Annotated in this window: 41 protein-coding genes (1 of these 41 cut by a window edge); 22 read left to right on the top strand and 19 right to left on the bottom strand. The window is 28.3% G+C overall.

Going from position 1 to position 41,535, the window contains the following annotated elements; translation table 11 throughout:
* The first annotated feature begins 87 nt into the window (after positions 1-87).
* Positions 88-969: a flagellin N-terminal helical domain-containing protein gene (locus ACH5BF_RS11585; RefSeq protein WP_423274396.1), complete on the top strand. Its 882-nt coding sequence runs from the start codon at positions 88-90 to the stop codon at positions 967-969.
* 21 nt (positions 970-990) lie between these two features.
* Here ACH5BF_RS11585 and ACH5BF_RS11580 read toward each other — a convergent pair whose 3' ends face one another.
* Positions 991-3,054 (bottom strand): motility associated factor glycosyltransferase family protein, encoded by a 2,064-nt coding sequence (locus ACH5BF_RS11580; RefSeq protein WP_423274395.1) that lies wholly within the window; start codon positions 3,052-3,054, stop codon positions 991-993.
* A gap of 68 nt (positions 3,055-3,122) precedes the next feature.
* On the opposite strand from ACH5BF_RS11580, the gene ACH5BF_RS11575 reads away from it, so the two are divergent.
* Complete coding sequence (locus ACH5BF_RS11575; RefSeq protein ID WP_423274394.1) at positions 3,123-4,940, top strand: motility associated factor glycosyltransferase family protein; 1,818 nt, start codon at positions 3,123-3,125, stop codon at positions 4,938-4,940.
* A gap of 2 nt (positions 4,941-4,942) precedes the next feature.
* On the opposite strand, the gene ACH5BF_RS11570 is transcribed toward ACH5BF_RS11575, so the two are convergent.
* From ACH5BF_RS11570 to pseB, 9 genes are read right to left on the bottom strand one after another with little or no spacing between them, the layout of a single operon-like run.
* Positions 4,943-6,004 carry a putative sugar O-methyltransferase gene (locus ACH5BF_RS11570; protein WP_423274393.1) on the bottom strand — a complete coding sequence of 354 codons (1,062 nt, stop codon included), beginning with the start codon at positions 6,002-6,004 and terminating at the stop codon, positions 4,943-4,945.
* Between the two features lie 15 nt (positions 6,005-6,019).
* Positions 6,020-7,054: a pseudaminic acid synthase gene (gene pseI, locus ACH5BF_RS11565; RefSeq protein ID WP_423274392.1), complete on the bottom strand. Its 1,035-nt coding sequence runs from the start codon at positions 7,052-7,054 to the stop codon at positions 6,020-6,022.
* The gene (locus ACH5BF_RS11560; protein WP_423274391.1) at positions 7,041-7,763 is read right to left on the bottom strand and encodes a WbqC family protein; all 723 of its coding nucleotides are present in this window, start codon (positions 7,761-7,763) and stop codon (positions 7,041-7,043) included. Before ACH5BF_RS11560 ends, pseI begins: the two co-directional genes overlap by 14 nt.
* Positions 7,756-8,421, bottom strand: a complete 666-nt coding sequence (locus tag ACH5BF_RS11555; RefSeq protein WP_423274390.1) for a methyltransferase domain-containing protein — start codon at positions 8,419-8,421, stop codon at positions 7,756-7,758. Before ACH5BF_RS11555 ends, ACH5BF_RS11560 begins: the two co-directional genes overlap by 8 nt.
* Positions 8,411-9,811 (bottom strand): NAD(P)-binding protein, encoded by a 1,401-nt coding sequence (locus ACH5BF_RS11550; RefSeq protein ID WP_423274389.1) that lies wholly within the window; start codon positions 9,809-9,811, stop codon positions 8,411-8,413. The genes ACH5BF_RS11555 and ACH5BF_RS11550 overlap by 11 nt, the downstream gene beginning before the upstream one ends.
* Before the next feature lie 11 nt (positions 9,812-9,822).
* Positions 9,823-10,767 carry a UDP-2,4-diacetamido-2,4,6-trideoxy-beta-L-altropyranose hydrolase gene (gene pseG / locus ACH5BF_RS11545; protein WP_423274388.1) on the bottom strand — a complete coding sequence of 315 codons (945 nt, stop codon included), beginning with the start codon at positions 10,765-10,767 and terminating at the stop codon, positions 9,823-9,825.
* Entirely contained in the window at positions 10,764-11,498 is a 735-nt protein-coding gene (locus tag ACH5BF_RS11540) for a cytidylyltransferase domain-containing protein (RefSeq protein WP_423274387.1), read from the bottom strand. Before ACH5BF_RS11540 ends, pseG begins: the two co-directional genes overlap by 4 nt.
* The gene (gene pseC / locus ACH5BF_RS11535) at positions 11,488-12,621 is read right to left on the bottom strand and encodes a UDP-4-amino-4,6-dideoxy-N-acetyl-beta-L-altrosamine transaminase (protein WP_423274386.1); all 1,134 of its coding nucleotides are present in this window, start codon (positions 12,619-12,621) and stop codon (positions 11,488-11,490) included. The genes ACH5BF_RS11540 and pseC overlap by 11 nt, the downstream gene beginning before the upstream one ends.
* 1 nt (position 12,622) lies before the next feature.
* Complete coding sequence (gene pseB, locus ACH5BF_RS11530; RefSeq protein WP_423274385.1) at positions 12,623-13,615, bottom strand: UDP-N-acetylglucosamine 4,6-dehydratase (inverting); 993 nt, start codon at positions 13,613-13,615, stop codon at positions 12,623-12,625.
* Between the two features lie 164 nt (positions 13,616-13,779).
* Here pseB and ACH5BF_RS11525 point away from each other — a divergent pair, with 164 nt between their 5' ends.
* The 20 genes from ACH5BF_RS11525 (at position 13,780) to ACH5BF_RS11430 (ending at position 31,518) form a co-directional block, all read left to right on the top strand.
* Positions 13,780-14,340, top strand: a complete 561-nt coding sequence (locus tag ACH5BF_RS11525) for an SIS domain-containing protein (protein WP_423274384.1) — start codon at positions 13,780-13,782, stop codon at positions 14,338-14,340.
* On the top strand, positions 14,340-15,788 hold the full coding sequence (locus tag ACH5BF_RS11520; RefSeq protein ID WP_423274383.1) for a glycosyltransferase family protein: 1,449 nt from the start codon (positions 14,340-14,342) through the stop codon (positions 15,786-15,788). The genes ACH5BF_RS11525 and ACH5BF_RS11520 overlap by 1 nt, the downstream gene beginning before the upstream one ends.
* 2 nt (positions 15,789-15,790) lie before the next feature.
* Positions 15,791-16,885, top strand: a complete 1,095-nt coding sequence (locus ACH5BF_RS11515; protein ID WP_423274382.1) for a radical SAM protein — start codon at positions 15,791-15,793, stop codon at positions 16,883-16,885.
* A gap of 7 nt (positions 16,886-16,892) precedes the next feature.
* The gene (locus ACH5BF_RS11510; RefSeq protein ID WP_423274381.1) at positions 16,893-17,690 is read left to right on the top strand and encodes a transketolase; all 798 of its coding nucleotides are present in this window, start codon (positions 16,893-16,895) and stop codon (positions 17,688-17,690) included.
* On the top strand, positions 17,683-18,171 hold the full coding sequence (locus tag ACH5BF_RS11505) for a transketolase family protein (RefSeq protein ID WP_423274380.1): 489 nt from the start codon (positions 17,683-17,685) through the stop codon (positions 18,169-18,171). Before ACH5BF_RS11510 ends, ACH5BF_RS11505 begins: the two co-directional genes overlap by 8 nt.
* On the top strand, positions 18,171-19,160 hold the full coding sequence (locus ACH5BF_RS11500) for a GDP-mannose 4,6-dehydratase (protein ID WP_423274379.1): 990 nt from the start codon (positions 18,171-18,173) through the stop codon (positions 19,158-19,160). The genes ACH5BF_RS11505 and ACH5BF_RS11500 overlap by 1 nt, the downstream gene beginning before the upstream one ends.
* Positions 19,161-19,167: 7 nt before the next feature.
* Positions 19,168-19,971 (top strand): phytanoyl-CoA dioxygenase family protein, encoded by an 804-nt coding sequence (locus tag ACH5BF_RS11495; protein WP_423274378.1) that lies wholly within the window; start codon positions 19,168-19,170, stop codon positions 19,969-19,971.
* The gene (locus tag ACH5BF_RS11490; protein ID WP_423274377.1) at positions 19,964-21,037 is read left to right on the top strand and encodes a class I SAM-dependent methyltransferase; all 1,074 of its coding nucleotides are present in this window, start codon (positions 19,964-19,966) and stop codon (positions 21,035-21,037) included. The genes ACH5BF_RS11495 and ACH5BF_RS11490 overlap by 8 nt, the downstream gene beginning before the upstream one ends.
* Before the next feature lie 12 nt (positions 21,038-21,049).
* A complete protein-coding gene (locus ACH5BF_RS11485) occupies positions 21,050-21,709 on the top strand; it encodes a class I SAM-dependent methyltransferase (RefSeq protein ID WP_423274376.1) in 660 nt (219 codons plus the stop codon).
* Positions 21,678-22,499 (top strand): SDR family oxidoreductase, encoded by an 822-nt coding sequence (locus ACH5BF_RS11480; protein ID WP_423274375.1) that lies wholly within the window; start codon positions 21,678-21,680, stop codon positions 22,497-22,499. The genes ACH5BF_RS11485 and ACH5BF_RS11480 overlap by 32 nt, the downstream gene beginning before the upstream one ends.
* A gap of 1 nt (position 22,500) precedes the next feature.
* The gene (locus ACH5BF_RS11475; protein WP_423274374.1) at positions 22,501-23,547 is read left to right on the top strand and encodes a zinc-binding dehydrogenase; all 1,047 of its coding nucleotides are present in this window, start codon (positions 22,501-22,503) and stop codon (positions 23,545-23,547) included.
* Complete coding sequence (locus ACH5BF_RS11470; RefSeq protein ID WP_423274373.1) at positions 23,547-24,977, top strand: PfkB family carbohydrate kinase; 1,431 nt, start codon at positions 23,547-23,549, stop codon at positions 24,975-24,977. Before ACH5BF_RS11475 ends, ACH5BF_RS11470 begins: the two co-directional genes overlap by 1 nt.
* Positions 24,970-26,481 (top strand): B12-binding domain-containing radical SAM protein, encoded by a 1,512-nt coding sequence (locus tag ACH5BF_RS11465; RefSeq protein WP_423274372.1) that lies wholly within the window; start codon positions 24,970-24,972, stop codon positions 26,479-26,481. The genes ACH5BF_RS11470 and ACH5BF_RS11465 overlap by 8 nt, the downstream gene beginning before the upstream one ends.
* Positions 26,481-27,197, top strand: coding sequence for a nucleotidyltransferase family protein (locus ACH5BF_RS11460; protein WP_423274371.1), 717 nt, complete (start codon positions 26,481-26,483; stop codon positions 27,195-27,197). Before ACH5BF_RS11465 ends, ACH5BF_RS11460 begins: the two co-directional genes overlap by 1 nt.
* Positions 27,194-27,718: a D-glycero-alpha-D-manno-heptose-1,7-bisphosphate 7-phosphatase gene (locus ACH5BF_RS11455; protein WP_423274370.1), complete on the top strand. Its 525-nt coding sequence runs from the start codon at positions 27,194-27,196 to the stop codon at positions 27,716-27,718. The genes ACH5BF_RS11460 and ACH5BF_RS11455 overlap by 4 nt, the downstream gene beginning before the upstream one ends.
* Before the next feature lie 27 nt (positions 27,719-27,745).
* Complete coding sequence (locus tag ACH5BF_RS11450) at positions 27,746-27,958, top strand: hypothetical protein (RefSeq protein WP_423274369.1); 213 nt, start codon at positions 27,746-27,748, stop codon at positions 27,956-27,958.
* 99 nt (positions 27,959-28,057) lie between these two features.
* Positions 28,058-29,092: a recombinase RecA gene (gene recA, locus ACH5BF_RS11445; RefSeq protein WP_423274368.1), complete on the top strand. Its 1,035-nt coding sequence runs from the start codon at positions 28,058-28,060 to the stop codon at positions 29,090-29,092.
* 138 nt (positions 29,093-29,230) lie between these two features.
* Positions 29,231-30,505, top strand: coding sequence for a phosphopyruvate hydratase (gene eno, locus ACH5BF_RS11440; RefSeq protein ID WP_423274367.1), 1,275 nt, complete (start codon positions 29,231-29,233; stop codon positions 30,503-30,505).
* Between the two features lie 18 nt (positions 30,506-30,523).
* Positions 30,524-30,766 (top strand): septum formation initiator, encoded by a 243-nt coding sequence (locus ACH5BF_RS11435; protein WP_423274366.1) that lies wholly within the window; start codon positions 30,524-30,526, stop codon positions 30,764-30,766.
* Positions 30,763-31,518 carry an AMIN domain-containing protein gene (locus ACH5BF_RS11430; RefSeq protein ID WP_423274365.1) on the top strand — a complete coding sequence of 252 codons (756 nt, stop codon included), beginning with the start codon at positions 30,763-30,765 and terminating at the stop codon, positions 31,516-31,518. Before ACH5BF_RS11435 ends, ACH5BF_RS11430 begins: the two co-directional genes overlap by 4 nt.
* Here ACH5BF_RS11430 and ACH5BF_RS11425 read toward each other — a convergent pair.
* From ACH5BF_RS11425 to ACH5BF_RS11385, 9 genes are all read right to left on the bottom strand, one after another.
* On the bottom strand, positions 31,486-32,646 hold the full coding sequence (locus ACH5BF_RS11425) for a cation:proton antiporter (protein WP_423274364.1): 1,161 nt from the start codon (positions 32,644-32,646) through the stop codon (positions 31,486-31,488). The two genes, ACH5BF_RS11430 and ACH5BF_RS11425, sit on opposite strands and share 33 nt — an antisense overlap.
* Before the next feature lie 32 nt (positions 32,647-32,678).
* Positions 32,679-33,560, bottom strand: a complete 882-nt coding sequence (locus tag ACH5BF_RS11420; protein WP_423274362.1) for a biotin synthase — start codon at positions 33,558-33,560, stop codon at positions 32,679-32,681.
* Positions 33,544-34,062 carry a YfcE family phosphodiesterase gene (locus ACH5BF_RS11415; RefSeq protein WP_423274361.1) on the bottom strand — a complete coding sequence of 173 codons (519 nt, stop codon included), beginning with the start codon at positions 34,060-34,062 and terminating at the stop codon, positions 33,544-33,546. The genes ACH5BF_RS11420 and ACH5BF_RS11415 overlap by 17 nt, the downstream gene beginning before the upstream one ends.
* Before the next feature lie 11 nt (positions 34,063-34,073).
* Entirely contained in the window at positions 34,074-36,434 is a 2,361-nt protein-coding gene (gene topA, locus ACH5BF_RS11410; RefSeq protein WP_423274360.1) for a type I DNA topoisomerase, read from the bottom strand.
* A 61-nt stretch (positions 36,435-36,495) separates the two neighbouring features.
* Positions 36,496-37,275: a UDP-N-acetylmuramate dehydrogenase gene (locus tag ACH5BF_RS11405; RefSeq protein ID WP_423274359.1), complete on the bottom strand. Its 780-nt coding sequence runs from the start codon at positions 37,273-37,275 to the stop codon at positions 36,496-36,498.
* A gap of 11 nt (positions 37,276-37,286) precedes the next feature.
* Complete coding sequence (locus tag ACH5BF_RS11400; protein ID WP_423274358.1) at positions 37,287-38,150, bottom strand: menaquinone biosynthesis family protein; 864 nt, start codon at positions 38,148-38,150, stop codon at positions 37,287-37,289.
* Between the two features lie 66 nt (positions 38,151-38,216).
* Positions 38,217-38,618, bottom strand: a complete 402-nt coding sequence (locus ACH5BF_RS11395; protein ID WP_423274357.1) for a transglycosylase SLT domain-containing protein — start codon at positions 38,616-38,618, stop codon at positions 38,217-38,219.
* Between the two features lie 137 nt (positions 38,619-38,755).
* Complete coding sequence (gene nuoN / locus ACH5BF_RS11390; protein ID WP_423274356.1) at positions 38,756-40,258, bottom strand: NADH-quinone oxidoreductase subunit NuoN; 1,503 nt, start codon at positions 40,256-40,258, stop codon at positions 38,756-38,758.
* Positions 40,259-41,535: the 3' portion of an NADH-quinone oxidoreductase subunit M gene (locus tag ACH5BF_RS11385; RefSeq protein ID WP_423274355.1), read on the bottom strand. Its footprint extends 250 nt past the window's final position; only the last 1,277 of its 1,527 coding nucleotides appear in the window; its start codon lies off the right edge, out of view; the stop codon is at positions 40,259-40,261.

Raw genomic sequence — 41,535 nt, 5'->3', positions numbered from 1 at the left:
GAGTTAAAACTCTATGCTCAGTAAAATGAGAAGGTTTTCAGGCTCCCGTATCAGGGTAAATCTTTTTAATCTCAAAAAGGATTTATTATGAGAATTAATACAAATGTAGCTGCTATGCAAGCTATGGAATCAAACTCAAATACTAACAAAGTACTTGGTACTTCTTTAGAAAAATTAAGTTCAGGTCTTAGAATTAATAAAGCTAGTGATGATGCTTCTGGTTTATCTATTGCTGATAAATTAAGAACTCAAGCAAGTGGTACTGGTCAAGCTATTTCAAATGGTAATTCTGCTATTGCTTTAACTCAAATTGCTGATAAAGCTATGGCTGAGCAATCTAATATTTTAGATATCGTTAAAACTAAATTAATTCAAGCTGCTACTGCTACTACTTCTACTGCTGGTAGACAAGCTATTGCAAAAGACTTATCTAAATTACTTGACCAATTAGATAATATTGCACAACAAACTAACTACAATGGTATTCAACTTTTACAAGGTGATACTACTTTTAGAACTGGGGCTACAGCTGCTTCTCACACTTTCCAAATGGGTGACAAAGCTGCTAATACTATTTCTACAGGTAATAGTGTTCAAGCGAATACTACAGGTCTTAGTTTAGGTGGATTAGTGGGTGTTGTTAGTGCTGGTGTAATTAGTATGGGTTCTACTAGTGTAATTGCACAAACTGGTGCTAGAAATGCTATGGCTCAAGTTGATAAAGCGTTAGATAGACTAAATGGATGGAGAGCTGACTTCGGTTCTACTCAAAACCAATTAGAGTCTGCGGTTAGAAACTTAAGTACACAACAAACAAACATTAAAAATGCAGAATCTGTTATTAGAGATGTTGATTATGCTCAAGAAAGTGCAAACTTCAACAAACAAAACATCATTGCGCAAGCAGGAACTTATGCATTAAGTCAAGCAAATGCAATGCAACAAAACGTAACTAGATTACTTCAATAAAACCATTAAATGATAAAAGGTTTAACTTATCCTTTTATCATTTTCAACAATAATATGTTCTAAATAGCCTTTATATTTATTTAATAACTCTGTTAAAATCTCAGCCCAAACTTTAATTACTTTTTTAATATTTACTTTGTCTTTTTTGTCTTTTATTAAAATACAATAAGATATATATGGATTGAAAGCTAAAGTATAAGTAACATAAATCTCTTTTAAATAGTTGATTTTATTTTCTGGACTCATTAAATATACAAATATCTCATTTGCAAAAATATTGAATTCATCATAAGTTTTTAAGTTACCAATTTCTTTAAGTTTTTCTAGAATTTCATCAACCATACCGATATGAATATTTAAACTTTTTAAATCTCTTTTTGATAAATTATGAGCAACTATAGATTCTAAATCTTCAGTTATTAATTCTTTTAAACTTTCTTTATCTAATTTTTCAAAATTATTTGTGTTTACATCTGCACTTCTTAAAGGTATTGTGTTTTCAATAAATGCTCCATGATTACTTAGGTTATATGTATCTACACTATTTAATTTTGTTTGACCAATATAGAATCTTAGTGAACCATAAAATTGTCTACTCGTTAAAACTTCTTTTTGAAAATTACCTCTAATTTTGATTACATCATCTTTAAAAGAGTAGTTTTCATTAACTTCTAGCTTATTAAGATCTTCAATGTCTAATTTTTTATTGTACTTATAATTAGAAGAGTGAGTTGAGCCTGTATCTTGATTTAATGCTAAGTCTAGCCCTAACAAGTAAATCTCTTTTACATTTATAAATCTAGAAATTATAGAGTAAGTTAATTCACCAACAGAGTTTCCTGTTAAAGCTTTATGTCCAAACTGAACTGAACCTAATACTTCATATACATACAATCTACTCATGTTAGAAAGTTTTTCTAATACATTTTTAGCTGTATTAATAGAAGCTAAAATAATAGTATCTTTTAGAAGAACTTCTAATTCTGGATTACTAAATAGTTGAATATCTACATAATGCTGAGGGTCTAGAGTAGTTATAATATCTGGTTTTACTTTATTTTCTAGCAAAATATTTAAAGTTGCTGCCATTGTTACAATGATAAATTTATCTTGATTTTCACAAACCCATTCTATATTATCATTAAGAGAAGGTCCCGCACCTAAATATAAAACTGGTTTATTCTCAAAAGCTTTTAGTTCAAGGTTCTCTCTTAATGATAAAGTTTTATATTTAAAGAAATTCTCTGATAAGTTATAAACAACATTATCTAAGTTCATATAGTAGTTAAAAGACATAGGACTTACTGATAATACCCTATCGATTATTCTATCAAAATAGTTTTGCACATCATGGTTAGTTGTATAAAATTTTAAAACAGAGTTATTATAAACATCCATATTATAAAAATCAAGTACTTTTCCTAATAATACATTATCATCATCCATAATAGAAAAAATCACATTTCTACCTTCTATAGCTAAAGCACTATAATCACATACAAATAAAGACAATCTAAAAATCTCCAAATTATTTTCACAAACGAAAAATGTCTTAGCATTGATTTTCTTCATAATCTTAGGAATATGTCTACCAAGCAATGTACCAATAAACATAAATTTATCAATTTTGTTTATTCTTCTATTTTCTCTATCAATTTTATAATCTAATTCTTCTTTTATTTTAAATAAGTCATTCATCAGTTTTTTACCAGCAACTGAATAAACTCCTTCATCCCCTTCTAGACTAAAATCACCATCATTATCATGATTATAAAACCCTTGATTTAAAGTATTAATACTATTCTTCAAATCAAAATTAGTTTGTACAACAGCTTTATTATTAAATTTCTTTGGTTTTCTATCGTATAAGTATTTGTCTTTTTCATTATCATAAATATCGAAGTCTCCAGACTCTTCAATAAACTCTAAAAAATATCTCTCTTTATAAGAACCCTCACCTATTAAATTACCAAGATGTGTAACTCTAATAAATAATTCATTATCAAACTCAGATAAAAATAATAAATTTAAATGATAGGTATCCATCATTGCTTTTTGTAGTTGTTCTTCTGCAGACAAACCCATATTTTAGTCCTTTTTTAAATATTAATTATTATACTAAGATTTTATTAAATAAGGGTATAATAATAACCATGCAAGAACTACAAGAAACAATAATTCAGATTTATCAAAAAAATATAATTTTTCTAAAAAAGAACTACTTTGAGATTTATAAAAAAATAGAAGATTTAGAAAAAAATCTTCTAGAAACTTATCATCTTGATTTTATTGATAACCACTTTGAGTTAGTTCATCAAGATAAAAAAATATATAATTGTGACCCTTTTTATGATGCCCAATACAGAGCTAAAAATATCTATAACAATGAAAATATAATTTCATTAATTGATCCAAATAAAACTCTTGTATCCTATGGGGATATAGATGAAGAAGTAGAAACATCTGAATTTATAAATGAGTATGTAGAGCAATTAAAAAATATTGAAATACCAAAAGAACAAAGTAATAAATTTATATTCTTAGGTACTTTGCTTGGTGTTCATTTAAATGATATCCATAGAGTTTTAAACTCAAAAGTTTATTTAATTATAGAGCCAAATATAGAGATTTTCAGACTATCTTTATTCCTTACTGATTATGAAGAAATTGCTCAAAACAGTCAAATATTTTTTAGTATTTCACAAAATGAAGAAGAACTTAAAAACTGCATTATTAACTTCCTAAAATATAAATCTATTTACAACAACTTTATTAGATTTGAGCTTGCAAGCCCTAATGAACTTGATTTAGTTTCAAAAGTAAGTGAGATATTAACTTTAGAAAATAAAATAAGATACCCTTTTGCAGAATATATCTATAGTTTAAAAAGAGGTTTTTATTACCTAAGAAACAACCAAAATGGTATTCTAAAAACTACAATAAAAAAAGATTTTTTACAAGAAAAACCTATCTTATTTTTAGCAGCAGGACCTTCTTTAGATAAAAATGTTGACTTTATAAAAGAGTGTAAAGATAGATTTATCATAGTTGCAGCTGCTGCTATTTTGAAATTTTTAGAAAGTCATCAAATACACCCCGATATTATAATCTCAATTGATGCAGGGGAAACAACAGTTAGAAACCAATTTGATGTAAACAAAGAGTTTTTTAAAGACTCTTTAATTATTAGTTCAATTAAAACTGACCCAAAAATATATGAAGAAATAAACAATAATAATGTATTTTTTATTCAGACATCTATTGAGTTTTTAATAAATACAGGGCTACTTCCTGGAGTTACAGTTGGAGATATTGGTTTAAAGATTTTACTTACTCTTGGGGCAAAAGAGATCTATTTATTAGGATTAGATGCAGCTATTGATGAAAAAACTGGAGAAACACACTTCTCTTCATACTATTACAATAAAGAGATTCAAAAAGAAGAAAAGAACAACTATAAAAATTATTTAGTAGATGTAAAAGGAAACTTCACAGAAAGTGTTAAAACTACTTTACTTTATAAAGATATGATTGAAAGTATAAATGAAATAAAAGAGAATTTAATCAAAAGCTCTTCTATATACAACCTATCTAAAGGGGCTTACTTTAATAATACAAAACCTTTAAAGCTTTTAGATATAAATATTAGTAATTTCAAAAAGTTTGATAAAGACTCTTATATTAAGTCTTTAATAAATCAATTAAAAACTATCACAAGAAAAGAACTTGAAAAAATTGATATAAATGAAATAAAAAAAGAGAATAAAGTAATCAAAAGACTAAAAACATCTAAAAATATAGAAAAAGATTTTGAGAAATTAAAAAGCAATTTCCCAACATCTTTTGTTATTCAAATATTAGATGAATTTTTTCTTCTTACAAATCCTTATAGTTTTTACCTTGAAAATGAAAGTATTCAACTTTCACAAATAAATAGAATTTTAAATACCTTCGAGGAGATTTATAACTAAGACTATTTTCTTACATATAGTCTTAGTTGAGAATGGAAATTATCTTCAGTTTTAAATCCAAAGATTTCACTATCACTTGCTTTTAATTCATATTCAGGTAAAAAAGTATCATAGTCATCACCTAAGATTGGTGTTTCTACACCATAAATTGTATCTTCATCTCTTTTTTTCTTACCCTCTTGAATATTTCTAAGTAATATAAATTGTGGAGCTAAGTCTCTAATATATTTACAATAGTTATTTACAACATCTGGCTCCATTTCTTGGAAGGAAATAAAGTTTACAAATAAATCAATTTTACCTTTTAGCTTCTCAATCTGCCAAGAACATAGATTTACAGCTTTATAACTCTGTTTTAGTTTATCAATCTCTAAAACCTCTTCTTTATATAAATCACCATAATCAGCAATATTTTCTTTACCAAATACTTCTTTTAAATAGTACGAAGAAACAAAAGAAACAGGAGGAATATCTGCATTTATATAAAAAATATCATTTCTTTCATCACCAAGTAAAATTTCGCCTAAAGTACCAAATCCACCACCTATTTCCATAACGTTTTTAATAGTTGATGAATCGACATGTTTCTTTAAGAAATTTAGTCCTAACAAATAGTTTAGAAATGACCGAGAGAAGTTTCTATTATCAAAGTTAAATTGCTCTAAAGGCTGTCCAACATTACTTTCTGATACTTTACTTGTATAAGGAGAAGATTCTATATTACTTGCTTTAAGAACTCTATAATCACTAAAAGCTTGAAGTTTGCCAGACAATAAAAAATCAAATCTTGTATTAGACTTTACATCACTCGTAGCTTTTTTTAACTCTTCTTTTGTTTTATTATATAAATTCTCATTTTCATAATATTCGGCATAAGAATAATTAGGAACAAAAAAACCTCTTGTAGTTTTTAAAGAACGAAAGTTTTCAACACCTTGCTCTTTAAGCTCCTTTACTATTACTTTTGACCCCTCTTCCCAAAATGTAGTTGGTTTATATACTTCTTTTTGTTTAGACATATCCTCAAACATTAAATCTAATAAATTCATATTATTCTTTTGCATTTTTTCTCCCGTTTACTATAAATCACTTAGTTTTAAAGCTTCACCAAATGAATAATCTTTTTTAGCTTTTTTACCTAAAATATCATTTAGGTATTTTGGATGCAACCCAAGTCCTGGTCTTACACTTCTAATATTCTCTTCAGTAAATATCTCATCTTTTTTTATATCTTTTGAAACATATAAACTTCTACTAAAAGTTCTACTTTTCTTTCTTTTCTCAGTCAAACTATAATCAACTTTACCTAATAGTTTTTCTGTATTTCTAATATCTTTAATCATCTGCTCAAATTCAGCTTTTTCCATAGAAAATTCTGAATCAGGACCACCAATAGATTTATCTAATATAAAATGCTTTTCAATTACTTTTGCACCAAGAGTAGTAGCAACAATCGGAGCTGTTGAACCTATTGTATGATCAGAAAACCCAGATATAACATCAAAAGTTTGAGCTAAGTTAGGAATTGTTAATAAATTGGCTTCTTCCAAAGGAGCAGGATATGCACTTGTACATTTAAGTAAAACAATATCATTATTCCCTACTCTTCTACAAATATCTACAGCATCTTGTACCTCATCAATTGTGGCAATCCCTGTTGATATAATAATTGGCTTCATTTTAGAGGCAACATATTCAATCAACTCATAATCTGTTATTTCAAAAGAGGCTATTTTATAAGCTGGAGCATCTAAACTCTCCAGTAAATCTACTGCACTTTTATCAAATGGTGAAGAAAAAATTATAATACCAAGTTCTTTTGCATAATCAAAAAGTTGTTTATGCCATTCCCAAGGAGTGTAAGCCTCTTGATATAAATCGTATAAATACTTTCCATCCCATAATGTATCTTGAGATATTTTGAAGTCATCTTTTTTACAGTTTAAAGTAATAGTATCTGCTGTATAGGTTTGCAGTTTTATAGCATTTGCACCTATTTCTTTTGCTGCTTTGATTGTATCAAGTGCATTTTGTAAACTACCATTATGATTTGCACTTAACTCAGCGATAATAAACACGCCATCTTTTTTTAAATCAAAATTAGCTATTTTCATAATTTGTTCCTTTCAAAATTATCTCTAGTGAATTTTTAAAACCATAATTCAAAAGCAAATCAAATATACCAATATAAGGAATAAAATCTTTTCCTAATTGTTTATATTCAGGGTGTAAATAGTGTTGATACATTACACTTATATTCTCTTCTTTAAATTTACTTTCTTCACTATTTAAATACTCTTTTGCTGCCAAAGGCGAATAGTAAACATCAGCTCTTACTTGTTTACATAGTCCTAAAACTAGCATAGCTTTTTTATCTTCAATAAACTCTAAAGAAGATGCTTTTATAAAAGGTGTATTAATTCCTATTTTTTTACAAATTTGTTTAATAATGTTTATATTAAAGTCACATAAACTTCTAGTCTCATTATTTAATAAATCTTCTAAAAAAGGATAAACTTCATCAAAATATTCAGCTTTTTTATACTCTTGAACTATTGTTTTTAAAAGTTTTTTTCTAAGTAGAGGAAAGTTTTTATTAATATTTACATCTTTAATTAGTAAATCAAATTTTGAACTTGATTTTTCTATTGGTATAGATACTAAATACTCTTTATTTCCAACTTTTAATTTATTTCTTGTTTGCCAACTTTGTTGATTTAATTGTACAGTATCTAAAAAAATAAATTTATCTACTTTATTAATTAAATCAAAATATCCCAACCAAGGATTAAAAGTTGGTTGCATAATTGCAATACTATTCAATGTCGCCCCATATAGCAATATCTGAGTTTAAAATAGTCTCACCATTTTGACAATTTTGATTGTCTAAATGATTAATTGAGAAATTTGAAAGATTTAAATATTTTCTTAAAATATCTATTAATTCATACTCTTGATAACAAGTACAAATTGCACCTTCTTCTCCTGTTATATTATTTTGCATTAAATAACTATCTTCAGCTACTTTCTTTCCTAATCCATATCTATAATCTTTTCTAGTTCTTGTTCTTAAAAAGAACTTTGCACCTTTTTTAAAGATATTATTTTCAACACTTATTTCAAGAAACTTTATAAAATCCTCTTTTGAAATATAAGAGATTACATTTGGTATCATAAAAACATCTACTTCCAAGTCTTTATTATTTTGTACAAAACTAATCATATCATCACTATAAAAAGTGAAACTTCCTTCTGATTCATAGATATTTTCAAAATTATATTTAGCATTTTTTATATTTATTTCATTTATATCAACACCATATGTATCATAATCATATTGGTAAAATAAAGAAAGATTATTTCCATTTGAACAACCAAACTCTAAAACTTTACCTTTAGATTCAAAAAGTCTCTCTTTAAAAAAATACTTAATCATATACTCGTCAGGATATTTTAATCCCTTAATATCTTTAATTGTCATTTAGAAATCCTTTCACTTTTAAATATAAATCTTTTTTAATATCACTCTCAAAAAATAAATCTTTTTTCGACAATATACCTAATAAAGTAAGATTTTCTAGATTCTTATCTAAAATACTATCTCTTACTTTATCCATTGTTTCAATATTATCTTTTGATAATAAAGGAAAACCATAATCAAGTATTTCAGTTTTTGCAAATTTAACTTTACAATCTTTTGCTAAAACTTTAAAAGTTGATAATTCTTTTATAGCTGTTTTTGTAATTTTTTCAACATCTTGTAACTCTTCTTGAGAAACTAACATTTCTATACTTACAGGATATAAACCATTTCTCTTTGCTCCACTACAATAGTTTATATAATTATCAACTCTAAATGTTTTGTATTTTTTATCATAGTTGTAAAAATAGCTTAAATCTCCTATCTTTAGCTTTTTTGATAATAGTAAATTAGTTATTACTGTTTTAGGAGGCTTCTGGAATTTTAAATTTTCTAATTTTATATTTAATAAACTTTTTAGAATCAAATGTCCTGCTGTCCAAAATAGATGCTCTACATTTTTAATAGAACTATTAGATAAAACTACTTCGCTGATTTTATTACCTTCAAGTTTTATATCCTTTACCTCATCTTCAAGATAAATATTTACACCTTTTTCTTCAAGCCGTTTTTTTAAGGCATCTATAACTCTATATATTCCATATTTTTTAGGATAATAAGCCTTCTTTTCACCTAAAATATCTGAACCTAGATTTTGTTGTACAGGATACGACAAAATTGAACTAAGCTGTTTTGTAGGTAATAAATCTTTCATTATCTTCTCATCAAATAGTCCTACTCTTACAAATGGTGTTAAAAACATAGCCATATAATCCATATCTTTTGGATGAACATTATATAAAGCTTTAAATGTAGGAACAATTGCCTCTTTTGTGATCTTTTTACCAAATAAAGATTTTGCATAAGCATAAGCTGTGCTCTTCTTTATTGTTTTTGTTTTTTCAAAGTTTTTAAGAAAATCAATTCTTAATTCATCAATATTTTTTCTATGTCTTAAATCTATAAAAGGTGAGTTCTTTTGTAATTTTCCATCAAAATATATTCCAGTCAATGCTCTTTTTTGACCATTTATTGCTGATGATACTTGCCATTCATCTTTAGGTAATAAAGCCCTTAAAATATTATCTAACTCTTCAATTCCCGTTTCTAAAATATTATGAGCTCCATAATCAAATTTTCCATTTTTCCCATAATCAAAACATTTTAATAATCCACCAAGTTTATCACTTCTTTCTACTAAATGTATATTAAAGTTCTCATTTTCAGATAATAAAGAAGCAGATAATAAACCTGCTATTCCTCCACCTACTATTACTATATCTTTTTTCATGGTATCACCTTTTATTTAAAGATTAAACTTCTTTTATAGATTTTTTTATAATTTTTAATAAGGAAATCTAAATTATTTTTAAACTCTCTTTTCTTAAACTTTTTTAGTACAAGTAATCTTTTTTCTCTCAAGAACTCATACATAAATTTCTGATTTTTCGCAGTTTTTACTGCAATAAATGGAAGCTTCATATACATTACTTCATTTAAAGTCACACTTGGGGTAATTATTGCAAAATCATTTTTACTCATAAGTTTTGCAACTTCCAAAGAGTTTACATGTAAAGTAATACTCTTTTTATTTTGTATATACTTCTCTAAATCTTTTAAATTTGCATTTGATGTTGTTGTAACAACATCTATTTTAAAATCACTCTTGGATTCTAACAATGCTTCTAATATTTTTATATTTATAAAAGAGTGATCTGTTCCACCAATCATTACTAAAACTCTATTTAACTTTTTAGTTTTTGAATACTTTACTTTCTTACTCTTTGTAAATTCATCTCTTAATAAAGTAAATTTACTTCCACATTTTAATTTACAAAACTTTGGAACCTTATTCTTATACTTACTTTTTTTTGCACTAATATTATGATTTAATAAAATGTCGCAATAGTGTTTCTCATAAGTATCATCAAAACATAATAGTTTAATATCCAGTTTCTGTTTTATACTTTTTTCATATTTATAGTCAAATTCATAACTATCAAGAACTATTAAATCAATATTATTTACTTTACAAGCATCTATTAATTCTTCAACATTCTGATTTTTTAATATTAATAATTCAAAACCCTTTTCAAGAATTAAATTATTTGCATTTCCTTTTAACTCTTCACAAGCAAATATTACTCGATTATTTTTCTTTTTATATTTGTTTGCAAGAACTAAACATCTGCTAAGATGTCCTAATCCTATAGAACTTGATGAGTTAACCCTTATTAGAATATTCATACTTTTTTCTGCTTTACTTTACTATTAATCTGCACTAGCTCATCATTTTTCTCTAATAAATCAATTAACTGTTCATATGAAAAATCTGTTTTATTATCAAACTTTTCATATATCTGTTTTATTAACTTATAATCATCTTCTTCATCTAAAGTTATTCTAAACCTTGAATCATCATTTCTATTTTTGTATTCTAAAATATTCAGTTTATCTTTGATTGTTGTATGCATATATACTGTTACATGCTCTTTTTGAGTATCTGTAGTTGCATTTTTATTGGCTTCATCAAGTAGTTTAAATCTAAATACTTCAACATCTATTCCCCTTGGGAAACCAGTTTCATCTCCACAAGTTAGATAATCAATAGATGAATTTTTAAAAGTATCTATACAAGATTTTAATATGTCTTTATCTAATAAAGGACAATCAGATGTTAATCTAACAACAATATCATTTTCTTTTGCTTTATATTTTAAAGCTGCTTCATAAAATCTGCTTAAAACATTATTTGTATCACCCTCGTAATATTTTAAATCTAATTTTGAACAAATATCAACTATTGGTTTTTGTGTTCCATCATTAGTAGTAGCAATGATTATATTATCTTTGAACTCTTTTATTCTATCTAGCATTACTTCTAATACTGTTTTATTACATAAAGGAAGCATTACCTTTTCAGGCAATCTTGTGCTTGTCATTCTAGCTTGAATAATTATAAATACTCTATCTTCCATTTAAAATCTCAATTATAGTTTTTAGAACATAATCTTGCTCTTCAAATTGAAGTTTAGGATAAATAGGTAAAGATACTGCCTTTTCATAATAATCATCCATTAAAGGAGTACTTTCATTGCCATATCCCAAATTTTTATAGTATGGCTGTTTATTAATAGGAATATAATGAAATTGTAAGAAAATAGATTTCTCTCTTAATTTTAAGAATAGCTCTTTTTTGGTAACTGCAAATTTTGAGAAATCAATTTTGACTACATATAAGTGATAAGATGATTCTTCTGTATAGCTATATAAAGGTTCAATATTTTCAGTATCTTTAAGTAGTTCATCATATCTTTTAGCTAAAACTCTTCTTTTTTCAATAAAGCTATCAACTTTTTTTATTTGAGATATTCCTAAAGCACAAGCTATATCAGTAAGCCTATAATTGAAACCTAACTCATTCATATCATAATGCCAAGGTGCAATATCACCTCTTGAATTCATTCCATGATTTCTTAATAATAATACTTTCTCATAAATCGCTTTATTATTTGTTAATACAGCCCCACCTTCACCTGAGGTAAACTGTTTTACAGGATGAAAAGAGAATATTGAAACATCAGAGTTAACACAAGACCCAGCTTTAATCCCTTGATTTACTGCACCTATTGAATGTGCGCAATCTTCAAGAATTTTAATATTATACTTTTTTCTTAAATAGTTTAATTTTTCTTGATTTACAGGGTTTCCAGAGAAGTGAACAACATAAATTGCTTTTATTAAAGAATCTTTTTTTAATTCTTCTTCACAAAGCTCTAAGTCAATATTTCCATCTTTTTGAATATCAACGAAAATAGGTTTAGCTTTAGCATAAAGAATAGAGTTTGAAGTTGCTAAAAAAGAGTTTGGGGTTGTTAATACTTTAGAGTTTTCTTCTAGTAAAACTAAAGAAGATAAATGTAAAGCAGCTGTTGCATTTGAAACAACTACACAGTACTTTGCACCAGTATAATTACATAAAGCATCTTCAAACTCTTTAACTTTTGGACCTGTTGTTAAAAAGTCACTTTTAAGTACTTCTACAACAGCACTTATATCATCTTCTTCTATAGTTTGTTTTCCATATGGAATAATATTCATTTTATATATCTTTTAAAAGCTCTAAAAACTCTTCTTTATTAAGCCATTTGTCATTGTTACCTGAGTTATACTCAAATCCTTGTTTTACATGAGTACCTTTTTCTCCAAGAAGATTTGTTTCATAGTTCTTATCACTAGTAAACTTTATTGTTGGAGTTATTACATAATGGTCTTCAAACTCATAAGTTAAGTGAGAATCATCAGCAGGACACATAATCTCATGAAGCTTCTCTCCTGGTCTTATACCTATAATTTTATGAGGTAAATTAGGAGCTATGAATTTTGCTAAATCTACTATTTTTAGTGATGGAATTTTTGGTACGAAAATCTCTCCACCTTGCATTCTTTCAAAGTTTTTAAGTACAAAATCTACTCCATCTTGAAGAGTAATCATAAATCTTGTCATTTTTTCATCAGTAATAGGTAACTCTTTTTCACCATTGTCTATAAGCTTTTGAAAGTATGGAATTACAGAGCCTCTACTACATAAAACATTTCCATATCTAACAACTGAGAATTTAATATCTTGTTCACCAACTAAATTATTTGCAGCAACAAAAAGTTTATCACTTGCAAGTTTAGTAGCTCCATATAAATTCACTGGGTTTGCAGCTTTATCTGTAGATAATGCTATTACTTTTTTAACCCCATTGTCTAAAGCAGCATCAATTACATTTTGAGCCCCATTTATATTAGTTTTAATACATTCCATTGGATTATATTCCGCAATTGGAACATGCTTAAGTGCTGCTGCGTGTATTACATAATCAACATCTTTAAACGCTTTTTTCAATCTATTTGCATCTCTTACATCGCCAATAAAATATCTCATACAAGGATCGTTAAACTCTTGTGCCATTTCATACTGTTTTAACTCGTCTCTTGAGTATATAATTATTTTCTTAGGCTTATACTTCTGTAATAAAGTTTTTGTATATTTTTTACCAAAACTTCCTGTACCACCTGTAATTAGTATATTTTTACCATCAAACATTCGAGTAATCCTTGTATTCCTACTATATTATTTAGCTTAATATTGTAGCACAATAAGTTTTATTTATACCTATAAATTAGATTAAAATATACCACTACTGTAATAAAATAAAAAGTTTAAGTTCCATTTGATTATAATAAATACTATTTAAAATAGGACATTTTATGGACTTTAAAAACTTTACAAAAAACTACATAAAAGAATTAAATAATCTTCTTTTGAATCTAGATTTAGATGAATTTGACAAATTTTATGAATTAATTAAGAATTGTAGAAACAAGATTTATATAATTGGTAATGGAGGTAGTGCTTCAACTGCTTCACATATGGCAAATGATTTGTCAATTGGCCTTAAAAGAAAAGATAAACTAACACTACATGCAATCTCTCTAGCTGATAATATCGCTATTAATAGTGCTATTTCAAACGATATAGGTTATGAAAATATTTTTTATATGCAACTAAAAGACATCTTGCAGCCAGAAGATATAGTAATTGCAATTTCATGTAGTGGTAATTCTCCTAACATTATCAAAGCTGTAGAGTATGCCAAAGAGATTAACTCAACAATTGTTGGATTATCTGGATTTGATGGAGGAAAACTTAAAGAGTTATCTACAATAAAACTTCATGTAGAATCAAATAAAGGTGATTATGGTTTAGTGGAAGATATTCACTTAATATTAAATCATATACTATTTTCATATTTACAAAAAGAGAACTAATGCCCGAAGAAGAAAAAAAGCCTTTAGATACATATTTTTTTAGTCCTAAAAAAGCTCTTGAAATTGCTTCAAAACAAAATAGAGTTGAAACATCAGTTAAAGTAATTGATGCTTTACAAGTTTGTTATTATGCTAGTGAAGAGGCTATTGAAAATGCACCTTTTAACTGTATTCATGTCCCTTTAGAAAGTGTATTTGACTACTTTTCTTCTACAACAAATAGATTCCCGCAAGCTATCTCCTTTGAAGATACAGACTTTTCTATGGTTGAACAAGCTGAATTAAATGCAGCTTTTGGAGAAATTCTAGGTGCTGCACAAGAAGAAAGAAGAAAATTATCTCAATTATATGTAAAAGAGATAAAAGAAAAGCAGCTTGATTTTAAAGATGAAAAATTAAGAGTTTTTATTCCTGCATGTAGAGAAACTACAGTAATGCAATATGTTGCAAAAAATATTGCTGAAGCATTTGAAGAACTAGGATATGAAGTTTATTATCATATTCAAAGTGAATTAGAAGATTGTAATATTTTATCTTTATTTCATAATATTTGGAAGTTTAATCCTCATATTGTTGTTAATATCAATCACTTAGACAATCAGCATTTAAATGAAAAAACCTTTAACTTCGCATGGTTTCAAGACCCTATGCCTCTTATGTATGATAAGAAAAAAGAGGTTAATATGAGACCTAGAGACTTTGTATATGTGCTATTTGAAGAGTACAAAGACTTATTAGTAAAAAAAGGTGTTGAAGAAAGTAGAATAAAACATCAACCTTTTGCAACAAACCCTAAAATATTTTTTAAAGACGAGTCAGTAAAAAAAGAGAATAAAATAGTATTTTTAGGTTCTGATTACAACTTTGAAGAAGGTTCTGATTTAGATGAAGAGTTTATTAATGATGTTTACTCTCATATTGAAAACAATACCCTTTCTGAAGAGCTTATAGCTAAATACTCTAAAGAGTATGGTATTTCACATTCTCATTTCAAAACTTTTTTAATACCTTCTTTTGTAAGAAGAAGAGTTATTCTTTGGCTTTGTTCTTTAAAAGATATTGATATTGAAGTTTATGGAACAGATAAATGGCTTAACACACCAGAAGTTGCACCATTTTATAAAGGCCTTCTTCCATATGGCCCACAAATGGCTAAAGTATACAATAGTGCGAAATATGCAATTGCTGCTCATCCTATGTATAGATACCAACAAAGAGTTATAGAAATGGCTGCATGTGATTGTATCCCTATTATTTATAACTGTCCACTTGTTTGTGATATTTTCTACCATGAAGATAATATTTTATCATTCTCAACATTTGAAGAATTAAAAGAGTGTGTAGGAAAAGTTCCTCCAAAAAACTGTACACAAATTGCAGAAGATATCTCTTATAAAAAAATGGCATTATCAATCATTGATACTGTTGAACAACAAATTAAAGGCTAAACATGTCAGATCAGTACAATATAGACAGTCACAAGATGATGTATCACCCAACAAGGGTTGCTAAATGGCTTGAAGCCAAAGATGATTGGAGTTTACAAAAATCTGTTTATCCTATTTATGTGGAGATTACACCTGTAGGTTCATGTAACCATAGATGTACTTTTTGTTCTGTAGATTATATTGGATATAAAAGTATAAAACAAGATGAAGATGTTTTAAAAGAACGAATCAAAGAGATGGGAGAACTCGGTGTCAAAAGTATCATGTTTGCAGGAGAAGGTGAACCAACTTTATATAAACCTCTTCCAGAGATTCTTGATACTTGTACACAAGCTGGTATTGATACTTCTCTTACTACAAATGCTGTACCTTTTAATGAAAAGAATACTGAAAGTTTTGTAAGAAATTGTTCTTGGATTAAAGTTAGTATTAATGCAGGAGATAGAGAAACTTACTCAAAAATTCATACAACAAAAGAATCTGATTTTGATAAAGTTGTTGAAAACTTAAGTCGAGCTGTTAAGATAAAAAAAGAGAAAAATTACTCTTGTACAATTGGTTCTCAGATGCTTCTTCTTCCTGAAAATAAACACACAGCAGTATCTTTAGCTAAAAAGATGAGAGAGATTGGAGTTGATTATCTAGTAATTAAGCCTTATACTCAAAGTTTATATGGAAAATCTAGAATCTATGAGGGTTTAACATATGAAAATATGATGGATTTAGAAAAAGAACTAGATGCACTTGAAACGAGTGATTTTAAAGTAGTGTTTAGAGCAAATACTATGAAAAAACTTGAAGAAGAGAGACAACCTTATTCTAAATGTTATTCAACACCATATTTCTGGTCATATATCATGGCTGATGGTTCTGTATATGGTTGTAGTGCTTATTTACAAAATGAAAAGTTTAATTATGGAAATATAAATACTCAAACATTCAAAGAGATTTGGGAAGGTCAGAAAAGAAAAGAAGGTGTATCTTTTATCAAAGATGAATTAGATATAACTATGTGTAGAAGAAACTGTAGAATGGATGAAGTTAATAGATATTTATGGAATCTAAAACATCCAAATCCACATGTAAACTTTATTTAGGATACCTATGCTAAATTCACAAGATATTAGACAAAAAACTATTGAACTTTCATGTAAAACAGGTGCTGGTCACCTTGCACCTTCTTTATCAACAGTTGAAATACTTACTGTTTTATTTGAAAAGTATTTAAATTTCAACAAAAATGATGCAAAAGATGAATCTAGGGATAGATTTGTTTTAAGTAAGGGTCATGGGGCTTATGCTTATTACATTATTCTAAATGAATTAGGTTTCCTACCAAACTGGGAACTTGAAAAGTTTAATACTAATGAAGCGACTATCATGGGCTGTCTTACGGAAAACCCTGATTATATGATTGAAGCTTCTACTGGTTCATTAGGTCATGGTTTACCACTTGCAATAGGAATGGCACAATCTTTTAAAATCCAAAATAAACCAAATAAAGTTATTTGTATGATTGGTGATGGAGAGATGCAAGAAGGAAGTAATTTTGAGGCTTTAATGCTTGCATATAGATTTAAACTTGATAATCTTCTAGTAATAATAGATGCAAATGACTTACAAGCAATGGGAAGAGTTGAAGATGTAGCACTTCCAAATAATAGATTATCAAAAGTTTTAAGCTCTTTTATAGATGAAAACTATTTTGATATAAATGGACATAATGAAGAAGAGATTTCAAAATGTTTTGATAGTTTTTACAATAAACAAAATGAAAATTTTTCAATAATGTTTGCAAGAACTATAAAAGGTAAAGGTATTGACTTTATAGAACATTCAGAAAAACATCATTATAGATGTCCTACATTAGATGGTTATGTGTTAAAGGCAGAAGATGAGTAATTTAGTTTCAAAACAAGATGTAATGAAAGAAGTATACAACTACTTTGAAAGTGATGAAAAAATGGTTTTACTTGCAGGAGACATGGGTTTTGCAGTACTTGATTCATACTTTAATAATCATAAAAACAGAGCTTTTAATACAGGTATTAACGAACAAGCAACAGTAGGAATGGCTTCAGGTATGGCTATGACTGGACTTAAACCAATTATTTATTCACAAGTTCCTTTTATTACAATGAGAGCTTTTGAACAACTAAGATATGATGTAAATGAACATAATTTAAATATCAAAGTTGTAGGAGTTGGAGCAAATAACTATTTTGCTCCACTTGGAAGAAGCCACTGTATGGATGAAGATGATATAAAATTAATTTCTATTTTAAAAAATATTCTTATTATCTCTCCAACAAAAGAGAGTTTACAAGAAGATGTAAAAAAGATGTTTGAATATAATGGTCCTGTGTACATGAGGTCTTTATAATGAAATACCTCGTTTTAGGAAGCAACTCTTTTTCTGCTGGAAGTTTTATAAACTATATTTTAAATGAAGAAAAAGACTCAAAAGTTTTTGCTATAAGCAGGTCAGAAGAGTATCATAAAACACAACTAGCATATAAAAACAATGAGAGCTATTCAAATGTAAATTTTTATCAATATGATTTAAATGAAAATATAGATGATATTGTAAAATTAATTCAAGAAGAAAATATAGAATATATATTTAACTTTGCAGCACAAGGAATGGTAGCTCAAAGTTGGGAAAACCCTGAACAATGGTTTAATACAAATACACTTAGCCTAGTAAAACTTCTTGACAAAATATATAAGTTTAAATTTATCAAAAAATTTGTTCAAGTATCAACACCTGAAGTTTATGGTCCTTGTAATAATATAAAAGAGTCTATGAATTTTCATCCCTCATCACCATATGCAGCTTCAAAAGCAAGTGCAGATTTGATTTTATATAGTTATTTTGTAACTCATGGTTTTCCTATTAACTATACAAGAGCTTCAAATGTTTATGGTGCATACCAACAACTATATAGAATTATTCCTAAAACAATTTTGATGATAAAAAAAGGTGAAAAGCTACAGCTTCATGGTGGAGGAAAAGCTATAAGAAGTTTTATTCACATAGATGATGTAAGTACAGCTACACTTAAAATTGCAAAAGAAGCAAAAGCTGGTGAAATTTATCACCTAAGCGATGATAAAACTATTAGTATCTATGATTTAGTTGAACTTATTTGTAATCAAATGAATGTAGATATAAATAATCACATTGAAATAGTAGAAGATAGAGTTGGACAAGATAGTTTATACCTAATGAATAATGAAAAGTTAAAAAATGATTTAGATTTAACAATTCAAAAAAGTCTAAAAGATGGAATAAGTGAAGTTATTTCATGGATAGAATCAAACTATAACACTCTAAAAGATTTTCCAGATTACTATATACATAAAAAGTGAGAAATTCATGCAAATAAATACTGAGTTAAATGAATTTATAAACGAAGGCTATGTTGTTCAAAATTTAGAAAATACTAATTTTTTAAATAACTTTAAAGAAATCATCCTAGAAACACTGAAAGGTATTACAAACAACAAAGATATAACTCTTGAAACTTTTCACAAGTTTGTAAAAGATGATAAAGAAAAACTAGAAATCCAGTACTTAATTAGTAAAAAAATTTGGGATGAAAAACTTCATTTTAATCTTATAAAAGAGAATATTGATTTGTACTATAATATTTTTGGAAAAGATTTAGATATTCAAGCAAAACCTCATCTAAGAATTGCAAGACCTAATTGCCCTCAAGATAATATAGGTTTTCACAGAGATAGTCAATATGGAAATAAAGCTTTTGAACTATCTAACTTTTTTACATTTGTAGATCTTGATGAAAACTCTGCATTACAAGTTGAAGCAAAATCACACAAAAGAGGCACTTTACCCTATACTAAAATTGAAAGTGCTTCTGTAAAAAAAGGAAGTATGGAGAATCAATTAGGTTATTTATACGCACCAAAACTAATTGATGAGACTTTTAAGATAAATGCAAATCCCATACCCCTAAACTTTGGACAAGTTTTGATTTTAGGACTAGGTACTATTCATGGTCAAGAAACAAATAGCTCCAATACAACTAGATGGAGTATTGATATTCGAGTAAAAAATAGTTTTTCAACAAGCAATGTAAAAGAAGGCTATTATACAAACTTAACTTCAAGTATTGTAAGTAAATATGCACAAGAATACTATAAGGCTTGCAATGACTAAATGCAATATATGCCAAGGAGAATTAAATCAAATAATCTCTTCACAAAATAGTGTTTCGGTTAGTTCTGATAATAAAATCATCAAAGCTGCTTTATTTATATATGAATGTAAAGAGTGCTCGCATATTCAAAAGATTAAAGACAATCAAATTCAAAAAGTATATGAAGAGTATAAAAAAGATGACTTAGTAGAAGGACAAGACCAAACAAAGTTTATTGATGGGAAGCCATTTTTTAGAACAGATATTTTAGTATCGACTATCATCTCTTCAATGAAAGATAAAAAATCATTACTTGATATAGGTACAGGAACTGGAGTTTTTTTACTATCTTGTAATAAATATCTAAATTTAGATTTATATGCTTTTGATTTAAATACTAGGTACAAATCAAAGATAGAGGCTATAGAAAATGTAAAAAAATTTTATACAGATGACCTTAAAAAAATAGATAAAAGCTTTGATATAATAAGTTTGATTCATGTTTTTGAACATATTGAAAAACCATTAGAAGCATTAAAAGTTTTAAAAAGTAAATTAAATAAAGATGGAATAATTATCATTCAAGTTCCCTCAATAACTGAGAATCCAAATGATATACTTATTTATGACCATTATTCTCACTTTTCTAAAAAGTCTTTATTTAATCTTTTAAAAAAAGTTTTTACAAATATAGAGTTTATTAAAACTAATATAAAAAATGAAATTACTGTAATTATAAAAAATGATGATAAAAAAAGCAGTTTTACACAACAAGAAGAACAAGTAGATTTCTCTTTTTTAAATAAAGCTATAACATATTTAAATAATATAGAAAAAGAGATTTATGTTTTTGGAACAGCTCCAACAAGTACATATTATGCTTCAATTCTAAATGAACACAACAAGCTCAAAGGCTTTTTAGATGAAGACCCTCTAAAACAGAACAAAACGCATTTAGATAAAGAGATATTTCATCCAAAAGATTTAAAAGAGATTGTATGCTTCTTCCCTTTAAGTCAAAACATTTATAATGATATTAAAAAGAAGTATCCAAATATTACTTTTATCTCAATACAAGACATATAAAAAGGATTTAAAATGGGAAAAGAAATTGATTTAATGGAAAACTACCCTAAATCAAAAAGGGATTTAACAAAAAGATTAGAAGAGAAAACACCTCAAGATAGACAGCTAGCTAGAAAATTTGGTAAAGAGTTCTTTGATGGTGATAGAAGCCATGGATATGGTGGTTTTTCATACAATTCAAGATTTTGGGAACCAGTAGTTCCAACTTTTAAAGAGTATTACAACCTAGATGAAAATAGTAAGATTTTGGATATTGGTTGTGCGAAAGGTTTTATGCTTTACGACTTGAAAAGATTAATTCCAGGAATAGAAGTTCAAGGTATTGATATATCTTCTTATGCTATTGAAAACGCTAAAGAAGAAGTAAAAGAGTTTTTACAAGTAGGAGATGCAAGAAAACTACCTTTTCCTGATAATCACTTTGATTTAGTAATTTCAATTACTACTTTACATAATCTAACAAAAGAAGATATGAAAATCGCTTTAAAAGAGATTATGAGAGTTACAAAAAAAGATGCTTTTATTACTCTTGATGCATATAGAGATGATGAAGAGAAGAAAAGAATGGAAGCATGGAATTTAACAGCACTTACAATGATGCACACAAAAGAATGGGAAGAGTTCTTTAAAGAGTGTGGATATGAAGGTGACTACTACTGGTTTATTCCATAAAATGATAGATAAAAACTCTAAAATTGTTATTTCAGGGGTAAATGGCTCTGTTGGTAAACTTCTTTTTAATAAACTAGAAAAAGAAGATTTTTTAGTAGAGAAATTGGATTTAAATGACTTAAATAATAAAGATATTTTTATTCACCTAGCAGCAAAAACATCAAATACACAAGAGATATTAGACTCTAATATCTCTTATTTAAAAGAGTGTATAGAGTATTGTAAAAAGACTAATATCAAAAACTTTATTTTCTTCTCGACAATGTCAGTTTATGGAAATATAAATCAAGAAGATGTAAATGAACAAACTAGCTTTTCTAATACACCAAATATTTATGGACTTTCAAAACTACTTGGAGAAGAATTATTAAAAGAGTCAGGTTTAAATGTTTTAATTCTAAGACTTCCAGCGATACTTACAAAAAATACAACTAATACCTTTATTTATAAGTTATACGAAAAACTATCAAACAATGAAGATATAACAATTACTAACTACAATAAAACTTTTACTAACATAATAGATATAAACTCTATCTATGATTTTATTTTTACTTATGATTTTAAAAGTAAAAATGAAACTTTTGTTTTAGGAATAAAAAAAGAAAAAACTTTAAAAGAAGTAGTAGAGTTTTTAAAAAAAGAGTTAAACTCAAAATCCAATATTGTATTAAATGATAATATTTCAAACTTTTACAATATTGATAACTCAAAAGCTATAAAATATGGTTTTAAACAAAGAGATATAAAAGAAGTTTTAAAAGAATGGATAAATTTATTAAGGGCATAAAATGAAAGCAGCAGTTTTAAATAATACAAATCAACCTTTAGCTATTGAAAATATTACATTTAATGAATTACAAGAAGGTCAAGTTCTTGTAGAAATCGCATATAGTGGTGTTTGTCATTCTCAGCTTATGGAAGTTAGAGGTAAAAGAGGTGAGGACAAATGGTTACCTCATTTATTAGGTCATGAAGCAACTGGATTTGTTCGAAAAGTTGGAAATGGCGTAACTAAAGTGAAAGAAGGTGACAAGGTTGTATTAGGCTGGATAAAAGGTGAAGGATTAAATGCTCCTTGTGCTTCATATGATAATAATGGTAAAACAATCAACTCTGGACAAGTAACCACTTTTAATGAATTTTCCATTGTATCTGAAAATAGAGTAACAAAACTAGAAGAAGGAATACCTTTAGATGTAGCTGTTTTATTTGGTTGTGCAATTCCAACAGGAAGTGGAATAGTAATAAATGAAATTCAACCAAAAGAGAACACTACAATTGCAATTTTTGGACTAGGGGGAATAGGATTAAGTGCTTTAATGGCAACAAAACTTTATAACTTTGATAAAGTTATTGCTATTGATATTGAAGAGAATAAACTTCAATTAGCAAAAGAGTTTGGAGCAACACATACTGTTAATTCTTCAAAAGAAGATGTAAGTGAAAAGCTAAAAGAACTAACTTCAAATGAAGGTGTTGACTATAGTGTTGAAGCTACAGGTTTAGCAAAAATAATTGAAATTGCTTTTAAAAATGTAAAAAACAATGGAGGCTTATGTGTTTTTGCATCTCACCCTCAAAATGGAGACCTAATAAAAATAGATCCTTTTGACTTAATTTGTGGAAAACAAATAAAAGGAAGTTGGGGAGGAGCTTGTATCCCTGATAGAGACTTACCAAAATTTTATAAGCTGTATAAAGAAGGTACTCTTCCACTAGAAAAGTTACTTGAAAAAAGATATACTTTAGATGAAATTAATGAAGCTCTTGATGATTTAGAGAATCGAAAAGTTACGAGACCATTAATTCAAATAAATCCCTCTTTGGAAAAATAATGAAAAAAACCGCTTTAGTTTATGGTAATTTTAATATCCTACACCCAGGACATTTAAGACTATTAAAATTTGCAAAAGAGAGTTCAGATTATTTAATTGTAGCTGTAAACTCTGATAATCTAACAAAAGATTTAGAGCTATTAGATGAAAAAACAAGACTAGATTCAATAAAAGCTACAAGTTATGTGGATGAAGCTTTTATTCTAGATGAAGATATTATAAATTATATAAAAAGAGTAAAACCCTCTATTATTGTAAAGGGTAAAGAGCATGAACAAAAGAAAAACAAAGAAGAAGATATCCTAAAAGAGTATGGAGGGAAACTTCTATTTACATCTGGAGAAATTGGTTTTTCTTCTTTAGATTTATTAAATAAAGATTTTCAAGTTAATAACTCGTTTATTCAACACTCATCAAGCTATTTATCAAGACACAAAATAAATAAAGCAAAATTAGAAGATTTTATTGAGAATTTTTCAAAACTAAATGTATTAGTTATTGGTGATACAATTATTGATGAATATATAACATGTAATCCAGTGGGAATGAGCCAAGAAGACCCAACTATAGTTGTTACTCCACTATCTAATAATAAATTTATAGGTGGAGCAGCAATTGTAGCTTCCCATGCAAAAACTCTTGGAGCAAATGTTTCATATATTTCAGTTGTAGGGGATGATTTAAACTATACTTATACAAAAGAGTATTTACAAAATCTAAATATCAGCACAAAACTATATAAAGACTCTACAAGACCTACTACATTAAAACAAAGATTTAGAGCACACAATAAAACTCTACTAAGAGTAAATCATCTAAAACAACACTATATAAATAAAGATTTTGAAAAATCTATCCTAAAAAAAATAAAGAAAATAAAAGATTTAGACCTTATAATTTTTTCTGACTTTTCATATGGTGTATTAACTAAAAAACTTATTGAAAAAATCTCAGATTTTGCACTAAAAAATAATATCTCTATGGCAGCAGATTCTCAAAGTTCCTCACAAGTTGGAGATATATCAAAATTTAAAAATATGGATATAGTAACACCAACGGAGAGAGAAATTAGGCTATCTATAAATGATTTTGAATCAGGACTTGTTGTCTTATCAAAAAAACTATTTAAAAAATCAAAACCTAAATATATTTTCACAACACTTGGAAGTGAAGGAGTTATGATATATAACTCAAAACAAGATGCTCTTTTAACAGATAATATTCCTGCTTTAAACAATAATGCAAAAGATGTAAGTGGCGCAGGAGACTCTTTACTTACATGTTCATCAATGGCTAAAGCAATAGGAGCAAATATTTGGCAAGCTGCTTACTTAGGCTCACTTGCAGCAGCGATTCAAGTAAGTAGAGTTGGGAATATACCTATTAAAAAAGATGAATTATTAAATGAACTAAGGAAAATAAATGACTAAAATTAACTTTGATAAAAAAGAAGTATATTTAAAAGAGAAGAAAAAAATAAATAACATTAAAAAAGTTGTACTAGTTTATCCTAATCAAAGATGGTTCAAAGAAGATATGCATACAACGTGGAACCTAAATCCTTCTACTTTATGTATTCTTGCAAGTATGATAAAAAATCATGTTGAAGAAATAAAAATCATTGATGCTCAATTTGATAATTTAACACAAGAAGAGTTTAAAAAACAAATAGAAAAAGAGAAACCTGATTTAGTAGGAATCTCTATTTTAACTACCGAATACAGCATTATTGCTGATATAACACTTGATATTGTAAAAGGTTTTGATTCCTCTATTATTACTGTTTTAGGTGGTGTTCACTGTACTTTACATTTTGATGATGTTATGAAAAATGAAAAAGTTGACTTTTGTATTAGAGGAGAGGGAGAGTATGTATTCCAAAGCTTAGTAAAATACTTAAACTCTCAAGGAGAACTTCCAGAGGAAGGATTAGTATATAGAAATAAATTAAATGAAGTTGTAGCCCAAGAAGCAACACTTGTAAAAGATGTTAATAAAATTGCTATTCCTGATTATTCATTTATTGATTTTGAAAAATATACTATGAAATCTCCAAGGGAAGGAATAGAAGCTCCACCTGCCCTACCTTATGCAAGAATACAGACATCAAGAGGTTGTCCTATTGGTTGTACTTTTTGTTTAGTTGAATCAATCTCAGGTAAAAAACTTAGAAAAAGGTCAGCAGAAAGTATTATAGAAGAATTAGAGTATTTAGTAAAAAACTATAAAATCAAATCTGTTGTTTTTGAAGATGATAATCCATTTGGAGATAAGGTTAGAACAAAAAGAATTTTAAAAGCAATGATTGATAAAAAGCTTAATCTTAAATGGAAAGCAACAGCAGTATTTTTACCAGCTATTGATGAAGAAATACTTGATTTAATGGCTCAATCTGGTTGTATTATGTTAAATATAGCTATTGAATCAGGGAATCAAAGAGTATTAAATGAAGTTATTCACAAACCATTAAAATTAACAAGTGTTGCACCTAAAATCGAACTTGCTCATAAGTATGGCCTTTTTGTTGTAGCTAATTTTATCGTAGGACTTCCAAGTGAAACATGGGAAGAGATGAGAGAAACTTTCAGATTTGCAGAAGAAACAAAAATAGATTATGTAAAGTTTTTTATTGCCAATGTTTTTAGTGGTACAAAACTATATGACTACGCTATGCAACACAATGCAATTGATAAAGAAACATATAGTGAATTAAATATTAACTGGAGATTTTCAAGAATAAAAAGTGATGAATGGGAACCTGAAGAAGTATCCATTTTAAGAGCTTACGAATGGGATAGAATCAACTTCTCAGACCCAAAGAAAAGAGAAAGAACAGCAAAAATGATGGGAATAAGTCAAGAAGAGTTAAATAAAATTAGAAGAGAAACAAGAAAAGCTCTACACAAAGATTTATATCCTGTGATGAATTCATAATGAAAGCTCTACTTTTAGCAGCAGGTTTAGGTACAAGACTTAGACCTATTACAAATACTATTCCAAAATGCCTTGTAGAAATAAATAAAAAACCTCTATTAGAGTATTGGCTTGAGAATTTATCAAAAATTGGGGTTAATGAATTTTTAATAAACACTCATTATTTTAGTGATAAAGTTCAAGAGTTTGTAGAAAATAGTAATTTTAAAAACAACATAACTCTTGTACATGAAAAAGAGCTTTTAAATACAGGGGGCACACTTCTTGCAAATAAGGATTTTTTTATCAAAGAAGAAGAGTTTTTCTTGATACATGCTGATAATCTTTGTTTTTGTAATTTCGAAGATTTTGTAAGAACACATAAAAAAACCCAAGATATTTGTGATATTACTATGATGTTATTTGAAACACCAACTCCAAAATCCTGTGGAATAGTTGAACTTGATTCAAAAAATATTGTTCAAAAATTTCATGAAAAAGTTGAAAATCCTCCATCAAATTTGGCAAATGGTGCTGTTTATATCTGTAATAACACAATATTTGATTATCTAGAAAGCCTAAATAAAAAAGATATTGATTTTTCATTAGATGTTATTCCTAATTTTTTAGGGAGAATAAATACTTTTTTAAATAGTGTTTATCATAGAGATATAGGAACAGTTGAAAGCTATAATCAAGCAATTAAAGACATGCAAAATGGTGTAATTAAACAATGAGTAAAAAAGCAGTTTTTCTTGATAGGGACGGAATAATAAATTATGATAAACACTATGTTTATAAAATCTCAGATTTTGAATTTAACAAAGATATTTTTGAATTATTGAATTACCTTCAAGAAAAAGATTTTGAACTATTTATTGTAACTAATCAATCAGGAATAAATAGAGGTTACTATACTTTAGAAGATTTTTACAAACTAACAACTTATATGCTTAATAAATTTAAAGAAAAAAACATAAAAATTAAAGATGTTGCATATTGCCCACATCAACCAAGTGATGAGTGTGAGTGCAGAAAACCAAAAAATAAGATGGTAATAGACTTAAAAAACAAACATGACATTGACTTAAGTAATTCATGGTTTATTGGAGATAAAGACTCAGATATACAATGTGCAATAAATTCTGGTGTTGCAAACATGATAAAAGTTGAGAAATCTATAATAAATCCAGCTAAAATTAAAAATAACTACTTTGAATGTAAAGAAATAAATCAAATTTTTAGTATAATAAAATAAATTTAAGATAATTACATAGGTGAAGATATGGCTGAAAACTCTATTCCAGATAATATTATTAAAATTCAGAAAAAACTTGCTACTTTTGAGAGAGGTTCTAGAAATTATAAAAAATACACTAAGATTCTTGCAAAACATATTAAAAAACACTCTATGAGAAAAAGAGTAACTTCACATATTAAAACAATTGAAACTGTTGAAAAATTCTCTGAAAAAAATAAAAAAGAAACAGAAGAATAAAAAATATTACAATTTGCAATAAAAATATATACTTTATATTTTTTCTGCTAAAATTCCAACATAAATTAAATAAATGAAATCTATACAGGATAAAAAACAATGGATGAAAATCAAAAAAAATCTTTAGACTTAGCAATTAAACAAATCGATAAAGCATTTGGTAAAGGTACTTTAATTAGACTTGGGGATAAAGAGGTTATTCCAACTGAATCTATTTCAACAGGATCTTTAGGACTTGACTTAGCACTTGGAGTTGGTGGTATTCCAAAAGGTAGAGTTGTTGAAATCTATGGACCTGAATCATCTGGTAAAACTACTCTTACACTTCATGCGATTGCAGAGTGTCAAAAAGCAGGTGGAGTTTGTGCTTTTATTGATGCAGAGCATGCTTTAGATACTAAATACGCTAAAGATATTGGTGTTGATATTGATAACTTACTTGTATCTCAACCTGACTTTGGTGAGCAAGCTTTAGAGATTTTAGAAACAGTTATTAGATCAGGAGCTGTTGATTTAGTAGTAGTTGACTCAGTTGCTGCACTTACTCCAAAAGTTGAGATTGATGGAGATATGGATGACCAACAAGTTGGTGTTCAAGCGAGACTTATGTCAAAAGCATTAAGAAAAGTTACTGGTTTATTAAATAAGATGAACTGTACAGTAATCTTTATTAACCAAATTAGAATGAAAATTGGTATGACTGGTTATGGAAGTCCTGAAACAACAACTGGTGGAAATGCACTTAAATTCTATTCTTCAGTAAGATTAGATATTAGAAGAATTGCTACACTTAAACAAGCTGAAAACTCAATTGGTAATAGAGTTAAAGTAAAAGTTGTTAAAAATAAAGTAGCAGCTCCATTTAAACAAGCAGAGTTTGATATTATGTTTGGAGAAGGTATCTCTAAAACTGGTGAACTTGTTGATTATGGTGTAAAACTTGACATTGTAGATAAAGCAGGAGCATGGTTCTCTTATGGTGATTCTAAAATCGGTCAAGGAAAAGAGAATGCAAAAGTATTCTTAAAAGATAATCCAGAAATCGCAAATGAAATTGAAAAGAAAATTTTAGATGCAATGGGTGTAAATGATGAAATCATCCAAGGTGAAGTAGAAGAAGATACAGAAGAGTAATTTTTAAAATATCTTATGTATTAAAAGGGGGAAGAGTTTTACTCTTCCCCCTTTTTTTATTTCAAAATTTACACAAAAGCAAAGAAAAATTTTATTTTAGTTATAATATAGCAAATTATAAGAATATAGGAGACCTAAGTGGTATTTATTGACAATGTATATGCTGATGAAGTATTAGATTCAAGGGGAAATCCAACAGTTAGAGCTACAGTAATCTTAAGCGATGGAACAAAAGAAAGTGCAATTGTTCCAAGTGGTGCAAGTACTGGAAAAAGAGAAGCTTTAGAATTAAGAGATGGTGATGATAGATTTTTAGGTAAAGGTGTATTAAAAGCAGTTGAAAACGTAAATACTGTTATTGCTGATGAATTAATGGGATTAAGCCCATATAATCAAGCAGAAGTTGATGCAACTATGAAAGATATTGATGGAACTCACAACTACTCAAACTTAGGTGCAAATGCAGTATTAGGTGTATCTATGGCAGTTGCTAGAGCAGCAGCTTCTTCACTTAATGTACCATTATACAGATATTTAGGTGGTGCAAATGCAATGACTATGCCTGTTCCAATGTTTAACATTATCAACGGTGGAGAGCATGCAAATAACTCTGTTGACTTCCAAGAATATATGATTATGCCAACAGGTTTTGAAAACTTCAATGATGGATTAAGAGCTACAGCTGAAATTTATCAACACTTAAAAAAAGTAATTGACGCTATGGGTGAATCAACTGCAGTTGGTGATGAGGGTGGATTTGCACCAAACTTAAAATCAAATGAAGAGCCTATTGCTGTAATTATGGAAGCTATTGAAAAAGCTGGTTACAAAGCTGGTGAGCAAATTTCTATTGCATTAGATGTTGCTGCTTCTGAATTAATCAATGAAGAAGGTAAATATGAATTAAAAGGTGAAGGAAGAACTTTAACTTCTGAAGAACTAGTAGCATACTATGCTGATTTATGTGCTAAATATCCAATCGTTTCAATCGAAGATGGTTTATCTGAAGATGATTGGGATGGATGGAAAATTTTAACTGATGCTATTGGAGATAAAGTTCAATTAGTTGGAGATGATTTATTTGTAACTAATGCAAACATCTTAGCAGAAGGTATCCAAAAAGGTATCGGTAACGCTATTTTAATTAAACCAAATCAAATTGGTTCAGTATCTGAGACAATGTTAACAATCAGATTAGCTCAAAGAAACAACTACAATTGTGTAATGTCTCACAGATCTGGTGAGTCTGAAGATGCATTTATTGCAGACTTCGCTGTTGCATTAAATTGTGGACAAATTAAAACAGGTTCTACTGCAAGATCTGATAGAATCGCTAAATACAACAGATTATTAGAAATTGGTGCAGAAATTGGTTATGCAGAATATTTAGGTATGCAACCATTCTCTAAATAATTAAATATTTAGTAGTTTATGAAAAAAAAGCAGCGTGGAATAAAAAAGTTTTTTGTAATTGTAATTATCTCAATAATAATCACAATCTTTTTAAGCTACCATGTTGCTAATATTCTTTTTGGGGATAACTCTTTAAAAGTTTATAACTCTTTAAAACATAAAAGAGATTATCTTCAAAACGAAATAAAAAGATTGCAAAAAGAGAATGCATATTTACAAAAAGAGTATTTTGAATTAAAAAACTTGGAGCCAGAACAATGAAAACTTTATCTTTATTTACATCAGCACTTATCTTAGCTGTAAGCTTAGAAGCAAGAGAAAATCCATTTAATACGACAAGTGCTTATGAAGAAGAAGCTGCTAGAATTATTGAGTTAAACGAAGAGAGTTTATATAATCCTAGTGAAGAAGATTATGCCCAAAGAATGCAAGAAAAACTTGCAGTAGAAGGTGAAAATAAAAATACAGTTGAAAAACAGATTGATAAAATTGTTCCTTTAATCAATGAAAAAGCACCAAAAGAAGAAGCAAAATATTCAAAAGAAGAAGTTGAGAAACTAATCAAAAAAGCTCAAAAGCAAACAGAATATAAAACAAAACAACTTATAGAAAAGAAGATTGAAGAGACTGCAAAAGTTGAACCAAAACAAGTTGTATTTGTAAAGCCTAGACCTGATGTAGAAGTTACTGAAATGAATAAAGAGCTACAAATCCTTCCTTTTGTAAAACTAGATTATAATGATGATGAATTATCAATTCATACAGATTACAAAGTATCAAAGAAATTTAGCATAAATAAAGATAATAAACTTATTATTGACTACAAAGCAAATGTTAATTTCTATACAAAAAGAGAAGATTTAGAATCTAAGAATTTTAAAAAGATTACTGTAGGAAATCATAAGAAAAATGGTTTCTTCAGAGTTGTTGTAGAACTTGATAAAAAACCATCTTCTTATAAAGTAGATTATAAGAACAACTTAATTACGATCTTTAATAGTGATGAAATGTGATAGTATTCTAATCAATACCATCACTATTAATACTTCTAATATCGCTGCCAAAATAAACGCATAATAATACTCTTGATCAATTGAATGATTGTTATAAGCCAATGTTGTAACTGCAATTAAAAGTGTAATTGGCATTGAGTGAGAAAGCCCAATCATAAAAAACTTATTCCACCCCATTTCTTTAATAAATAACATAGATGCAATAAATCTAATACCTACCATAGCAGCAACAATTAATAAAGCTTTTACTAATAATCCTTCTTGAAGCAATGCTGATAGCTCAAATGAAGCCCCAACAGAAATAAAGAAGATAGGTACAAGCCAACCAAAACCAAAATGCTCTAGCTTATGAGAAAGTTGCTTATTGTGTTTCTCAAAGAATGTTGTAATAAAAGTTCCTGCAATAAATGCCCCAAATGCAACTTTTAAATGTAATACCATCATTACTGCAATCATTAAGAAAAAGATTGCCATAGAGATTCTAATATCTTGTTCTTGATGATCTTTTTCTGGCATTAAATAAGCTTTAATCTCAGGAAACCACCAAATAAGATTGTGAAACACTTTATAAATTACTAACATTGAAAGTAAGAACATCACAAATAAGAACATTGTTTTGTAAAACTCAAAGTTTATCCCAAACTCTAATGCAGCAGAAACAGTTGTTAAAGCAAAGATAGATACTATTTCACCTATAAGTCCAACAACTATGGATAAACGAATCCACTCTACATCTCCATACTCTTTCTTCAAGGCAGCTAATAAACCTATGGATATTAATGGAAGTATTACTATAAAAATATTCCCAAGTCCCAAATACACGGATATTAGTGTGGATAAAGAGAATAAAATCACATTATAAATAAGAGACTTTTTAAGAATAGTTGGGGAGATATTAACTAGTTTCTTTAAATCAACTTCAAGTCCTGCTAAAAACATTAGATACAGAAATCCAAGTTTTGCAGCTAAATCTAAAATTGCATGATCAGAGATAAAAGCAAAATATGAAGCAATTGCTCCTAAGATTATCTCCACTGTAACAGTAGGAAGTTTTAACAACTTCCCTATTAACGGTGAAGAAAAAATAATCAACGAAATTGTTATAATTATTAAAATCTCTTCACTCATTTATTTATACCTTCTAATATATATTTTATAATCTATTTTTCGTCTGGCATTCTAACAACATGTTTTGCAATTTTATAACCTAAAGCTTCTAAAGCTGCAACATCATCTTTTGGAGTTTTTCCAGTTGTTGTTAAATAATCACCAATTACAAAAGCATTAGCACCTCTCTCAAAGATTTCATACTGTTGCTCACCAAACATTAATTCTCTTCCACCTGCAACCATAATTTTATGAGCATTTGGAATCATTTCTCTTGCTAATTCAATTAATTCAAAAGCTTGTTCTCTTGAAATTGAGTTTTCAACAAGTGGTAATGCTTCATTTGGATGGAAAAAGTTTAATGGAACATTCATTGGATCTAAAGAAGCAATAGATTTTAACATAGAAATTCTATCTTCTTGAGTTTCACCCATTCCAAATATTCCACCACATACAAGTTGTAAACCTGCTTCTTTAACATTTAAACATGTTTGGTATCTCTCTTCCCAAGAGTGAGTTGTACAAATCTCAGGGTAGTACTCTTTTGATGCTTCTAAATTGTGATTATAGTTATCAACACCTGCTGCTTTTAATTTTTTTAACTGCTCAACAGTTGCAGTTCCATTACATGCAATTAGTCTTAAACCTAAGTTCTCAGCTTTTACAGCTTTAGCAACTTCAGCAATATATTCAGTTTTTTTATCAGTAAGACCAAGTCCAGCAGTTACTAAACAAAATCCAACAGCTCCATTTTCTCTAGCTCTTTTTGCTTCTTCGATAATTTGTTCTACTGTTTTCATTTTATATCTTTGAATATCTGCTTTATATCTTACACTTTGTGTACAGAATTTACAGTCTTCATTACAAGTACCGCTTTCAACATTACAAATAGCACATAAAAATATTTCATCAGTTACTTTAAATTTTTCGCTCATATTTATACTCTTCTTTCTTAAAAAATTGTTCGTTTGTATTTTTAAAATAGTATGAGATTATATACTCATTTTCATTAATTTCTAAAAAGACACACTCAATTAAAGGTTTTTCCCTAGCACAAACTTCTCCTGGGTTTACAAAAAGTGTCTTATTTTTATAATCATGCTCAAACATATGAGTATGCCCAAAAATCACCACATCACTATCAGGAGTAAGATGATAAGGTAAATGCATAAGTTTAAATTTTATATCTTTTATTTTAAAGTAGTAAGGCTCTTTTTTTATATTATATTTATGGGCATATTCAACTAAAGAGTAATCGTTATTGCCAAATACGCTAACATAAGTTAAACCTGATTCTTCTAATAATTTTAAGTTCTCTTCAAGACATAAATCACCAGCATGGATTAAATACTGGCTTCCTTTTTCTTTAAGAAGGTCAATGACCTCCTTCGTGTAGCCAACTTTTGTGTGGCTATCAGATAAAATTCCTATTTTCATTGATTTTTAAATTAGCTCTTCTTTGCTGTAGTTTTTTTAGTAGTCGTTTTCTTAGCTGTAGTAGTTTTCTTTGTTGTTGTCTTTTTTGCAGGAGCTTTTTTAGTTGCTGTTTTAGACTTTGGATCTTTTGCAATGATTTCTTGACACTCTTCTAGTGTTAAATCTTCAGCAACTTTTCCTTTTGGTATTTTAAAGTTCTTTCTACCTTGCTTAATATAAGGTCCATATCTTCCATTTAAGATTTGGATTTTTTCTTCTGTAAACTCTTTTATTGTTGCTTTTGCTTTTGCTTCATCAAGCTCTTTTATAACTTCTTTAGCTCTTGCTTCTTCAATTGTATATGGATCATCAGTTTTTAATGAATAATATTTACTTTTTACTTGTAAATAAGGACCAAATCTTCCAATATTTGCTTTAATCTCTTCACCTTCATTAGTTTGCCCTACAACTCTTGGAAGAGTAAATAAAAATAGTGCTTCATCTAATGTGATTGTATCCATATTTAAATGCTCAGGAATAGCTACAAACTTTGGTTTCTCTTCATCATCTTTTGTTCCAATTTGAACAAAAGGACCATATCTTCCAACTCTTGCACTTACAGGTTTTCCTGATTTTGGATCAGTTCCAATCTCTCTTACTTGAAGATAATCTTCTTTATTAACACTCTCTTCTTTTTCAACAATAGTCTTTTTGAAGCCACCATAAAAGTCTGTCATTACTTGTTCCCAAGCAATTTTTCCTTCTGCAATTTCATCAAACTCTTCTTCAATTTTAGCTGTAAAACCTAAATCTACAATATCCGAGAAATGGTCATTTAAAAATGAGTTTACAACTTCTCCTGTTGGAGTAGGAGCTAACTTTTTATCTTCAGTTCTTACTACATACTCTCTTTGTTGAATAGTAGAAATAGTTGGTGCATAAGTTGAAGGTCTTCCAATTCCTTCACTCTCTAACTTCTTAACTAAAGAGGCCTCTGTATATCTTGCAGGGGGCTTTGTAAATAACTGTTCTAATTCTAGTTTTTCTAAATTTAAAACTGTACCTACTTTTATCGTTGGAAGAATTTTCTCACTACTATCAAGTGCTGATTCAGGATTATCACTTCCCTCTGTATATGCTTTCATAAATCCAGCAAATACTATTCTTTGTCCCTTTGTTTGGAACTCATACTCTCCATCTTTTCCTGCTTGAATCTTGTATGTAGTATTAGCAATTTGTGCAGGAGCCATTTGTGTAGCTAATGTTCTTTTCCAAATAAGACTATATAACTTATATTGTGCAGGTTCAACATATGCTTTAATTTCACTTGGTTTAAGTGCTAAATTTACAGGTCTAATAGCTTCGTGAGCCTCTTGTGCCCCTTTTGCTTTTGACTTATAAACCCTTGGTTTACTTAATGAATACTCTTTTCCATATTGCTCTTCAATTACCTTTTTAGCTGCAGTTGTTGCAACTGTCGAAAGATTTAAAGAGTCAGTTCTCATATATGTGATTAAACCACCACTATGTCCTGGAATATTACCAACATTACCTTCATATAATTGTTGTGCAATAACCATAGTTTGCTTTACAGAAAGTCCAAGTTTTCTACTTGCTTCTTGCTGTAAAGTTGATGTTGTAAATGGTGCTGCTGGATTTCTTTTTGAATCTTTTTCTTCAATATCTACTAAAGTAAAATCAGCTTGTTTAACAGAAGCTTCTACAACTTTTGCTTCTTGTTCATTTGTAACTTTTATGTTAGAACCACTATGCTTAGCTAGTTCAGCTTTTAATTCTGGGTCAATGAAGTTTGATTTAATTTTCCAGTACTCTTCTGGTTTAAATTCTCTAATTTCATTCTCTCTATCAACTATAATTTTAACAGCAACAGATTGAACTCTACCTGCACTTAAACCATATCTAACTTTCTTCCATAATAAAGGAGAAAGTTCATAACCAACAGCTCTGTCTAAAATTCTTCTTGCTTGTTGAGCATCAACAAGATTTTGGTCAACATCTCTTGGGTTTTCTAAGGCTTTTAAAATTGCATCTTTAGTAATTTCGTGAAAAACAATTCTTTTAATAGGGTTTTTTTCAATTTTAAGTGCGGGGATTAAATGCCATGCAATAGCTTCTCCCTCTCTATCCTCATCGGCCGCTAGGTAAATTGTAGTATCTTTATTAATCTCTTTTTTTAAATCTGATATAACTTTTTTCTTATCTGCTGATACTAAATACTTTGGTTTAAAATTATCTTCTGGATCAAACCCTAATTTTGATTTTGGTAAATCTCTTACATGACCCATCGAAGCCATCACTTTAAAATCTTTACCTAAAAATTTTGATATTGTCTTTGCTTTGGCTGGAGACTCCACTATTACTAAATTCTTCACTAAAAAAACCTCATTTCACTTTTTTAAATCGGAGCATTCTAACATAAATTAATTAATATTACTAATAAACTATTATCTCTTTTTGAATATCTATATTAAACTGCTCTTTAATCTTTTCTTGGGCTAAACTAATCATATAAATAGCCTCATCGTATGTTCCACCGCCATAATTTACTAAAAAATTAGCGTGTTCTTGGGAAAATCCCATTCCACCTTTTTTTAAACCTTTTAGTCCAACTGCTTCTATTAATCTTCCTGCAAAATCATCTTTTGGATTTTTAAAACAAGACCCAGCACTTGGTAATTGGGGTTGATTATCTCTCATTTTTTTAAACATATCAGCCATTTCTTTTGAATAGCCTGTCTCAATATTAAATACTACTTCATAAACAATTGTATCTATTTTTGTATTTCTATAAGAGTATTCTATATTCTCTTTTTTAATATAACCTTTATTTGTCTTGATTGAATGAATATAATTGAAAATTTCCCACTGTTTTAATCCAGCATTCATTTTAACTAATCCACCAAGACAACCCGGAAGTTTTCCTAAAAACTCTAAGTTTGCTAGGTTATTTCTTTTTGCATATGATAAAAGTTTCCCTGATTTTGTAGCACAGCCTACATATAAAAGATTATCTTTTTGTTCTATATAGTCAAAAGCTTCACCTAATACAGCAAATTTTGGATGACTATTTGAAATTAGTACATTATTAGCCCTACCCAAGATTTGATAATCATCATAATTACCTATTTCATTTATTACTAAAACTTCACTTGTAGGGCCAATATGTAAAGATGAGTATTTACTAAAATCTATTTGCTTAAAATAATTTTCCACTTTTACCTTTACTATCTTGCTCTTAACTCTTCATAATCATCAGGGATTAAAAAATCTTTTGATTTAATTAAGCTATCATAAAATCCATGTTTATATCCAAGTTCATATAGTTTATCTAAAGCTTGGTATTGAATTTCACTTAATTGTACCGAGTTATCATTTGCATATAAATCAAGATAATTATCTAAAGTATTTGCATCAACTCTAATTAAACCTTTTTCAAGTAGCATTGGAGCTAATACTTTTCTATTTTTGTTTGCTACATCAACGGCTTTAATTAATGTTTTTTCATAATCAATTGCATTGTGTAAAGGAATTGATCTTCTTAAACACATACCACCTAATGGTAAAGGTAAATCTCCTCCACTTAATTCAACCCATACATCCCATAACTCTTTCTCAACTTCTAAAGTATCATCATATGTAAGAATTGATTCATGAATTAATACACCTGCATCAACTTCTCCATCAATAACAGCTTTTTCAATATCTAAGAAGTTCATATATGTAATTCTTGCATTTGGGTATGCTATTTTAAATAAAAGTGCATTAGTAGTAAATTCTCCACTAAGAGCTACTTTAAAATTCTTTTTAAGGTTTGTTCCTTTTTTCTTAATAAGTTTAGGACCATATCCTTCACCAAAAGAAACAGCAGTTTTTAATAAAGCATAATCTTTTTTAACAAAAGGATATAAGGCAAAAGAGATTGCACAAATATCATATTGACCTTTTAATGTAGCTTGATTTAGAGTCTCTATATCATCTGCAATATTTTCAAACACTGCATCTTTTGGAGTAACCCAACCAAATTTAATTGCATAGTACATAAAAATATCATCTGCGTCTGGTGAATGTGCAACACTTATCTTTTTCAAAACTTTTCCTTATGATTAATTAATGGATTTTAGCAAGTTATGCTTTATTTCTAGGTTATATTAGACCTAAAGGCCATACTCAATTTTCAATTTCTTTATGATTTCAAATATACTATTTGCATATTTAAATCCTGTTTTACTATCATATTTCCAGCCCGTATTATAAGAAGCCCAAGTTTTTGCCCAATTATTTTTATGAACTTTTTTCCAGTATCTAAGCTCAATAATTGCATTTGCTGTAGCAAAAGATACATCATTTATTAGTTTATTGGCATAAAATATTCTATTCTCTTTTGTATCTTTTACGTTCTGTCTTGATAATACTGTTTTTATATTTGCTTGAAAAAGTCCAAAGTCATTAGTTTGACTATTAACAACATATTTGCCAATATTTGACTCTTTTATTGCTATTGCCATTAGTGAGTAACTTAACATTTCATCATCACTTAAAGATTTGATTTTTTTCAAAATCAATATATCTTTATTGTCAAGTTTTAAACTGTTTGAAAATAATAAGGTATTAATAAAAAATAAAAGAAAAAAGAGTCTCATAGAAAGATTTTACTATATTCCTAGCCATTTAAAAATTAAATGGCTAGTTTATACTAAAATCCTGCACTAGCTACGTAGTGAGAGATTATGTCTAATAGTGGTTGAATATAGAAGATTGAAGTTACAGCTAAGAATACTGCAAAACCTACAACTGATTTCATTGGAGTTGAAGCATTTTGCATAAATTTAGTATTAGCACCTTCTTCTGGATCTCTTAAGAACATATATGAAACAGGTCTTAAGTAGTAGTAAGCAGCGATTGCTGAGTTTAATACAATAATAACTGCTAAGGCAATTTCACCTGCATTTACGGCACTTGATACTAAGTACATTTTCCCCCAGAATAATGCAAATGGAGGAAGACCTGTTAATGCAAATAAGAACAGACCTAAAATTGATGCTGTAAATGGCGAAATTTGTGCAAGTCCAGAGAACTTTTTAAATGAGTAAGGAGAGTTATAATCTTTGTACTCTTTACCTCTGTTAAGCCATAACATACCAAATGCACCAAAGTTAGTGATTGTAAATAAAATCCAGTATAAGAATAAAGCATTTGTAGATTGGTGTGTACCAATTAATACAGCTGCCATTGCCATACCCGCATTTGAAATTGATGAGTAAGCAAGCATTCTTTTAATATCTGTTTGTTGTAATGCAATTAAGTTTGGAATTGTCATTGTTAAAATTACTGTAATGTAAAGCATAAAGTGAATAATTGTATCTCCACTGTGTACAAATACATCAAAGAATCTAAGAGCTACAACAAATCCTGCCATTTTTGGAATAACCGACATAAATCCAGCTAAAGCAGATGTTGAACCTTGGTAAACATCTGGAACCCAAGTATGGAATGGGAATAATGATAATTTAAACCCAAGTGCTGCAAACATAAATACAAATCCAACTAATGCCATTACATAATTAGAGAAGTTTTCACTTGATAAGTAATTTTGTTCACTTAATACTTGTGAAATTTGTGCTAACTCTAAAGAACCTGTTAAGGCATAGAAAATCATAGAACCAAATACAAAGAAAGCAGCTGCTAAAGCACCCATTGTAAAGTACTTAACAGCAGCTTCGATTGATACCATTCTATTGTGCATTGCAATCATTGTATATAAAGCTAAAGAAGCTGTTTCAAGTCCAACAAAAATTAAGATTAATGAATCAGAACTTACCATAAACTGGAATCCTGCAACCATAAATAAATATAATGCAAAATACTCAGCATGTCTGAAATCTTGGAATCTTAACTTTGAAAGTCCAAAGAAAATAAATAGAATTGATCCACCAATAATAATACATTGAGATAGTATTGCAATACCATCAAGTAACATTATGTCAAATAGACCTCTTTCTTCACCTGAAAACGCTAATAATGTAAATAAGTCAAACACTAAGAAAAGAATAACAATCATTACATATAATGATTTATGTTTATTCTTATTAAATAGGTCAGTTAATATAATACTAATTGCACCAATTATTGCAATAACCATAGGTGCTAAAGTACCTAGGTTTAAACTCTCTAAACTAATTGAAATAGGCTCTAGCATCTATTTAACCTCCCCTACTGTATTTAAAGCTTTAAGCTTCTCTTTTGTATCTTCATTAACAGCTTTTACTTGCATAACTTGTGTTAAATGATTTACAGAAGTATTTAGTGGTTCAAGTACAACTTTTGGATAAACCCCAAGTGCTATAATTAAAGCAACTAAAGAACCAAGAGCAACTAACTCTCTTCCAAAAATATCTTTTAATGTTTTATTCTTAGGATTAACTAACTCTCCAAAGAATGTTCTTTTGTACATTGATAACATATAAATTGCACTTAAAACAATAGTTAAAGAAGCAATAAATGTTAAGATTGGAGATGCTTTAAAGAATCCAAGTAAAGCTAAGAATTCACCGATAAATCCAGCTGTTAATGGAAGTCCTACAGAACCCATTAAAACTACTGCATATACAAGTGCAAACATTGGCATATTATGAGCTAATCCACCAAACTCTTTAATCATCTTAGTTTTTCTTCTATCATATAAAACACCCACACACATGAACAGTGCACCTGAAACAATCGCATGTCCAATCATCAGATAAACAGCTCCTGCAATACCTTCTGTATTTAATGCAAATACACCTAAAGTAATAACACCCATGTGTGATACAGAAGAGTATGCAATCATTTGTTTCATATCTTCTTGTGCATATGCAAGCATTGCTGTATAAATAATAGCAATAATAGCTAGTGCTGCCATAAACCACATGAAGTAAACTGCTGCATCAGGGAATAATGGAAGTGAGAATCTAATAAATCCATATGTTTCCATTTTTAATAATACTGCTGCAAGGATAATAGAACCAATTGTTGGTGCTTCACCGTGTGCTAATGGAAGCCAAGTATGGAATGGAATCATTGGAACTTTTACTGCAAATCCAAAGAAGAAAGCAATAAATAACCATAATTGAACATCAAAAGGTAAAATAGCCCCATACCAATCAAGTAAGTTAAAGCTCCAAACTCCTGTAGTTTCGTGATATACATATCCAAAATATAACATACCTACAAGCATGATTAATGAACCAATAAATGTATATAAGAAGAACTTCATTGCTGCATAGAATCTTCTCTCTGCTCCCCAGAAACCAATGATATAGAACATTGGAATAAGAGTTAATTCCCAGAATACATAGAACATAATTACATCAAGAGAAACGAAAACTCCAACCATTGTCATTTCTAAGTAAAGCATAGTAATGATAAGGTTCTTAACATTTCTTTTTTCAGTTAATCCAATAACAGCAATCATCGTCATAAATGTAATCATGATAA

The organism is Arcobacter pernae (assembly GCF_049472135.1).
Taxonomy (GTDB): domain Bacteria; phylum Campylobacterota; class Campylobacteria; order Campylobacterales; family Arcobacteraceae; genus Arcobacter_B.
This window is presented reverse-complemented; position numbering and strand designations above follow the sequence as displayed.

Bases quoted from the DNA above. Each gene is read 5' to 3' on its own strand.
- ACH5BF_RS11585 (WP_423274396.1), top strand. From the start codon at position 88: ATGAGAATTAATACAAATGTAGCTGCTATGCAAGCTATGGAATCAAAC.
- ACH5BF_RS11580 (WP_423274395.1), bottom strand. From the start codon at position 3,054: ATGGGTTTGTCTGCAGAAGAACAACTACAAAAAGCAATGATGGATACC.
- ACH5BF_RS11575 (WP_423274394.1), top strand. From the start codon at position 3,123: ATGCAAGAACTACAAGAAACAATAATTCAGATTTATCAAAAAAATATA.
- ACH5BF_RS11570 (WP_423274393.1), bottom strand. From the start codon at position 6,004: ATGCAAAAGAATAATATGAATTTATTAGATTTAATGTTTGAGGATATG.
- pseI (WP_423274392.1), bottom strand. From the start codon at position 7,054: ATGAAAATAGCTAATTTTGATTTAAAAAAAGATGGCGTGTTTATTATC.
- ACH5BF_RS11555 (WP_423274390.1), bottom strand. From the start codon at position 8,421: ATGACAATTAAAGATATTAAGGGATTAAAATATCCTGACGAGTATATG.
- ACH5BF_RS11550 (WP_423274389.1), bottom strand. From the start codon at position 9,811: ATGAAAAAAGATATAGTAATAGTAGGTGGAGGAATAGCAGGTTTATTA.
- pseG (WP_423274388.1), bottom strand. From the start codon at position 10,767: ATGAATATTCTAATAAGGGTTAACTCATCAAGTTCTATAGGATTAGGA.
- ACH5BF_RS11540 (WP_423274387.1), bottom strand. From the start codon at position 11,498: ATGGAAGATAGAGTATTTATAATTATTCAAGCTAGAATGACAAGCACA.
- pseC (WP_423274386.1), bottom strand. From the start codon at position 12,621: ATGAATATTATTCCATATGGAAAACAAACTATAGAAGAAGATGATATA.
- pseB (WP_423274385.1), bottom strand. From the start codon at position 13,615: ATGTTTGATGGTAAAAATATACTAATTACAGGTGGTACAGGAAGTTTT.
- ACH5BF_RS11525 (WP_423274384.1), top strand. From the start codon at position 13,780: ATGGACTTTAAAAACTTTACAAAAAACTACATAAAAGAATTAAATAAT.
- ACH5BF_RS11520 (WP_423274383.1), top strand. From the start codon at position 14,340: ATGCCCGAAGAAGAAAAAAAGCCTTTAGATACATATTTTTTTAGTCCT.
- ACH5BF_RS11515 (WP_423274382.1), top strand. From the start codon at position 15,791: ATGTCAGATCAGTACAATATAGACAGTCACAAGATGATGTATCACCCA.
- ACH5BF_RS11510 (WP_423274381.1), top strand. From the start codon at position 16,893: ATGCTAAATTCACAAGATATTAGACAAAAAACTATTGAACTTTCATGT.
- ACH5BF_RS11505 (WP_423274380.1), top strand. From the start codon at position 17,683: ATGAGTAATTTAGTTTCAAAACAAGATGTAATGAAAGAAGTATACAAC.
- ACH5BF_RS11500 (WP_423274379.1), top strand. From the start codon at position 18,171: ATGAAATACCTCGTTTTAGGAAGCAACTCTTTTTCTGCTGGAAGTTTT.
- ACH5BF_RS11495 (WP_423274378.1), top strand. From the start codon at position 19,168: ATGCAAATAAATACTGAGTTAAATGAATTTATAAACGAAGGCTATGTT.
- ACH5BF_RS11490 (WP_423274377.1), top strand. From the start codon at position 19,964: ATGACTAAATGCAATATATGCCAAGGAGAATTAAATCAAATAATCTCT.
- ACH5BF_RS11485 (WP_423274376.1), top strand. From the start codon at position 21,050: ATGGGAAAAGAAATTGATTTAATGGAAAACTACCCTAAATCAAAAAGG.
- ACH5BF_RS11480 (WP_423274375.1), top strand. From the start codon at position 21,678: ATGAAGGTGACTACTACTGGTTTATTCCATAAAATGATAGATAAAAAC.
- ACH5BF_RS11475 (WP_423274374.1), top strand. From the start codon at position 22,501: ATGAAAGCAGCAGTTTTAAATAATACAAATCAACCTTTAGCTATTGAA.
- ACH5BF_RS11470 (WP_423274373.1), top strand. From the start codon at position 23,547: ATGAAAAAAACCGCTTTAGTTTATGGTAATTTTAATATCCTACACCCA.
- ACH5BF_RS11465 (WP_423274372.1), top strand. From the start codon at position 24,970: ATGACTAAAATTAACTTTGATAAAAAAGAAGTATATTTAAAAGAGAAG.
- ACH5BF_RS11460 (WP_423274371.1), top strand. From the start codon at position 26,481: ATGAAAGCTCTACTTTTAGCAGCAGGTTTAGGTACAAGACTTAGACCT.
- ACH5BF_RS11455 (WP_423274370.1), top strand. From the start codon at position 27,194: ATGAGTAAAAAAGCAGTTTTTCTTGATAGGGACGGAATAATAAATTAT.
- ACH5BF_RS11450 (WP_423274369.1), top strand. From the start codon at position 27,746: ATGGCTGAAAACTCTATTCCAGATAATATTATTAAAATTCAGAAAAAA.
- recA (WP_423274368.1), top strand. From the start codon at position 28,058: ATGGATGAAAATCAAAAAAAATCTTTAGACTTAGCAATTAAACAAATC.
- ACH5BF_RS11435 (WP_423274366.1), top strand. From the start codon at position 30,524: ATGAAAAAAAAGCAGCGTGGAATAAAAAAGTTTTTTGTAATTGTAATT.
- ACH5BF_RS11430 (WP_423274365.1), top strand. From the start codon at position 30,763: ATGAAAACTTTATCTTTATTTACATCAGCACTTATCTTAGCTGTAAGC.
- ACH5BF_RS11425 (WP_423274364.1), bottom strand. From the start codon at position 32,646: ATGAGTGAAGAGATTTTAATAATTATAACAATTTCGTTGATTATTTTT.
- ACH5BF_RS11420 (WP_423274362.1), bottom strand. From the start codon at position 33,560: ATGAGCGAAAAATTTAAAGTAACTGATGAAATATTTTTATGTGCTATT.
- ACH5BF_RS11415 (WP_423274361.1), bottom strand. From the start codon at position 34,062: ATGAAAATAGGAATTTTATCTGATAGCCACACAAAAGTTGGCTACACG.
- nuoN (WP_423274356.1), bottom strand. From the start codon at position 40,258: ATGCTAGAGCCTATTTCAATTAGTTTAGAGAGTTTAAACCTAGGTACT.